Raw genomic sequence first — 57,671 nt, forward strand, 5'->3', positions numbered from 1 at the left:
TGCTTCGCCATCTCGGTGAACTTGTTGCGATATTGAAAGAAAACAATGTGAAAATCGGAGTAGAAACACAGGGAAGCAAATGGCAAGAGTGGCTCTATGAAATCGATGAACTGACGATTTCGCCAAAGCCGCCAAGTTCCGGAATGACAACCGACTATAACATGCTTTCGGAAATCATTGAGAAACTAAAAACACGAAACCCCAACCAGCAGATTTCCCTCAAGATTGTCGTATTTAATCAAGAGGATTACGACTATGCAAAACAAATGCACTTCCGTTATCCTTCCATCCCGTTATATCTGCAAGTCGGAAATGATGACATCCACACTACGGATGATGGGAAGCTGGTACAACATTTGCTGACGAAGTACGAAGCGTTGATTAATCTGGTGATAGCGGATGAAGAGTTAAAAGACGTGAAAGTACTGCCGCAGCTCCATACCCTCATCTGGGGAAATAAGCGAGGGGTTTAGCGCAGTTGAAATTGACTGAAGGAGAAACATTATGAGAATTTTATTTTATTTATTATCAATCGTCATTGCCAACGTAGTGACCGCGGCCATGGCACCTTTGCAATTCGGCATGTTTATTGTGCCGATGGGGACGCTTATGGTAGGGATGACGTTCATTTTCCGCGACCTGGTGCAAAATAAATACGGTCGCAAAAACACATATTTGTTAATATTGATGGCATTGGTATTATCAGCCATCGTTTCCTTGATGCTAGGAGATACATTAATGATCGTGGCGGCATCAGCCATTTCATTTTTGATTTCGGAAACAGCTGATACGGAGATTTATACACGCTTAAAACTGCCAATGGCTTGGCGCGTTTTTTATAGCGGTGTTGTAGGCGGAATATTCGATTCTGCGGTTTTTGTTATTATTGGATTAAGCCCGCTTGGCGCAGGGTTCTTGCCTTGGGAAGCAGTGCCGGCTGCCATTGTAGGCCAGATTATCGTGAAAACCGTGATTCAGCTGATTGGCGCACTGATTTTGAGTCAGATAAAAGGGTTCAAGAATACGGAGCTTGTTTCGGAATAGTTGCAATCATATGATTTTGATATGAATTGCAGCTCCAGACTAACCAAAAGCACTTCATTTTTCCGATGAAGTGCTTTTTTGACGGATTCTCAAAGACTGAAAAGCATAAGATTAGCACGAATGAGTCCGCGAGAAGGGCTCTCAAAGACTCGAGGGTATGAAATTAGCAGGTATGAGTCCGCGAGAGGGGCTCTCAAAGACTGGGAGACATGAAATTAGCGCGAATGAGTCCACGAGAAGGGCTCTCAAAGACTCGAAGGCATGAAATTAGCACGAATGAGTCCGCGAGAAGAGCTCTCAAAGACTCGAGGGTATGAAATTAGCGCGCATGTGGCCGCGAGAAGGCTCTTCAGACGAAAAGCTCTTCAACCCACCGATGAAGCGCTTTTGGAGCGGAATCATCTTCCGCAAAGCCGTTCATCCCGTCTACTCCTCCTAAAAACCTCACCCAGCTTTTCAAACCCACCAACACTAACTCTTAAACTAACCAAAATCCCCATATTCATCAAACAACCAACCGAAAGTTTATGCTACATTAAAGTTAAACAAAACCCACAACAAGAAGGGGGCATATTCATGCAAACCATAGTTGACCATCTTAGTAGAACTGTAAAAATTCCAGACCAACCGAAAAGAATCATCTCCATTTGCCCAGCCATTACAGAAACGATATTTAGTTTAAAAGCTGGAAATAAGTTGATTGGACGCACGAGATATTGTACTTTTCCAAAAGGGAAAGTCGAGAACATCGAAGTTGTCGGTGGAACAAAGGAAGTAAATATAGAGAAAATCAAGCAGCTTGAGCCTGATCTGATTTTAGCGGAAAAGGAAGAAAACACTGCTGAAATCGTCCAGCAGCTTGAGCAAATCGCCCCGGTTTTTGTATCCGAAGTCCAAAGCATTCAAGACGGGCTCCGGTTAATTGAAACATTGGGCCAATTAACAAGCTCGGAAGAAAAAGCAGCCACTATGATTCAAAAAATCAAGGACGAATTTGACGCACTCCCGCATGAACAATTGGGCAGAGCAGCTTATGCTATTTGGCGCAAACCATATATGGTGGTGGGCGACACAACGTATATTAACGATGTTTTAAAAAGGCTTGGCTTTCAAAACGCATACAATCAAGCCGAAGAGAGGTATCCTGCCGTTTCAAAAGAACAATTGAGCGCGGCCAATTTAGATTTCCTCTTCCTTGCGTCTGAGCCATTTCCGTTTAGCGAAAAACACCTGACCGAATTTCAGGCTTTTCTCCCCGACACGAAAATTCTGCTGGTGGATGGTGAAATGTTCTGGTATGGAGCCAAAATGATTGAGGCTGCAGTTTATTTTAAAGAATTAATTAAAACAGTAAAACAATCAAGATAAAAAGATGGGGGGATCGAGTATGGGAGATTACGGGAAAGAATTATTCAAGGGTACTGCGTGGTACTATTCGCGTTATCGCCCCCTCTATCCAGCTTCCTTGGTAAGGTTTTTAATCAATCGATTTTCTCTCGATGGAACAGGTCGACTGCTTGATTTAGGGTGCGGAGCCGGACAGTTGGCTTTTCGTTTTGCTGATTGGTTTGAAGAAATCGTTGGAATTGATACGGAACTTGAAATGCTTCAAGAAGCAGATCGGCTTAGAAGAGAGTTTAGGGTGGAAAATATAGAGTGGTTTAATGGTGAACTCCATGCATATCGGAAAATCACGGACAAGAAATTCAAGTTAGTCATTATTGCCAAGGCATTTCATTGGATGGATCGCGAAAGGGTTCTTGATACCTTATACGAAATGATTTCAGATGGTGGAGGTGTTGCCATTATAGATCATTACTCACCGAATAAAGAACCTTTACCGTGGCAATCAAAAGTGAGTGAAGTCGTTAGGCAATGGTATGGAGATATAAGAAGAGCAGGGAAAACAACCTATTCGAATCCAACGGTTAGCTATCAGGAGATCATATCGAATTCAAATTTCGAATTAGAAATGTACCAACTGCCAACTCTTAAGCATGTTTGGACAGTGGATTCGATAATTGGCAATCTCTATTCAACTTCATATGGAGCCAAGCGGTTTTTGGGTGAAAATGCGCTTTTGTTTGAAAGCCATTTAAAAGAAGAGTTATTGGACATTAATAAAGATGGGATTTTTGTGGAAGAAATTGATTTATCCATCAATCTCGCCAGTAACAACCGCAAAATATAGACCCGATCATCTCTAAACATGTAAGCAAAAGGGACATTTTAATGTACTACTGTACCCAAAAGCCGGATCGTCTGCCGCTGACTTTTTGGGTACGGTTATGTGAATGTCCCTTCATTCATGTCATGTTACTCATTATCCGGATTAATTTTAATTGCAGGCGTGTTGTTGTAAAGATAAGTTGGCAGTACATCGTCTTTTTTATTTTTGCCGTAGAATTCTTCCTGGATGGCCATGTTTGCCTCGGTTGCAGAATTTACTTCCTGCTTGTGGGGAATTTCTTTCCCATCATTGAATCGTTCATTTAATTCAATATTTGCTTCAGTTGCTTCTGTATCTAAAAAGTCATCTTTTTTCATGATACCACTCCTATAGAGATAAATTTGGTTTTAGCTTGAACATGATGCTGTTGAAAACTTCATTCTTGTATGTTTGCAATAATGCTTGTTTTAATTGGAACTTTTGGAAGAAATGATCCATATGCTCATGGATATATTGTGCGATATCCTCTTTATGATGCAACTTTTTATCCTTCACCTTTTCAGTAATATCCTCTGTCATTTTAAAGATAAATTGAAGAATTGAAAAATCTGTTTTCCCGCAATAGTCGCGTAAGCTCATTAATATCCTTCCTTTCTATAATTAGGTGTAATGTGTATATACCTTAAAAAACAGAAAGTAAACCTTTTCATTCTCTTTCAGTATGGTTTTCTCGCTTTATTGTCATACAGACACTTTTGGTTCTCTCATTAAACAGACGAGTTAGCGGCCGTTTAAAAAAAACGAGAAAGGGTAAATGAAAGGTGACAATTTTTGGATATTACTGGGACTTTTTTTAATTTCAACACTATTTAAGGAGGGATTTGGATATGGAGGCTCAAGTGAACACTGTAAAAGTAAGTTTTGAACAAACGTTAAATCAACTTGAACAGGCAGCCCCTGTTGCAAAAAATACGCATCAAGCGGAAGTTTTCCAAAGAGCAATCGAACTGGCACAGACGGAAGAAGGATTAAAGGAATTGTTCCAATATGCAGCCCGTTTTGACCAAGCCGGCGTTTTCAAGGGCGGTCCGTGGGAAGATGCTTCAAAACTGCAGGCACCTCTAGTGGGCGGGACATTGAAATTGCAAGGTGTAAATTCGATTGTGGAATTGTTAAGCGAGCTGCGCATGTTGGCCATTGCAAAAGGAATCTACCAGCATGATGAAATCACGGCTGAGGAAGCAAAATCGTTTTTAGAAAGCGTATTGGCTTTAAACCTGGATATTTTATTTCCTCCAGAAACAGAAGAAGCAAGAATAAACGCTGGCGAGCAGATGGAGCGGGCAAAGAGGCTCTTTCACTTCTTGGGCAATGAATTGTCATTCCAGTCCATCGCAAAGAGGCTCGCAGCAGAAATTGACCGTTTGACCATCCAGCGTCCGATTATGGTACATCGCATTATCAACATGATTGCGATGTCAAAGCAGATTTGTGAAACGGACATGGATGAGCAAGTAAAAGAAACGCTCCAAAAGTATATTGATGCCATTAGTACACCAACTCAACTTAGCAAAAAAACGGGAAATTTAAAGGAATATAAATTGGCCTTAACAGAGGCTCTAGCAGATGAAGTGGAAAAGGAAGCTATCGCGTTTGCGCAGTCTATGCAAGAAACAGGGCTTGTTTCTCCATACCATGCTGTTTTAATTCGATGCCTGGCAAATACTCATTCCGAAATCCTCCCAACTGCACTCAATCTCTCTGAATTAGGGCAGGCTCTTTTAAATGACCAGCTGGAACTTGTTCAAGATTTAATCACAATGGCGATACACCCGCAAACGGCCCAATCGATTTACGGGCTTGCCAAAATACTGAATAAGGGACTGCTTTCGCAAGAGCCCCTCTCCATGGAGATTCGCCGGTTGCTCGAGATTGAAATTCATCCGGAAGTAGAGGAACTATTGTTGCCGTCGGAAATGAAAGAAGAAGGATTAACCGCAAACGCTATTCTTGTAGCGGGGGCAATCAGCGTACTGGGGCAACCACTGGGCGTGGGGCAGGGACTGAATCCGACATGCCAATCCGCACGTGCCATCAGCCTGTGGGCACAGCATGACGCTAGCAGACTGCTCGAGTTGATCATCCGTGCGGCAAGGGATAATGATGTGGATATGACCTTTGAAGGCGATAGTATTCATTCTTCTTTATTAACCGAGGGGGTTGCTTCGGAAATTCACCAGGAACTCGACCCGGTGTCGAAAATTTTAGTGCCGCATCTTGATAAAATCTATAATGAAATGATGAAAAGAACGGCGCTTCGCAATGAAGACGGACATAAATGGGTAAATCCCGAATTTTACGGGGAGCGCGTTCAAAGAGGCTTTGCCAACATCATTGATCCAGTGACAGGTTCGGTAGTCAATTATTCAGGGTTTGTGCGCATGTTTTATGCTACCCATCATCCAGCCTTTAATGATGGCTATGAACTCATCTATCCGAACCCGGTGGGGATTTATGTAACGGATGTGCATGGAAACTTATTGGGGCTGCATGCCATCTCCATCCAACGTGTTGCCATGGATGAAGGCGGAGTATACCGGGTTTATTTTTACAATCCGAATAACGACAGCGGCCAGAACTGGGGACAGGGAATCGAGCCTAGTTTGAAAGGGCATGGAGAAGAAGAGGGAGAAGCCTCGTTGCCGTTTGACCAGTTTGCTGCGCGGCTCTATGCCTTCCACTACAACCCATACGAGAAGGGTGACGGTTTCGAACTGGAGGAGGAAGTCATCCAGCGAATTGAAACACTGGCAAGGGAAAGTTGGGGAAGACAATACACCTGGCTTTACTAGATAGATCTTGCAAAAGCTTTTAAAAATTTTGATTAAAATCCTGTGTGCAAACGCAGGATTTTTTATTCCATGATTGAGCTATTATATGGAAGACTTAATTTTATTCGCACGAGTATTTATGAATTTTTCCAAAAGACGTTCCAGGAACAATCGCATATGATAATACGATGAAACTGGGAAGGGAATGAAAAAAGTGTATTATAATTCTTATGGGTACCCATTTCAAAGTCCATATTATGGATATGTGCCAGTAAATAGTTATAATGGAAACCCGTTTTACTGGACTGATCTTAATCAATTACTTTATGAAAATCAATTTAATCTTTATCATGCTTCCAACGATAATAGAATGGCATTAAGGGATTATGGGCCAAATCCATTTGCTATAAATATTAATGAAGCAACAAAACAAAATGATACGTTTCGTACGGCTTTATGGACTGGAAACCATTTGCAGCTTACCTTGATGAGTCTGAATCCAGGAGAGGATATCGGGCTGGAAATGCATCCCGATGTGGATCAATTCTTACGTATTGAACAGGGCCAAGGAGTCACTCAAATGGGCAATACAAAAGAGAATTTAAACTTTAGAAGAAACGTATCTGATGACTATGCAATCTTCATACCTGCCGGAACATGGCATAACTTAACAAATACAGGCAATGTTCCGCTAAGGCTGTATTCAATCTACGCCCCGCCTAATCACCCATTTGGAACGGTTCACCCTACAAAAGCAGATGCCGCAAGTGAGAAATAAAATAACAAACATAGTAATACAGTTATTTCAGGCAAGACTCCAGATGAATGGGTAAAAACAGGGAAAACTAAGCTTCTTCAACAAATCGAGATATGGAGTAATGTCCTTCTTTTTTTAGAAATGAAAATAAAATCTAAGGCTGCATCTATTGGGATGCAGCCTTAGATTTTACAATAAAGTTGTTCCATTTAAAATAAAGACAGTTATTTTGATGTGAATTCATCTAATTCCATTAAAGTGATAAAACCCATTTTATAATAGTTGGTCCATGTTTCTTTATCAAGTTTAATAGAATTTTCCATGTAATGTGTTTTTGCATAATCCAACTGCTGTTTATGTAACAGCAATGTTGGTTTCTTCGGAGTTGACACTTTTATTTCATTTACTAATTCTTTCGAGAAATCTTCCTTTAATTCATAAATTTTATCATCGTCAAGAGTAATGTAAATCGTGTATTTATCGAATGGTATTGCCATTTCAATTTCTCCTTTTTAATCTCTTTTATTTGAGTGTACTTTATGGCCATCAGTGGGCTTATGTACGAGCTAACATTGATGGTCATTTTCTATTAGGATGCATTTGTAATTTAGAACACAATATCTCTATATTCCTTTTGATTTAGTCTGAATTATATTTTTTTGAGGTTGCTTCTTATTAATACTATAATAAAGTATAAATTCAACGATGAAGGTGTGTAAATATGTCTAGAAAACAAGAGATTCTTTCAATTGCCCGAGGGGTTATTTATTCAAAGGGATATCAAGCAACGTCTATAAGCGATATTCTACATGCTGCAAACATTGGAAAAGGGCAATTTTATCATTATTTTTCCTCTAAATATGATCTAGGACTAACGGTTGTAGAAGATATAATTCAGGAATGGGAAAAACAGTTGATTATTGATATTTTTCAATCAACAATTGAACCTGCCTCTAAGTTAAGTAAGATGCTTGATAAAATACTAAATTTTCATACTGAAATTGAAAAGAAATCAGGCTGTCCAATTGGTAATTTAGCCATTGAAATGAGCGAACACGATGAAACTTTTCGTATTAAAATTCAATATATTTTCGAACGTTGGATTGAAGCTGTAGAAGCAACTTTAGATGAAATGATTAGTCGAGGCCAACTTGACGCCACTGTTGATACTAAAAAAAGTGCTCAAGCAATGATCGCTATGATTGAAGGCGGTATTTTGCTAATGAAAAACCAACAAAACATTCATTTTTTAATCAATGTTATCGATGTGATTCGCAATCAATACAAACTTGCTTAGTAGAAGCTATTTTTTGAACATAACTTTTTTGAATGCTAGACTATAAATTGTACCGAATGGTAGGTACAATATTGCACCTATATAAATACTAACGATTATTGAAGGGAGAATGATAAAAATGGATAAAAAGGTTTGTAAAATTTCAGCAGTTTCAAAAGACATCAATGTGAAACATACTTATAATGATGATCAAGTTCTAATAGGCGAAATTACTAAAATGGAGGGGGACAAGTCCCATGAGTAAGTATGAAATCTCAGCTGTTGACCCTCATCCGCGAAAGCGTGTCTCGGTTCTCGGAACAGAAATCAGCTACGTTGATACCAGTGAGGGAGACCCGATTGTTTTCCTGCATGGCAACCCTACCTCGTCTTATCTTTGGAGAAATGTTATTCCCCATGTTTCGGATATTGGCCGTTGCCTTGCCCCGGACTTGGTTGGCATGGGGGCATCGGGCCCTGCCCCTGACGGTGGCTACCGTTTCGCTGACCACGTGCGCTACCTTGACGCATGGTTTGATGCGTTGGACCTGAATAGGAATGTAACTTTAGTAGTCCATGACTGGGGTGGAGATCTTGGCCACCATTGGGCAAAACGACATCCAGAAAAGGTGAAAGCAATCGTCTACATGGAAACGCATGTCCAGCCGATGACACTTGGCGACTTCCCTGAAGTTTTCGCTGCCATACGCTCTACGGAGGGGGAAAAGCTTGTACTGGAAGGGAACCTCTTCATCGAGAAGGTCCTGCCAATGAGTGTGATGCGTAACCTAACCGAAGAGGAAATGAACGCTTACCGGGCCCCTTACCCAACGCCAGACTCTCGGAAGCCTACCTTGGAATGGCCTCGCGAATTACCGATTGACGGTTATCCAGCAGATGTGGTGGAGGTCGTAGAGTCTTTCGGAGCATGGCTTGCACAAAGTTCTATACCGAAGCTTCTAGTAGTCGGAGATCCTGGAGTGGTGCTGCGTGGTGACGCTCTTGAATTCGCGCGCAGTTGGCCGAATCAACAGGAAGTAACTGTGCGAGGCAGCCACTTTCTTCAGGAAGACTCTCCCCATGAGATCGGTACTGCCCTACGCAATTTCCTGCTCAATTTGCCCAAAAAACTACGTTCCTAGGATAAACAATGATTTACGAAGCAAGAAGATCCAGGCTGCAGAGGCAGACTGGACTCATTACCGTAAACAAAGATGCAAGCAGCCGTAACAATGGCTAAGGATAAGCTATTTAAAGTATTAAATTTGTATTGGCCTCGGATTTTAATTATCCGAGGCCTTTTGGATATCCAACAACTGTACAGATAAAGAGTATAAAAATTTGATAGCTTCCAGAATCCAGCGTAATTCTAGAATAACAAGGCACTGTTCTGCAAGAATAGGATCACTGGATAATTATTTTAACACTCGATTTCTATGTACATAAAAAAGAAGATGAACCCTCCATGAGAGTCATCTTCTTTCCGTTTGAAAGGGCATTTGCCAACAGCCCTTGTTTTTTGTGTAGTACTTTTAGATCTTAATCTCAATCTTCGCATTTTTCTTTAGCTCTTCAACCTGCTGAGCGAGAACTTCTTGCTGTTTTTGCTGCTGAAGACTTTGTTCGATTTGCGGTTTCATATCTTCTAGCTTTGGAACTTCTTGTCCAGCACTCTTTCCTTGTTCCGCGAATTGGTCATATGTTTTTTGAATTTCTTCATCTGTTACTTTGCCACCCGGCACTTCTTTTTCCACGTACTGTTGAAGCTTAATGCCGTCAGCTATTTGCGTTTCAAGTGTTTTCATATCCAATCCGGTAGTTTTAAGAAAGTCTTCGAACTCTTTTTCTGTTTTAAACTGTTTTTTTATTTGGTCCAGCTGCTTGTTAATTTCTTCCTCCGAAGCTTTATAGCTTTTTTTATCTGCCTCTTGAAGAAGAAGGGTTTGACCGACTAAGCTGTCGATCGTTTGGTTTTTCACTTGCTCCGCACCTTCCTTGGAAGTCGGATCTTGTCCCATTTGCTGTATTAGCCCCTGTGTAGATGCTAAAACGATATTATAGTCTTTTCCTAAAATTTCCTCATCATTCACGACGGCAACAGTTTTCTCTTCATCAACTTGCTGTTCTTCCAATTTCTTTTGCATTTCTTCCATTTGCTTTTGCTGTTCCTTTTGATCGTTTACTGCTGTTTCTGCTTGATCATCAGTTTTAGTTTCCTTACTTTCCTCATTTCCTCCGCATGCTGCTAAAACAACGGCCATTAGACCGGTTAATAATGTATACATCAATTTTTTCATAAACTCGACTTCCTTCCTTAAGCTAGAAGTATAATTTTCTCTTAAAAAATCATCTTGTGCGCATTATAAAGTTAATTCTGCGAAAAAGAAACCATATGCGCCCTTTTTTAATTTTTATAACAAGATTGAAACATTTGATAATAATAATGGATGCTTGAAACAAATGAGAAAATACAGAAAAAAATAGCTAAAAATACGAAAAGAGAAGAAAGTAGCAGATTACAAATTCCCTATTGACTATGTATATTTGATAACTAACAATAACATTTATGCAGAAGCTAAGTTATAAAGATTGTCATACTAGAAGGTGGAACAAACGTGAGAAGAATGGAAAGAAGGCAGCACCGAAAATCAAACGGGCGAATATGGAGTAAGTTCAAAGATAAAAAAATGATGATAAAAATTTTAGCGGCAGGTTCAGTATTTGTTTTATGCTGCTTACTCATATTTAATATTTTAGTTTGGACAAGCGATGTTAGTAAATTGGAAGAACCGACTCCGCTGCCGACGATTATTTATGATCAAAATGGAGATGTAGCCAGTAAGATAGAGGCTTCCAATATTGAAGGAGTTAGCATAAAGCAAATTCCCGAACATTTTATTCATGCTGTAATTGCAACAGAAGATCAGAGGTTTTACAAGCACGAGGGAATTAATTTTATTGCAATCGTTCGGGCATTGACTCAAAACATGATAAGCGGGGAAATTGTGGCAGGAGGAAGCACAATCACACAGCAGTTGGCTAAAAATGTTTTTTTAACACAAGAACGTACATATACGAGAAAGTTTAAAGAACTCATTTTGACGAAAAAAATTGAACAAACCTACTCCAAAGAAGAAATTATGGAACGGTACTTAAACCAGATTTATTTTGGAGAAGGAGCATGGGGCATCCAACGTGCGTCACAAACATACTTTGGCAAGGATGTTAGTGAACTGACTTTAGGGGAGTCTGCTATGCTGGCGGGATTGATTAAGGCACCATCCAACTTGTCGCCATTTAAAGATATGAATAAATCGGTTGAACGGAGAGATCTGGTTCTATCATTAATGGAAAAGGAAGGTTACATTAGTCAAAGTGATGCCGAAAAGGCAAAAGAGCAGCCAATCGTCTTGGAGGGCAAGAAGATTGATGATTATAAAGGCAAATATCCTTATTATGTTGACCATATTATTGAGGAGGCTATAAATAAATATGGTTTGACAGAGAATGAGGTTCTTTCGGGTGGGCTTCATATTTATACAGAATTGAATCCTGCCATACAAAACACTGTTGAACAGGTGTATAGGGATGCAGAGATGTTTCCTGAAGGGCAACCTGACCAGCTGATTCAAAGCAGTGCAATCTTTATCAACCCTTCAACCGGCGGAATCAACGCACTTGTTGGAGGGAGAGGGGAACATACGTATAGAGGATTCAATCGTGCCACTCAACTGAAACGACAGCCTGCGTCTACAATGAAACCATTGGCGGTATATACTCCTGCTTTGGAGCAGGGGTACGAAGTTTACGATCGGTTACAAGATTCACCTATTAATTTTGACGGATATCAGCCAATGAACTATGACAAACAATTCCGTGGAGAAGTGACCATGTATGAAGCGTTGATCCATTCCTATAACGTCCCTGCGGTATGGTTGCTGCAAAGAATGGGATTAAAATATGGCACGAATGCAGTGGAGCGTTTCGGCATTAAATTAAAGGAAGAGGATTATAATCTAGGTTTGGCACTTGGTGGGTTGAATGAAGGGGTATCGCCTTTGTTGATGGCTCAAGCGTTCTCCACATTCCCCAATAATGGTGAAATGGTAGAGGCACACTCGATTCAAAAAATAGAAGATGCAGATGGCGAGATTATTGCAAAATGGCATCATAATGCTACAAGAGTCACGGATCCCTTAGTGGCCCAGAAGATAACTTATATGCTCAAAGGGGTTGTTGAAGAAGGTTCGGGAATGAATGCTAGAGTGGGGGGCTGGGAAGTGGCCGGTAAAACGGGAACAACACAGCTTCCCTTTGCGAATACAGGAGGAGCAAAGGATCATTGGTTTGTCGGATATACGCCCCAGATTGTTGGGGCAGTTTGGATGGGATACGATAAAACGGATGAAAATCATTATATATTGGAACCCAACAACACTACCGTCACAAATATATTTAAAGAAATTTTCTCCCAGTCTATGACAGAGTTTTCCCAAAAGGAATTCGACTTATCATTACTAAGCAAACAGCTAAAAGAACAGGGGGAGAAAGAGAAAGTACAGAAAGCAAGACAAGAAGTAGAGAAGAAGGAAGCAGAGAAAGAGAAGAAGGATAAAGATAAAGATAAAGAGAAGAAAGAGAAAGAGAAAGAGAAGGAGAAGAAAGAAAAAGAGAAAGAAAAAGAGAAAGAGAAAGAGAAAGAGAAAGAGAAAGAGAAGAAAGAGAAAGAAAAGGAAAAGAAAGAAAAAGAAAAAGAGAAGAAAGAAAAAGAAAAAGAGAAGAAAGAAAAAGAAAAAGAGTAATTTGAGAGTGGCCTCGGGGATAAACATTTAGAACACGACAACCCTGATTGACTTAGTCAATCAGGGTTTTGCCAATTAAGAGCCTACTGAATGAACATCTATGCTAAAATCCATATTCGTTCTTTTATCATCCGAGTACGGCCAGATGCGATTTGCTTTCTCCACAAGTTGTTGTAGCTGCTCTTGGTCAATATTATAACCTTTCACCTGCAAGTCAACTGCCAGTTGATAGCCATCTTCTTCATCTTTCAATAAACTGACATTAACAGTAACCTCGGATTCAAACTCGACTTGCGCTTGATCGGCTGCAATTTGCAAAGCGCTATCAAAGCAAGACGCATACGCTGCAGCAAATAATTGTTCTGGGTTTGTAGCTTCGTACGAGTCCTCATCCTTTTGACTTCCTGGTAGAACGGTTTCCATGTCAATAGTGTGGTCTTCGGATTGTACTTTGCCTTCTATGCCCCCAAAAGCGGTTGCACTGGAAGTGTATAAAACTTCTGACATCCCTCTTCATCTCCTTCAATGGATTATGGTAACCTTCATTAATTTTTCCATTCCGGACATTTTTATGTGTGAAATTTAAAAGGCTGCAGATTGTTTTGAGCAAAGCGGTCTTTCAAAAAAATTTGATTGAATCGGTGAGCGCTGCTAAAAATAAAGAAGTGTCTAAAGCTGCATTTTCGATGAGCAGAGCTGAAAATCCACAATTAGAAGTGCTCTAATGCGGTAATTTCAATAAGCAAGGCTGAAAATACTCAATTAGAGGTACTCTAAAGCAGTATTTCCAATGAGCAACGCGAAAAATACTCAATTAGAAGTGCACTAAAGCAGTATTTTCAATGAGCAGGGCTGAAAATACTCAATTAGAAGTGCTCTAAAGCAGTATTTTCAAAAAGCGACGTGAGAAATACTCAATTATAAACGCTCTAAAGCAATATTCTCAATAAGCAGGGCTAAAATGCGGAAAATGAAATCCTCTAAAAGTAGATTTTTCAAATAATGTCTCCTTCATACAGGAGAAGAAGGGGAAATGGTTGTTTTCATGATAATTCCACAAACAAAAACGCAAGAATGCCGATAACATTCCTGCGTAATTTTGAAATCTAAGCTTGGCCACCACAGACACCTAGCAATAAAGCCAAACGTTTATTTCAAGCCATATGGTTGAAGGCCTGTTTTATTCACTTTAATACGCCAAACTGTATTCTTGGAAGATTCGGTTACGTAAAGATGGCCATCGTGGAATGCGAGATTTGTTACAAATGTCCCTGCATCTTCAGGCAATCGGATGTTGCCCACTTTAAAGCCGCTTTTATCCACCACGACCACTTCGCCCGCTTGGAAATGAGCGACATAGAGGTTGCCCTCCGAATCTACGGTTAACCCATCTGGACCAATTCCTCCTTCAAAACGCGCAAACACAAACGGGGTTTCCGGTGATTTCTCCGCAGTCATCGAAGGAACGGAAAGAATTTGGTTTTTATCAAATTCGGAAATATAAACCCGCTGGCCATCTGCAGAAATGGCGATTCCATTTGGATAGGCGATGTTTTCCGAGAACAGGACTGCTTCCGAGCTGTTCGGAGGCAAGTAGAAGACGCGTCCGGTTGGGTGGGTAGCGCTTGATCCCATTGGCTCAGTAAAATATAAGCCGCCTTTATCATCAAAGACCAGATCATTTAACCCGTTAAAAGGCTTTCCATTATAAGAATTAACAATGATTTTGCGTTTGCCGGTTGCAGGATTGTAAGCGTAAAGCTCGCCCATCCCATCCGTCACAAACAAACGGCCATCCTGATGAAACTTCGCGCCAATCGGCATTTTATATGTTTCTCCAACGCGAACGGCTTTCTCGTCTTTCACCTTTAAAATTTCCCCAGTAGGCGGGCTCACCATCCAAATATCGCCTTTGCGGTCAAAATTGATGCCTTCCATAAATCCGCTGCCTGTTGTGATTTTTTCCCACTTACTATCCGGAGAAATGATTTCAGTTATCGAATGTCTTTCTCCTTTAGGGACCGGTTTTGTTTCGTACAACGCTTTAGCGCCCGCAAAGGACGCAGTAATAGCGAAAAGAATGATAAGCAATGTGCTGACAAAAGTACTTTTTTTCAACTCAAAAAAACCTCCTTCATTATCTTGGAAATTTTCTATAGTTAATCTATGAGGCTGAAAAGTGAATCTCTTATCATATAAGCGCTTATATAACTTATATCGTATCATGGCCACTTCCTCCGAACTACCGAAAAAAAAGCCTTAGAATCCATCGTAATAAGTAAACTTTTTCTCTTTTTTGCCAAACACTACTTTTGGTATGATGAAAGATTGAAACACCCATCTGAAAAGGTTGTTTAATTTGCGGGGCAGCGGAAGAATTCGTTAAGATAAGGAAAAGAGTATTTTTTTGTCCAGGGGCAGCAAGAGGAGGTACATCATTGAAAAATTGGGGTTTATTGTTGATGTTTATCGGCATCGTATTAATTGCGATTTTTACGCTTACAGGCTTAGAGCTATCTTTTACGGCATGGCTGATTGGCTTCTTATTCAGTCTTGTGGTTTCGGGTGCAGGCATCGTGCTGTTGATCATTTATTTGGCAAAAGCGATTAAAGCGGAAAAACAACTTAAGAATGATGGAAAATAAGAATTTCCAAGGAGGATTGATCTTTAAAAGCAAAGATCAATCTTTTTTTGAGGGTCAATGTTAACAAAAAGTATTTTATTTTTACAAAACTTAATAAATTCTTACCATTTTTTTAAAACATTCATAAAACTGATTTAATAAACTGATAAGTAACCTCTAAGATATATACATAGTTTAAAAATAGAAGAATGGAGTGTTACGAAAGTGAATCCAGGATTGAAAAGCAACAAATCATGCAAAATGCTGCTTTCATTTTTCCTAGTATTTGCATTGGTGTTCCCGAATTTTACGCACTTTGCAAATGCCGTGGAGGCTGAAGAGCAAGCATCAGAAGAGAGTGTTCTATTGCCATACGATGCAGTATGGAGCTATTCCGATGAAGGAACAGACCTTGGAACGGAATGGCGCAACAATGACTATGATACTTCAAGCTGGAAAACAGGCAAAGCCCCACTAGGTTTTGGGGATGCTGTTTCCGAAACAAACCCGAATATTCCGTTAGGTACGGAAGTAAGTTTCGGTAATGATGAAAATAACAAACATATGACAACTTACTTTAAAACGGAAGTAGACGTTCCTTCCCTTGAGGGGTATGAAGGACTGGAAATGTACATTCATGTGGATGACGGGGCAGTCGTTTACATTAACGGAGAAGAAGCATTCAGAAAAGGAATTGAAGAAGGTGTAGACCTTGCTTATGATACACCAGGGAAGTTCAAGGCTAAAGAAGAAACATTCTATATCCCAACGGATGCGCTGAAAAAAGGAAAGAATATCATCTCTGCTGAAGTGCATCAAGATGGGGGAGACAGCTCCGACCTTTGGTTTGAAATGTCCATCAAGGCTGTAACGGAAATTCCGGAAATAATCGATTGGACAACTACACCGCTTCCAAACCCGAATGTTGCAGTTGGGGAAGTTTCCCGTGTAGTCGTGTCTTTCTATGGGGACACGGAGACAACGAAAGGATTTACTTGGTATACATCACAAGCATCTATTAATAGTGATGTACAAGTCGTTGAAAAAACTTCGGGCGAACCAAACTTTGAAAATGCCGTAACATTTACTGGCGGTTATCAAAGATCGACGAATGCGCCGGAATTTATTGTTCATAAAGCAGTAGCGACAGATTTAAAACCAGGAACGGAATATCAGTACCGCGTTGGGGATGCGTCCTTAGATCTTTGGAGTGACGTTGGTTCGTTTGTCACAGCAGAAGGGGACGATGAATTTACATTTATCAACCTGACGGATACGCAAGCCAAAACAGAAGAAGAAGCGATTCTGTCATCTGAAACATTTGCAAAAGCGAGTCAAACTGTAGAAGATTCAGAGTTTATCCTTGGAAATGGCGATATTGTGGATACTGGATCTAAAGAAGAGCAATGGGGATGGGTTCTTGACCATTCCAAAGAAACTTTGATGAACACAACATTTGCATCTTCTGCAGGAAATCATGATGAAGACAAAAACTCTTTCTATGAACATTTTAATGTGAAGACGCCGGAAGGTTCTTCAACAGAAACAGGCGCTTATTATTCATACGACTATGAAAATGCACATTTCGTTATCTTGAATACAAATGAAGATTCGGAAGAATACCAAAACTTCTCGCCTGAGCAAATTGAATGGCTGCAAGAAGACATCAAAGCTGCCAAAGCAAATGAAAACATTGACTGGATTATTGCCAATATCCACAAGGGTCCATATACGACTTCAAACCATGCAACAGATGACGATATCATGGGCGAAAATGGCGTTCGAGAAAAACTGCCGCCGATGCTGTATGAGCTAGGTGTCGACTTGGTATTGCAAGGTCATGACCATATCTATGCCCGCACGAAGCCGATTCAAGAAGGCAATGCGGTAGAAGCGGACAAAGCAACGGAAGAGTTTGAAGGAATCGAAGTAGAATATTCCGTAAATCCGGATGGAACAATTTACGTAATCCCTGCAACTGCAGGTCCAAAGGTTTACTACAAAAATAAAGAGATTGATCCTGCATACTATGATTTATTTGAAGTAGCGGATGAAAACAGCGCTGCGAAATACGGAGCAGATCCTACGAATGATTCTCGCCCAGTTCGAAGCCAGGTTCAAAACTTTGTGGAGTTTAACATCGACGGCAACAAGTTGACGGGCATCACGTACGAAATCGATCAAAACATCAACAATGGCGAACCATTTGTGATTGATGCATTTGGAATTATCAAAGAAGAAAGAAAAACGGATAATCTAAAGGATGCAACGTCGAAAAAATTAAAAATCACTAAACCCTATTCAGTTGTAAATATCGATGAAGCAGTTGAACAAGAAGAGATTTTTGTACAAGCATCTGTAACATTAAAAGGAGCAGGTTTAGCCAATAAAAAGGTGACAATCAGCCCGTCTGAACACAATGCCGTAATTGACTTCAACGGCGAAGAAGTAAAAGAAGTGCGCCTTCAAACAAACAAAATCAAAGAAATCCGAGGCGCGGAAAATGTTCAGCAATGGAATATTCCGAATGGCGTGAAGTTAAAGAACATCAACTTCTACCATTCAAATGGGAAAGAGATTACGGTAAAATAGAATAATTTGAAGGTTCTGTGGAGAAATCTGCAGGGCCTTTTTTACTTGTACAGATTTTTTAATTTTTCGGGTAGGCAGAGGAATATGAAGATGTTATTATTGTGATATAACAGACTACGTATATCGATATATCAAATTTCCGGTTGTTTTATATAACATTATGCTTTTTATACTTGAATTTTCTTTCGCTCATAATAAAATTTTCTGCTTCATGTCTGTACTATAACAAGATATAAGCGAAATTCATTGTTTTTTGATTTTTTCAAAAAATACAAAAAGAATTCTAGTATCATATATTCTATATTTCTAAGAAGGAGGCACATTATGAATGCAATAACAATCGTAATAGGATCGATTTGTGTACTGGTCATTGCTTATCGATTTTATGGTATTTTCTTTACAAATAAAGTTTTAAAAATTAATGATTCTGAACCAACACCAGCTCATGAATTAAATGATGGAAAAGATTATGTGCCTACGAATAAATGGGTAGCTTTTGGGCACCATTTTGCTGCCATCGCTGCAGCCGGTCCGTTGGTTGGTCCGATATTAGCAGCTCAATTTGGGTATTTGCCTGGATTGCTTTGGCTATTGATCGGGGCAGTTATTGGTGGAGCGGTTCATGACGCCGTTGTCTTATTTGCATCGATGAAGAAAAAAGGGAAGTCTTTATCAGAAGTAGCAAGAGATGAACTGGGTCCTGTTGCTGGTTTCTGTACAGGATTGGCGATGTTATTTATCATTACCATTACGATGGCAGGTTTATCGATGGTCGTGATTAACGCATTAGTCGATAACTCTTGGGGAACGTTCGCAGTAGGGATTACAATTCCAATTGCCATCTTAGTCGGCATTGCTTACAAATTCACAGGTAATTTAAAGCTGACGTCTACTGTTGGTTTTATCTTGTTAATGGTAGGGGTATTTATTGGACCTTCTATTCAAGGTACGGCACTTGGAGATCTGCTTACATTAAATGCAACACAATTATCGATTATTTTGCCGGTCTATGCATTTTTTGCAGCTGCTTTACCGGTATGGCTGTTGCTAGCGCCGCGCGATTATTTAAGTTCATTTATGAAAATCGGTGTATTTATTGCGTTAATCATTGGGGTATTCTTTGTAAACCCGGTTATTGAGTTCCCAGCTGTAACAGAATTTGTTAATGGCGGTGGTCCTGTTATTGCAGGTCCGGTATGGCCTTTCATTTCGATTACCATTGCCTGTGGTGCGATTTCTGGTTTCCACGCATTTGTTGGATCAGGGACAACACCGAAAATGCTGAATAAATGGTCGGATATTCGCCCAATCGGTTTTGGTGCGATGCTTGTTGAAAGTTTAGTAGGGGTAATGGCGTTAATTGCTGCCACTGCTTTGCATCCAGGTGACTATTTTGCGATTAACTCGACACCGGAAGTATTTAGTACGCTTGGAATGGAAGTTGTGAACTTACCGCAATTAGAAGAAGAAATCGGTATGGATCTTGAAGGGCGTACGGGTGGTGCCGTAACGTTGGCTGTCGGGATGAGCTATATTTTCGCGAAAATTCCGTGGTTCTATAATTTGGCATCCTACTTCTATCAATTCGTTATCATGTTTGAAGCGGTGTTCATACTTACTGCAATTGATGCAGGTACGCGGGTTGCGCGATACTTAATTCAAGATTTCTTCGGTAATTTCTATAAACCGTTGAAAAAAGTAGACTGGCTGCCGGGGTCGATTTTTGCCAGTGCACTTGCATGTTTTGCTTGGGGTTACTTGCTATTCTCGGGCGATATCGGCTCCATTTGGGTATTGTTTGGTGTATCGAACCAATTAATGGCTACCATTGGCTTGGTGATCGGGACAACCGTTGTCCTAAAAATTGCCGATAAACGGTGGTATGCTTTAACTTGTTTAGTACCGCTTGTTTACTTATACGCAACAGTGAACGCCGGTGCATTTTGGATGATCAAAAACGTATACTGGAATACAGAAGCAAAAGGATTTAGTATGTTGAATGGTATTCTATCCGTCATCATGCTGGTATTAGGTTTAATCGTAGTAATTTTTGCGATTAAAAAGTGGATTGAGTTATGGAAGCATCCGCGCTTCAATCAACCGGCCACGATGAAACAAACAGTTTAATATCATTCAGCGGAAGTCTCCAGCTTTTATAAGTGGTAAGATGAATGCAAAAGTTATTTCAATTCAGTGGGGGTTCAAACCTCAGCTGAATGAAATTAAAGCCTCCGGCGGATGTCACAGATTTTAAAGGAAGTTTATCGAGCGAGCTCGATAAAATCTGGACGCAAATACGCCAAGGCGTATTTGATCCTGAGGGAGCGTCTGACAAAAGTCATTTGAAGACGCTCCTTTTTTCAAGATTAGATGAAAGTGAGTGATTTTTGATGCATGTCGAGTTGGATGAAAAAGTGAGAAGTTGGCTGCAGTCAAAAGGGAACCAACTTTCCGTAAAAACCATTGGGGTCAATGCTTGCTGTGCACCTCCCATTCAGGATTTTATAACGCATCTAGGAAAACCAAAAGATTTGCATAACTATCATGAAATCAAAGTAGACAATTTATCAATTTTCGTTGAAAAACATCTTTCTTCAAATGAAAAAATGACGTTAAAACTTACAGGATTGGGAATCTTTAAAACAATCAAAGCTAAGTTTTAGTGTATGAAGAAACCACCCACCGGTAAGTGTATCGCCACATTAGTTTTCCTCTGTCTATAAACGAAAACACCCTTCGCTCTATAAAGAAGCGAAGGGTGTTGTATTTAAAATATTATTCTATCTTTGCGGCACGGATAACGAAAGACTGATCCATTTTACTTTCCAATGAAAACGAATTGCCAATCCCATCAACCACATCAATAACAATTTGCAAATGCTGCCAGTAAGGAAAGTTTGACGTATGCATATAATATGGCACACCTGAAACCGTTCCGATTTGCTCATCCCGGCTGCCGAGATAAAAGTCGCCCGCAGTCATGCAAATGGGGGACGTTCCATCGCAGCAGCCTTCCGAATGAATAAAGATGAGCTCGCCATGTTGTTGCTGCAATTGCTCTATGACGTTTTGGGCAGCATCGGTCGCGATGACTTTTTCCATCTTAGAAGAAGCCCATGGATCCTTTGTTGTAGCCAACTAAAATACATTTCGTTTGTTGATAGTGGCTCAGCATCATTTGGTGGTTTTCACGGCCGATACCGGATTGTTTGTAGCCGCCGAACGCAGCATGAGCAGGGTATTGGTGATATGTGTTTGTCCACACACGGCCTGCTTGGACTGCACGTCCTGCACGGTAGGCGATTTCGCCATTGCGTGACCATACGCCGGCACCTAAGCCGTATAAAGTATCGTTGGCGATTTCGATAGCTTCGTCAAAATCTTTGAATGTTGTAACAGAAAGTACCGGACCAAAGATTTCTTCTTGGAAGATGCGCATTTTGTTGTTGCCTTTGAATACAGTTGGCGCCACATAGTAGCCTTCTGCCAAGTCGCCTTCCAATTTGTTTTGGTAACCGCCGATTAAAAGTTCAGCGCCTTCTTGTTTACCGATTTCGATATAAGAAAGGATTTTATCCAATTGTTGTTTGGAAGCTTGTGCACCCATCATTGTTTCCGTGTCTAATGGGTTGCCGATTTTGATTGCTTTAATGCGTTCCATGACTTTTTCTATGAATTTGTCGTAGATGGATTCATGTACCAACGCACGTGAAGGAGCAGTACAAATTTCGCCTGAGTTTAGCGCGAATAATACGAACCCTTCAATTGTTTTATCCAAGAACTCATCATCTGCATCCATTACGTCCGGGAAGAAGATGTTCGGTGATTTACCGCCAAGTTCCAATGTTACCGGAATGATGTTTTCAGTTGCATATTGCATGATGGAACGACCTACTGCAGTTGAACCAGTGAACGCGATTTTCGCGATGCGCGGGTTCGTTGCAAGTGGTTTCCCAACTTCCAGGCCTGTCCCTTGAACGATGTTAAGTACACCTTTTGGCAGAAGGTCCTGAATTAATTCAAGCAATACACTGATGGAAGCAGGTGTTTGCTCGGCTGGTTTCATCACGATACAGTTACCTGCAGCCAACGCTGGTGCGATTTTCCACGTTGCCATTAACAGCGGGAAGTTCCAAGGAATGATTTGTCCAACCACGCCAAGCGGTTCGTTGAAGTGATAAGCGACTGTATCGCCATTGATTTCACTGATGCCGCCTTCTTGTGCACGAATAGCGCCTGCGAAGTAACGGAAGTGATCCACGACCAAAGGCATATCCGCATTCAATGTTTCACGAACTGCTTTCCCGTTGTCCCAAGTTTCGGCAACAGCAAGCATTTCAAGGTTATCTTCAATGCGATCTGCAATTTTATTTAAAATTTGAGCGCGGTAGGCAACAGAAGTACTCCCCCAAGCATCTTTTGCCGCATGCGCTGCATCAAGCGCCAATTCCACGTCTTCCTCAGAAGAGCGAGGTACTTTCGTGAAAACTTGTCCAGTTACCGGTGAAATGACGTCCAGGTATTGACCGTTTACCGGTGCAACCCACTCGCCGCCGATAAAGTTTTCATATTGTTCCTTAAAGTTAACAATAGCGCCTTGTGAATTCGGATTTGCATATATCATCTAACTAAACCTCCAGTGTATTTAGTCTATTTTAGTAAGCTCATAAGATTCTCTGTCACAATTTCGACAAATTCCCCTATGACTCTATTATGCTCTTTTTTTATTATTTTGCAAGCGTTTTCAAATAAAAAATTACTGATTTTTTCTCTTAAATTACTAATAATTCATAATTCTCAGAAATAAATAATTGGAATATGAGTAATAGATTTTTAATTATGAGGGAATGTGGGAGGGTGGGAGTGTTGGAAATTAAAAGAGGCTGACCGGGTCAGTCCTCCTTTTCCACATTGCGGATTGTCGGCATTTCTTCTGAATCTGTCTTTTGAATAACTGAAAGGTTGCCGTTTGATTCAAGAACCACCGCCTCTACCTCCATCATTGAAGCAATCCCGGAGGAGCGGGCGGCCTGCAGAATCTCTTCCTCTTGAATCCTTGCTTTTTTCATCGTTGAGGAAAAATATTCTCCATTATAATAAAGCAATTCAGGCGTTGCTTTAATAAGTCCTTCAAAAAATTTTGAACGGACTGCAAGCCAGGCTCCCATATATTGCATTGCAATCAGCACGGCCATGGCTGTTATCCCGTCAGCAAGTTTTACTTGTTTATCAAGCATGATGGTGGACAGCACAGAACCAATTGCTACGGAAACGACCAAATCAAAGGCGCTAAATTCGGATAAAGTACGTTTTCCGGAAATACGTAGCAAAATAATTAAAGATATATAAGCCAAGATACCGACTATAATTGTACTGGCAATAGATTGCCATGACGAGAAGAACATAAGGACCCTCCTAAAAACTGTTCTATAGGTCCGTACCTTTGGTGGGCATTGTTCAAACTTCTTCATTGTAAAAGAACTCTAGGAAAAATTTGAAACTTTGAAGGTTCCAGAACCGTAATTTGAGTAAGAATACAAATATTTTAGTAGCAAGCTATATCGAAGGAGGTAAGAGAATGAAACACCTTTACATCAAGCAAAAGGTTTTCAGTATAAGCGGGAAATTTACAGTAAAGGATGAGCAGGAGCGGGATGTGTATTATGTGGAAGGCAGTTTTATGAGAATCCCGAAAACGTTCTCTATACTAAATGATACACGACATGAAGTGGCGCTGATCACGAAAAAAACATTCAGCTTTTTGCCGAAGTTCTTTGTAGAGGCGGGCGGCAGGGAAGTGATAACGATCAAGAAGGAGTTTTCTTTCTTTAAAGCCCGCTACACGATTGACGCGGCAGGCATAGAAGTACAAGGGAATTGGTGGGATATGGATTTTCAAATTATCCAACAGGGCCAAGTCGTCGGTAAAGTGAGCAAGGAGTGGTTTACTTGGGGGGATAGCTACAAAGTGCAAATACTGAACGAAGAGATGGAAACCATCGTGTTTGCACTCGTAATTGCCATTGACTGCGTGAAGGCGGACCAGGCTGCTGCTTCTTCGGCGTCGATTTGATGGATGGGATTTGCTGAAAATCTTTTTTTTGATGCGCAGGATTATTTGATAAAAGGCCTTAGCCCTATCGAATAAAAGGTTAAGGCCCATAACTATTAACATCTAAAAGTGTCGCTTACCATTTAAAAATACTTAATAATCACCAGTCAAACTTCTTTCGTACATATCGATAATTTCCAAAAACCTTTCTGCTTCCCTAAAGGTATGGTCCGCCAGAAGAGGGTGAATATTGCTTTTGATTCGACAAGCTTCTATTAGATCTCGTGCCGTCTTCTTAAAGTCTCTTAATGAAGTCACTGAAACGCGGTTTTGGTCCAAAAATTGACTTAGGATAGGTTGCGTTTCAGATTGTGGGCGCATATAGTCCAAATCAATCGCCTGGAAGAGCAGCTGATCAAAATCATGACTGAACTCTCTGGCTTGTTCTACTAATTTCCTTTCTGAAGGATCCAATAGATGTCCAATAAACTTCGCATGGTCGGCCATGATTTTCAGGAAAAATACATTCTCTTTAATAATATCATCTGCTTTTGGAGCGAGTATTCCTTGATTAAGTTCCTGCAGACGGTTTGCAAAATACGCGGCCTCTCTGCTGATATGATCAATCAACAAAGGGTAGTTATTTGATCTTATTTCACAACGTAATGTTAACCCCAACACTTTTCTCTTATATGCCCAAATGGCAACTGCGGCTTGGTAAACTTCGTTATTGAATGCTTGCACGAACCGTAAATCAGAGTTTATCGTGAGCTTACTTAACTTTTCCTCTATTCTTTCAAAAAGACCAATAAAATAGTTCGCTTCCTCGATTAACTGTTTTTGCTCGTACGTAAAACCCAAGCTTAAAAATAAAGCATGCTCTTTCATAATCCTCGACCAAAATTGTATTTCATCCAATGAACGTGCAACAATCGGATTAGCCATTAATGCCCCTCCTTTCTTAACACTTTCATGTATATGTAAAGATACTTTGTCCTAATGACTATTCTCCTGAAACAATTAATACTTGGATGCAAGTATTAATCTTTTAGTTAACCTAGTAACTTGCAGCGATCACCGGAGATATTTTGCCTATACCCTGAGGAGATTGCACGAAACGATGCAAGCATTTCGTGCAAATTTTTTAGCACCATACAATGATTTCGATAGGTGTAGTTTGCGAGGGGATGCTTCTGGTAGTGGGTCCATAGATGACAATGAGGTTATGGTTGGCAGGATTCTTCGTGAAAGGCTGCCAGTTTCTTAACAAAACAGGTGTATTTGGGGAAAGATTCAATTTTAATTGGCCATCCCTGCTAACGAGTTCGCTATTGAAAAAGTCTACTTTCACATTTTCGAAATTATTTTCTTTCACAACAATCAGTGCTTGGTATTGAGGCGGATAAATCAACGGAGCCGGCGCGTTGCCATCATAGTAGCCTGTAATCCTATCACCAACATTCACCGTTTCGGCGTAAACAAAGTACGTAGTAGGGGATATGACGAAATTCACGATGCCGCCTTGCATATTTTCGACCGTCATCAATTTATAACAACCTTCGCTTTCACCGTTTTGCCCAATCATAAAATCATTAATCTGCGTAACAATGCCTCGAAAAGCAATAAAATTTACCATATCCATCCCTTTCCCTCATGATGTCCGTTCTCCAAAAAAGACATGCATCCTTGGAAAAATCCTGTTCAAACTGTCTCCTTAATTTATGTGAAATGGCCAGGTTGGGTGATTGCATATGAGAAAGGTCTGGCTAAATAATCGGTTAGGCTGTAAGGAACCAAATAATTAAGAAGTTCACGGAAGAAAATACTGCTTCTCTTAGAGAACGGATGAGTTATGAGGATTAGTCAAAGTAATAGGGGACCTAGGCTGGCATGTTAAACGCGTTTAAGCAGAATGAATACTTCATATTCCAAACTCTCTCCATTGGAACATTCGACTATCAAAGTTAAATATATGAAAGCATTCTATAAATTAATATTAATAGAATAATAATTTATAATTGCCAATCAAATTTTTCGTTTAGCTAGTTTGTTAGAAAAACATTGTTAGAACAGGGTTTTGTGCCTATTTGCAATATGGAGGTAGTATTATCCTGTTGTTTTATTACTGAATTGTAATATAACATTCATATTGTTGTAATAGTTTTCTGCAATAATGAAACACGCAATAGAAATCAAAGGAGAGTGCAAGAGTGATAAAAAAGGTTGGTTCAATTTTATTGACAGCAACGATTACTTTGTCTTCGTTAGTTCCTGCAAATGCGGCGACTACTGGAACAAAGGAAATCGGACCCTGGATGAACACCCAGTTGTCAGCTGAGGAGCGCACGGAGCTGCTTCTTGACGAGATGACGATGGAACAAAAAATCCAGCAAATCGCTATTTCGCGATTCAATGAGAACGACAAAGGCGAGACAGTTACCATTAACAAAAAAGGTGAGAATGCGTACCAAAGCGGCGAATTTGCGCCAGAAGGTACTCTGCCTGGATGTGAATGGCAGGACACTGGCCGTCAGATTAAAGGAATTGAAGAGTTGGGAATTCCAACAATCCGTATGACTAACGGTGGTACGGGCGTAAAGGGTGGATCTTGCGGTAATGACCCAGAAGCAACGGGACTACCATCTACTCCTGCATTAGCAGCAACTTTCAACAAAGAGCTTAACTATGAAGCAGGCCGAATTCTTGGTGAAGAAACTCGTGCCTTTGCGCATCACGTGTTGCTTGGACCAGGTATGAACCTAATCCGTCACCCATACGGTGGACGTAACTATGAGTACTTCAGTGAAGACCCATACTTGACAGGTATCCTGGCGACTGAACAAACAAAAGGTATCCAGGACCAAGGTGTACAGGCACAGCTTAAGCACTTGGCTGGAAACGAGCAAGAGACTGAACGATGGACAATGGGCGTTCAGGTACCATCAAAGGCTATGAATGAGTTATACATGTTGCCTTTCGAAATGACCGTTAAAGATGCTAACCCAGCTTCTGTAATGTGTTCATTCCCGGATGTTAACGGAACATATGCTTGTGATAGCTCTGAATTGCTTCAAGATGCCCTACGCAGAAACTGGGGCTTCGATGGTTATGTAATGAGTGACCGTCGTGCGATTCACGACACGGTAGCTGCCATCAAGGCGGGTACGAATGTTGAGTTAGACTGGGCACCACAGTACTACACTGAGGAAAAAATTCAGGATGCACTTGACTCAGGTGCTGTAACTGAGGACGATATCGACAATTTACTTCGTCCACGCTACATCAAGATGATCGAGTTTGGCCACATGGATGAGCCTTACGACAAGTTCATGCCTGAAATCGTCGATCCGATTGCTAATGGTAAAAGTGCATTGAAAATGGCTGAAGAAGGTGCCGTACTATTAAAGAACGATAACAACTTCTTGCCATTAGACGGTGAACCGGATTCAATCGCATTAATCGGACTTGAGTGGTTCGCAGGTGAGGCAAAAATGTCTCCACGCTCTGTTCGAGACAATAACGAGAACGTAAATGCTCCTTACACGGTTACTCCGCAACAAGGACTGGAAAACGTAATTGAAGAATTAGGTTACGATACTGAAGTAACATACAACGATGGCCGTGATCCTGAAGCTGCTGCTAAATTAGCTGCTGAGTCAGATGTCGTCCTTCTAATGATTGGTGACAATCCGCATGAGACTGTTGACCGCGATACTTTAGGTTTCCCTGCAATTGATCTTGATAAACACAAAGAACGAGAAAACTTTGTAGAACAAGAGCCACTAATCGATGCGGTTCTAGAAGCCAATGCAGAAAACACAGCTGTAGTTCTAAAAACTTCAGGTACGGTACTTATGCCATGGTTGGATGAGGTACCAGCAGTACTTGAAGCTTGGTTCCCAGGCATGGAAGATGGAAATGCCGTGGCTAACTTGCTTTACGGTAAAGTGAATCCTTCCGGTAAGCTACCTATGACATTTGGTGCGACTGAGCGTGAAGCTGCCTTCGCGACAGAAGAACAATTCCCTGGAACGCGTCAAGATACTGGCAAGCCAGGTGGACCAGGACCATACGGTGACGGTTCCGACCAATTAATCGCTAAATACACTGAAGGTCTAGAGATGGGCTACCGCTGGTATGAAGCAAACGATGTGAAGCCAGTCTTCCCATTCGGACACGGTCTTTCTTATACAACTTTCGAGTATGATAATCTTAAAGTGAAAAAAGTCCACGGCAATAAAGGTTCTATAGCTGGTATTGACGTGTCCTTCACAATCACGAACACAGGCGATGTTGCCGGTAAAGAAGCGGCACAGGTCTACATGACACTTCCAGATGAAGCTGGTCAGCCAACTAAACGTCTTGTGAACTTCGAGAAGGTTGATCTTCAGCCAGGTGAAAGCGAACGTGTTACTGTTCGCATTAACCATGATGACTCCAACCACCCATTCTCTTACTTCGTTCCGGAAGAACCGGATAACTTGGCGAACTGGGCTGATGGCGAGTGGGTTACTGCTAAGGGTAAATACCGCGTACATGTCGGTGGTTCTTCAGCAGATACTCCGTTGGAAAAAGATATCCCGTTGAACTTCAAAAACAACAAGGATAACGGTAAAGGCAATAATGGAAATAAAGGAAACAATGGCAAAGGAAACTCTAAGTAGATCCTTGGCTACGGGATGAAACGTCGGCCCATTATGGGGTCGTCCGAACATCCGGAGGCGGTGGGCGCGTGCGCTCACCGCTTTTCTTATCGCTTCAATGAGCGATGTAAGGGTGATAATAATCCAGAAAGGACGTGAAAAAGTCTGATGAAAGAATCTGTTCGGAAAAACCGCCGAGGTCCTGTGCGTTGGTGGTGGGTGGTGCTTGGTCTGGTGGTATTCCTGACCGCATGCACCGTCGAAAAATCCGATGGACCAATCGAAAGTGATGAAGCTGTAGAAACTGATAGGCAAGTGGAGAACGATGAAGCTGTAGAAACTGACAGGCAAGTGGAGAACGATGAAACTGTGGACCCCGAAAATCCAACCGAGAGTGATAAAGCCGTAGAACCGGCACCATCCGAGAGCGGCGACTGGCAGGCCCCTGGTTTGGTTGATCGATCCGGCAAGCCGATTGAGATACCGGCGCCAGGTCCGGCCAAGGGGAGAACCCTTGACGTCACGGAATTCGGTGCAAATCCGGAGCCGGACTCAAACGATGACGCAGCAGCTATCCGGGCTGCCTTGGATGCGGCTGAACCCGGTGACGAAGTCCTGCTGCCGGCGGGCACGTATGACTTGCGCTCAACTGATCCAGCCGACGAATCGGCGAACATCGTGCTGAAAAGCGGTGTTGACCTTCGCGGTGAAGGCCAGGAGAACACTGTGCTGTTGACCTCCTTTGACGGCGAGGATGACAGCCGGGTAATCCGCGGCTCAGGCATCAACGATGTTATCGTCGCTGATTTTACCATCACCTCCCGTTATGAGGGCCCGCTCGGCGATGACCCTGACGACGGCGACGCGAGTGGTGGTCCGATGTACGGAATTTACCTGGGTGCCCATAAAGGGCAGGCTAGCTCCGAAATCCTAGTGGAGAACGTGAGCATCCGCAAGTTCGAGCGCCACGGCATCTCGGTCAAGAACAGCCGTGAAGTAACCCTCTCTGGAAACTATATCAGTGAGGCAACTGCCGTCGGTCCCGGTGGACAGGGCTACGGAATTGCAATTGAAGGTTCAGCGGATCAGCATGATCCGGATGCCTCCAACGATTCCCGCCACAATGTCGTCATCGGCAATACCTTTGATGGCAAGCATCTTCGGCATGCTATCTTGCTGCAGTTCCCCACGCACAACAATCTAGTGGCGAACAATACCATTGTAGGCAGCCACCTTGACGCAATCGACCTGCACGGCGAGGGTGAATACCTGAATGAAGTCCGGGAAAACACAGTCATTGGCGGGCAAAAGGCGGGCATCGCGCTGGGCAATTCCGGCGGGTCCAAGAACAAGCACGATGCCACAGGACCTGGAAACTGGGTGCACTCAAACAACCTGATAGGGAACCGTGAAGGAATTCTGGTCATCCTGGGAACTCCTGAAACACTTATCGAGAACAACAGAATCACTGCCAAGGACGATTCAAAAACTGGCATTGAGGTGCGCAATGGACCGGGCACGAAGGTGCAAGGTAACCAGATTACTGGAGGGACTGACGAGTTCTGGGCCATCCGGCTCAAAGAGGACCGCGGTACTGAAGGACGGGGCAAAGGAATCCCCTCTGACATCAGGATTAAGAGCAACGTCATTCGACAGGCAGCCAATGGCATCAGAATCGATGCAGGACAGAACCTCAAAGTGGTGGAAAATGATGTCTACGGAATTGACGGAAAAGAGCTAAAGATGGCCGACGGAATTAAAATAAGCGGGTCTGTTAAGAAATCCAGCTCCAAGTCGGAGCAGTAACGCTTGAATCAGCTGTACGTCCATATATTAAAATTAACCCAGCCTTCATCTAATTGAGGGCTGGGTTTTTTCTTATTATATTAGGTAAGAAAGCCGAAAATTCCACAAAATGAATAAGGTCATTCATCCCATTTTGGAGGAGACTCTGCATACCTATAGTGCTTTGCTAATACAATAGAATGATTGGATAAAGGCTTATTGATTACGTGCAAGTATTACCTTATATAGTGGGGGAAGATACATGAACGTATGGATACGGATTGCCGAATTGCTTTTGGGCATCATCTTTTTGGGAGCAGGTTTAAATGGGTACGTAGTGTTATTTGGATTTGAAGCTTTTGCTCCGACCAGTCCAGCAGCAATGGAGTTTTTAGGGGATGGCCATTTCTTGGCATTGGAAAAAGGTGTGGAAATCATCGCCGGAACCTTCCTGTTAATTGGTCGGTTCGTTCCACTGGTTTTAATTGTGTTAGCAAGTATTGTCGTTAACATATTGGCTTTTCACCTGTTTGTAGATTCCGATTTGCTTGTATTAGCGTTATTCGTTACGGTGTTGGAAGGATTCTTGGTATGGTATTATCGTGAAAGTTTTAAAGGGATATTGGAAGGTAAACCGAAAGTGAATAAAAAATGAATTAAGATTGTATTCTGATATAAAAGAATTTGATAAAAAGGCAGCAGCACCATTCCGCTTGTGGGTGGTGCTGTTTTGTTTGGGTATTCAAAAAGTCAAGAGGGCTTTTGGTACAACAGCAATCATATCCACTATCAAATATCCTTTTTAAAGTGAAATTGAACTTTTAATCTAAGTCATTTTAATAAATTTTCTTATCACTTATCAACTTCATGTATTACCTATATTTAGAATGTGTAATAGTTCGTAATACTTTTATCTTAAAATTGAAAAGTTTACTTTTCTAAAATAGGGTAATAATTAATTAACAAAAAAAAAGGGGAATCTTCCCCTTACATAATGAGGAGTTGGTGAACATTACTTCATCGATAAGGGAAACGAAAGAAAATAATAATGGAATGAAACAAGTATTAGCGGGTTCTGCATACGGAAATATGATTGAATGGTTTGATTATGCTTCATACGGATATTTAGCCACCATAATCGCCACTGTATTTTTTGCTCCAGGAAATGAAACGGCAGCGTTACTGAATACCTTTGCTGTTTTTGCATTATCCTTTCTGATTAGGCCAATCGGCGGGATGGTTTGGGGGCATTATGGCGACCGAATTGGCCGTAAAAAGATTCTCATTCTAACAATGTGTATGATGTCCCTATCCACATTTGCCATTGGTTTGATTCCGAGTTATGAAAGCATTGGAATATTAGCGCCAATCTTATTATTGGTTTGTCGTATTGTACAAGGATTTTCTGCTTCTGGTGAATACGCAGGTGCTTCATTAATGATTGCGGAGCATGCACCAAAGAAGAAGAGAGGTTTATTGGTCAGTATGGTTCCTGCCAGTACAGCTGCTGGTATGCTGCTGGGGGCAGTGGTGACGTCAATCTTGCAATTTTCATTAACGGCTGAAGCACTGGCAAGCTGGGGTTGGAGAATTCCATTTTTATTATCCTTGCCACTAGGTGCAATTGGATTGGTTATTCGATTAAAGATGGAGGACTCACCGGTATTTAATGAAATGAACGAAGATGAATCTTCTGAGAAACAACTTGGCATGCTAGAAGGAATTAAGAAATATAAAGGAAAAATACTGATTGCGTTGGGCGTTATTTGCTTAAATGCCGTTGGTTTCTACATTATCTTATCCTACATGCCGACCTATTTAACGACGGTATTAAAATTTGATAGTTTGCAAAGTACACTTATAACGATTTTTACATTATTCACGTATGTCGTCATGCTTCCGATTGTGGGGAAAATAACGGACCGCTTTGGAAGAAAACCGGTATTGATGACTGCATGTATTCTATTTATCCTATTCACTTATCCGATCTTCATGTTAATGAGTATGGGTGGAGCATTCACCATTATTTCAATGATCCTACTAGGAGCCATTTTGGCTTGTAATGATGGTGTGTTAGCTACATTTTTATCGGAAATGTTCCCGACAGAGGTAAGATATAGTGGATTCGGTGTTTCCTTTAATGCAGGGAATGCGGTTTTCGGCGGAACAGCGCCTTATGTGGCGACCTTCTTGGTTGCGGCAAGCGGCAACGATTTCGCACCAGCTTTCTATTTAATGGCTGGAGCATTGATCGCCCTATTTTCTCTCCTAAAAACAAAGGAAACTGTCAACATCTCACTGAATAATGTAAAACAAAAGAAAAGAAAAAGTGTAGTTTCCAAGCAATCGAAATATACGAAATACAAAGAATCAGTCATTGGTGATAGATAATGAGAAGTTTAGAAGATGGTTTTACTGTTTGAAAGAAGGCAAGTGGGGGAAAAGATTTCTTTTCCTCCACTTGTTTTTGTTTTTCGTAAAACGGTGTTTTCTCGGTAGAACATTTCCCATATCTACTGGCCCATCTTTGTTATAGTGTTTATAGGAGATAGAATGGAGGGAATAAATTTGGCTGTTCCAGGTTATCAAGATTTTATGTACCCATTTCTAAAACAATTGGAAGACGGTCAAGTATATAAATTACAGGACCTATATGTTTTGCTGGCAAACCATTTTAATTTAACGGATGAAGAAGTTGCAGAGAAACTCCCAAGCGGCAAGCAAACCATATTGAATAATCGAATTGGCTGGGCCAGAACTTACCTAAATAAAGCAGGGTTAATTCAGGTGGTAAGTAGAGGTGTTTTTAAAATAACTGAAGAAGGGTTAAGTGTACTAAATAATCCTGATGTGACTAGAATTGATCGGAAGTTTTTAACCAGATATGAAAACTTTAATGAATTTATCAATAATCAATCCGAAGATAAGAAAACACCGAAAGCATCAGTTGATGAGGAACAAACCCCTCGTGAACTCATTGGATACAACTATACTGTTTTGAAAAATGAACTTCAAGAATTGTTATTAGATAAAATTTTAGAATGTTCACCTATCTTTTTTGAAGGATTGATTGTCGATTTAATTGTAGCTATGGGCTATGGCGGGTCTGTCAATGATGCGGGAAGAGCCATTGGTAAATCAGGAGATGAAGGTATTGATGGTATCATCAAGGAAGACGTATTGGGATTGGATATGATTTATTTACAAGCGAAACGATGGAAAGTGGATTCGACTGTTTCAAGACCCGACATTCAAGCATTTGTTGGAAGTCTGGTCGGTAAGAAGGCCTCCAAAGGAATTTTCATCACGACAGCTAAATTTTCTAAAGAAGCTAGATTATATGCGAGTTCAATCGATAAAAGAGTCATTCTGATTGATGGACAAGAACTGACTGATTTGATGTTTAAGTACAACGTAGGAGTATCCAATGTAGAAGTTTATACTATTAAAAAGATAGATTTGGACTTTTTTGAAGAATGATAGGAGTGTGTTGAAATTATGCCATCCAGTAAAAATATAAATAAGGCATTTGAAAAAGTTGAATTGAAAGGTTTGGCGTTAGATGCTTACCTGACGAATCAGTTACCGGGTGTAAGGAAGGTTGCAGAAGAAGAATTTACATATGGATATAAGAAAGTCAGAGCAGACGGCAGTTTTACCAATAAATTTGCTACCCTGATGATTCTTAGAGGTTTTCCGGCATTAGTACTTCATATAGGCAAAAGAACAGATAAAGAAGGCCTTCGAATGCAGGAAGATGTGGATCGAATATTAAATCGTGCATATGAAAGAAATGCAAATCAAATGGAAGAAAAAGCACATGAAGTTTTTATTAGGCTGGATTGGGTTAATAATCTGAATGATTTAAAACCATTCATCGATAAGGTATATGAAAAGAGAGATTAATTTTAGTTGTAACAGTAAACCTCCTCCGTCTTCTAAAGGCGGAGTTTTAGTAATTTTAAGGATAAATATATAAATGAGCTCCCTTTCTGGCGGGAGCCGCTAATGTTCAGCCTAAGGATAAAACAGCTTATTCTGCAACGTATCCAATGCATACTCAATATCCTTTAAATCTTCTTCCGAAGCATTCTGTATTCGATCTATAAAACGAGCTTCTATGATTGCAAAAGCTTCGCTCATTACCGCCTTTCCTTCATCCGAAAGACGAATGGATTGTTTTCGTCGATCTTTGCTATCCATTATCTTTTCAATTAAATTTTTTTCACTTAACTTGCTAAGTTCACGACTGGTATTTGAAAAGGCCATATTCAGGCAATCATTAATTTCACTAGGAGTCGTAGAGTTGTTCACGGCAATGAATTCAAGAATTTTATATTGAACTTGCGAAATGGAATCCGGTTTTGCATTTTTCGTTAATTCATTTGTTACACGGTGGACAGAAGCTGTAAATGATACCATTTTGTAAAAGAGCTCTTTATTATCCATTCTCTCACCTCTTAAGACACGATAGCAAAATAGTTATCTAAAAACAATTATCAATTGATAAATAAAAATGAAAATGCTAATATTTGGTTATCAAATGATAATTAAGGGGTGCCCTATGAAAATGTTGATTGTTTACACATATCCCAACCATGGCAGTTTAAATTATGCATTTTTACAAAACGTCATCAGAGGCAGTAAAACAAATCCCAATGTTAAAGAGTTGAAGGTATTGGATTTATATGATGAGGGATTTAATCCTCTCTTAGTATTTAACGAGCACAAACGGAGACGCGACATACATACTGACCCTGAGCTTGAAAAATACAGACAACAAATTTCATGGGCTGACAAAATTGTTTTTATTTATCCCATTTGGTGGGGAAGACCCCCTGCGATGCTTCTTGGATATATAGACCAATTATTTGCATCGAGCTTTGCCTACAAAGATAAAAAGGGGCTTTTTCCGGAAGGGCTGCTGAAAGGAAAGTCCGTTATATGTATTTCAACCATGAAAGGGCCAACCCACTATCCATTTCTTTGGTTGAACAATGCACATAAAATGTTAATGAAAAGAGCATTGTTTCATTTTGTGGGAATCAAGAAAGTGAAGTTCTTTGAATTTGGAAATATGGAAAGTCCAAAGGGGAAACAAATGAAAAAACTGGAGAAGATCTATCGTTATTTTAAAAGGTTAGATTAACAGGATGTAAGTAATGGTGAGTTAAATAAGATTTTAAGTGTAAACCATTCTAAACCACCATATGTTTATACAAAAAATTATAAGCTATACTATTGATAGCTAATGATAATTTAAATGAAACTAGGTGAACCATTGAAAGCATATATTCTAAAACTTACATTCGAGGAGATTCAGCCCGAAGTGTGGCGGCGAATAGTTTTGCCTGCAGGAGCTACTTTTAATCGATTGCATGAAACTATTCAATACGCAACGAATTTTCAGAGTGAATTGGAGCCGTATCATTATTTCGGAATAGATATAGAGAATCTGTTCATAACCAACAATGAAAGGCTATTGGAGGATTACAAGAATCAGCCATATGATGATTTAAAGGTAAAACAGCCTACAAGAATAAAAATAGATAACTATCTTGAAAAACATAGAGAAATCTTTTATCAATATGATTTTGGCGACGCCTGGCGCATTAAAGTGGCGCTTGAAGATATTGTAGAAGATTATTATTTTGGGTATCCAACGCTTCTAGATGGGGAAGGGATGGCGCCGCCGGAGGACGTGGGTGGACCAGGTGGATACGAACAATTTTTAAAAGTCTATCAAGATCCAACGCACCCTGAGTATTTATCAACTTATGCGTGGGCGGAAAGAATGGATTTTTTGCCTCTTGATATGGATGAAGTAAATGACCAACTAAAACGAGTTAAATATAAAAAAACAGAGTGGGAACACATTGATCACGACAATTATTTTGTGCTAGACGATCAATACCGCGGTTCGGATTATGTGGATTTAGAAGGGTTGCCAAATAAAGAACGAATCATTCAATATGCCGTGGCTTGTACAAATTTATATGGGCTCATTGAATTCCCGGCGTTTTTGAAAATTTATAATGCCCAAAATGAACCCTCCTTGTCCAGTAAGGAATTATGGGCATTGTTTACGAATCCTCTGTATGCAAAACAATTAGAAAGGCAACATGCTTATGTTCTGAAGAATGCATTTATCCATGAGGCATTCGATATGGTAGAGGATTACGAACTTTTTATTGCAAGCGTGATTGGCAAGCCATTCTATGTTCCTGAAAAAGAGGAATTATTACGCTATACAGATGATTTTTATTATGAAAAGACCAGCCATCAAGAAAAATTGGCGAAGATGTTAGCGAAGGATTTTTTCGGTGGGAGTACACTGATGGTCAAAGAAGAAATCGATGAAATAGTTGGCCAATTCCAACTGGTTGGAGTGAACTTTAACGAGACTCTACGCGAATTGTTAGGACGCTTTGAATTTAATGATTTAAAACAAGCCAACGAGTATATTCAAGCCATCACCAAGATTGCGAATACCACACGTCTTTGGGAAAACCGCGGCCATACGCCGGAGGAACTTTCGAAAATGAGTAACCAATATAAGGATCCATTACCAGCCACTCAACTAAAAGTACTTAGTGGAGGGAAAGTCGGCCGAAACGACCCATGCCCATGCGGCAGTGGAAAAAAACATAAGAAATGTTGTGGGAAGTAAGCCTCCTGTTTAGTAAACGTAATCTGATAGTTATTTTACGAAAGAAAATACGTCTTTTTTTAAAGTTAACTAGGAATTTTTATTTCTTGCTTAAAAATCTCCACTTTTTACTCATACCGGACAATTGAAGGGTGAATAAGCAAAGTGAAATCAACATGTATACTTAATTTTTTTGTCAACTTAGTTGATAAAATTGAAGAAAACGAGAGAATAGCTTTTTGTAAACTTAGTTGACAAAGAATTGCGACTATAGAATTGAAACTCATGGTGGTGTAGGCCGTTGAGTGAAAAGTGTATGTTATTTTAAGAAATTGACGTGAACTGCTTAAAACGCTTTATTAATATAAAATTATCCTTGCTGATCTTTATTAGGAATTCACATACCGTTAATAAATGAATTAGGAAGCGGCATAACAATGTCCATAAAATTAAATATGAAAAATGAACGCATCCTGATATAGTTTAGATTTTTTGAAATATCGAAGCAAAACGGCTCCGCCTAATATAGGTGGAGTTTTATTTTTACAGGAAAAGTAATTAGGCTTTAAAAGCCTACGTGATAAGTGGGAATTAATTTTCGGAAAAACTTTTTAAATTTTCTAAATTCTATAGAATATAGTATTGACTAAATTTGTATATTTATTCTAAGATATACTTAATTTAACAAGGGGGGTTCGTTATGGAGAAGATATTGATGGCCAAAGGATCAAAACAGGTTGTAGAAGTATGTGCACAAGTTAAACCGGGAGAGATTGTTTCCATTATTGCTGAACCAAAAACAATTGAAATTGCAGAAAGTATTGCAGCTGCTGTGACAGTAGTTGGTGCTGAACCTACTATTCTCTTAATTACACCTAGACATACTGATGGTGCTGAACCACCAGTAAATGTTGCAGAAGCAATGAAGTCTAGTGATGTATTTATTAGTGCGGTTTATACATCAATCACACATACATTCGCAGTCAAAAATGCAGTGAACAATGGTGCGAGAGGAATTATGTTAACACAATTTGAAAATAAAATGTTGATTAAGAGCGGTGTCCATGCTGATTTCCATGCAGCTGCACCAGTTTGTAAATCAGTTGCACAGTATTTAGAAAATGCAAATGAAATTCATTTAACGACTACTCACGGCACAGATTTAAGGATGTCAGCAAAGGGGCGTAAAAGTAATGCCATGACCGGAATTGTTGAAAGTGGAGAATTTGCTCCAGTTCCAACAATCGAAGCAAACGTTTCGCCACTTGAAGGAAGTGCTTCCGGTAAAATCGTTGTAAACGCAAGTATTCCTTATATCGGTATTGGGATTGTAAAAGAGAATGTGATTGTAACAGTTGAGAATGGGTTAATTACTTCCATTGAGGGAGGTCATGAAGCAAAAGTTCTTCGTGAGAATCTAGCTTCTAAAAATGATCCGAACGTTTATAATATCGCTGAAATTGGTGTTGGTCTAAATCCTGAATGCCAATTTAATGGTTTGATGTTAGAAGATGAAGGAGTATTTGGCTCAGTTCATATCGGTATTGGATCAAGCATTACGTTAGGTGGAACAGTGAAAGCTGCCTGCCATTACGATCTTATTATGACAGAAGTCACTTTAGTTGTTGACGGCGTCACAATCATTAAAGATGGCGAAGTACTAGTTAATAAAGTGGGGGTCTGATATATGAAAAAACTTTTATTATCATTTTTATTACTCATTACCTCTGTCATTTTGTTTGCATGCTCGGGGTCAGAAAGCTCGGATGGTGAAAAGATAAGTGTTAATGCAGATAGCACAGATTCATATCCTACAGAAACATTAAATGTCATCATTCCTTTTGGAGCTGGTGGTGGTACGGACCTTTATATCAGAAAGATTATGGAAATTATGGAGTCGGAAGACATCTACACAAAGAACATTAAAATTGAGAACCGTGAAGGTGGAAGTGGTGCAACTGGTTGGGGCTTCTTTACAAATCAAACAGGGAACCCATACTATGTTTCACCAACAAGTGCAAGTTTATTTACAACACCTTTAGTTTCTGAAGTTGATTTCTCTTATGAATCCTTCACACCAATCGCTTTAATGGGTGCAGACGATTTATACTTCCTAGTAAATGCTAACTCGAAATACGAAACATTAGATGACTTTATCGCAGCTGCAGGCGAAAAGAAAATGAAAATTGGTGGAGTTGGACAAGTAAGTGATGAAATGATTATTCCTTCTTTATTTGCAAAAGAAGCTGGCTTCGAATTTGATTATGTTCCATTCCAAAGTGCAGGTGAATTAGCAACAGCTTTACTTTCAGATAGTCTAGATGCAATTGTAGGGAACCCTGCACGTTCACTTGGACAAATTGAAGGTGGACTTATGAAACCTTTAGCATTTTCAGGTTTAGAGCGTATCGAACATACACCTGAAGTTCCTACATTTATCGAATTAGGATACGAAGTAAACTTATCTCAACCACGTGGTATTTTATTACCCGGTGAAGTGGACGAAGAAGTAAAAAAATGGTGGGTTGATGCGATGAAACAAGTTTCCGAAACTGAAGCATGGAAGAAGTACCTAAGCGATAATGGAATGTCAGAATACATGTTATTCGGCGATGAATTCACTGAATTTTTAAATAAAACGAATGAAACATTTAAAACTTCACTAGAAGACACAGATAAGTAATGAAAAAGACTCTGTCGTTTTGACAGAGTCTTACTTAAATAAAGGGGAAAAGGGGTGGACATCATGACGATGAAAAATATATTCAATCTCTTAGTTTTTATTGCGTCTGCTGTATATTTTTCACTAGCAATATCATTACCATTTATGAAAGATGGAGTCCCGGGAAGTGGATTTTTACCGAAGATGATCGGTGTATTATTAATTGTATTAACAGGTTATGATTTGGTTCGTAATTATAAGAAAAATAAGGAGGATTCATTTAACCTAACCTATTTAAGAGATTTAAGTTTGCTAAGTTTAGCATGTTTAGCCTATGCATTTTTATTTAATATTTTAGGATCTTTAGTATCTACAGCTTTATTTGTTTTTATCGTTCTGACGTTATTAAGTAAAAAGACTTGGAAGCGCAATATTATAACAACAATCATATTTTCAGCCTTTATTTTCCTATTATTTGAAATTGCATTGAATGTAGGATTACCAATGGGCATATTTGAGAGTTAAAGGAAGGTGAGATAAACTATGGCTGATTTTTTTACTAATATGATTACTGGATTTTCTGCATCATTAACCTTCACAAATGTCCTTCTCTTATTTGCGGGGGCATTTATCGGGATGATTATCGGAATCATCCCTGGTTTCGGGCCTTCAGCGGCCATCGCTATTTTATTACCAATTACTTTATCGTTTGATCCAACAGGGGCAATTATTATGTTAGCAGGTATTTACTATGGATCACAGTATGGTGGAGCGACTACATCAATCCTAATTAATACACCCGGTGACTCAGCTGCTGTCGTCACTACTTTTGATGGCTATCCTATGGCGAAGCAAGGGCAAGCTGGGAAAGCGTTAATCACCCAAGCAATCGCATCTTTTGTTGGAGGGACTATTGGTGTTGTCTTAATATTTGCTTTGGCACCAATGTTCGCAAAATTAGCGATGAAATTTGGTCCACCAGAATATTTCTTATTAATGCTTCTGGGGTTACTAACATTAATTTGGATGACAGATGATAGTAAGTTGAAAGGCTTTATTTCAGCACTGATTGGTCTTGCCATTGCAACGGTAGGTGTAGACGTTATTACTGGCAATCAGCGGTATACTTTCGGATCGCCCGAATTAATTAGTGGTATTAGTTTTATCACGGTTACAATTGGTTTATTTGGCATAGGTGAATTATTATATCAAGTATATGCAGGGGCACATGGAGATGCCGAAGTTAATAAAAATGTTGATTTATCGCTTCGAAATAAAAAGAATTGGCCAAGTTGGGTTGAGCTGATGGCAAATAAATTTGCTTTTTTAAGAGGCTCAATCGTTGGATTCTTAGTTGGGGTACTTCCTGGTGCAGGGGCAACCGTTGCATCATTCTTCTCTTATTCAATTGAGAAAAAGGTGTCGAAAACTCCAGAAAAATTCGGAACGGGTTATATGCCTGGACTAATTAGTCCTGAAGCCGCGAATAATTCAGCGACTTCTGGTGCAATGGTGCCTTTATTAACTTTAGGAATTCCAGGTTCTGCATCGACGGCCATATTACTTGGTGCATTCTTAATGTATGGTTTACAACCAGGTCCACTATTAATGACGACAAACCCTGAAATGACTTGGGGTATTGTATCAAGTATGTATTTAGGAAATATCATTTTACTTGCGATTAATATAATAGCCATTCCGTTTTTCTTGTATATTGTGAAAGTACCGTATAAATTAATAATTCCAATAATTGTAGTATTATGTCTAGTAGGAACATATAGTTTAAATCATAGTATCTTAGATGTTTGGCTTCTTATTATTTTTGGCATTATTGGTTTCTTTATGAAATTATATGGTTACTCTCCGGCAGCCCTTGTTCTTGCGTTAGTGTTGGGTCCAACGGCTGAAAATACACTTAGGCAGTCGTTAATTATGTCTGAACAAGGATTAGGAATTTTCGTTGCTCGACCTGTGTCTCTAATCTTTTTATTAATCATTTTAATCATTATTACCGCACCTTATATTAGCAAATTAACCAAACGAAAAAAACAACCAGTGATGGAGGAATCGAGTAATATTGAGTATTGACAATTTAAAAGATATCAAGAGGAAAACGCTAAGTACAATTGTATACGAAGACTTAAAAACAGCCATTATTAATGGAGAAATTGAGCCTGGCACTCAATTGAAAGAAAATGAAATCGGGCAACAGTTAAACGTAAGTGCAACGCCAGTCCGTGAAGCATTTCGACGACTTGCATCAGAGGGTTTAATCAAAATTATCCCTTGGCGTGGTGCAATTGTTCAGTCTTTCAATGAAAAGGAAATGGAAGACGTATATGCTTGCCGAGAATCATTAGAAGTCTTAGTCATTCAGCTAGCAATTGATAATATTGATGAAGTAGGATTGCAGCAATTAGAAGAGTTAGTAGACCAATCACTTGAAACGATTGATGCTACAGAATTTTATGAAATCAATACGAGTATTCATAACGTATTGCTCAAGTACGCAAACAATCAAATGTTAGAAAAGCTACTATCTCAAATAAGTGAGATAGTTTTACATGACCGGAATTTCTCTTCGTACAGTTTAATTCGTAAACAAGAAATCTATCAAGAACATAAAGATATTATTGAAGCCGTTGCGGAAAAGGATGTAGCGAAAGCAGAATCGGCCATTCGCACTCATATTCGAAATGGTTTTAATTACATCAAGAGTTATAAAAAGATAGAAGGGAATTCAAACTAGTTTTTCAAGAGAATTCTTTGAATTTTAATATACTAAATCCTTCTTTACTAGTGAATTATTGTTTAGTAAAGTAGGATTTTTTTGTTCTTCAAGGCTTTCTTTAAATCAATGAGAGGCAATTCTCCTCATTTTCGTATTAATCTTTTTACTTTTTTTATAGGAAATTATTATCCAAAAGTCAATAATTTAACAAATTTATGCATCAGTACCACATAACCACTAATTGTCTCAAGATCTAACTCTGTTATAATATTACAATAGTCATAGTATTATAGTAAGAAAAGGAGATTGACATGCAACAGCCATTTTGGAATTTCCCGGCGGCCGCTGGGGGGACCATCAATTCAATAAATAATGCGGGGATTGAGACGTTTCGCGGGAATGAATTAGACTCGCTAACTCGTGAAATCTGCCAGAACTCACTCGATGCGGTGAAGGATGAATCACAACCGGTCATCGTGGAGTTTAAAAGCTTTAATCTAATAAAACATCGTTTTCCAGAGCGTCAGGAACTGATTCAGGCCTTTGATAAATGTGAAGCTACATGGAAAGGCAAAAATGCAAAAATCGAACAGTTCGTAGATCAGGCAAAATACATATTAGAACAAGATGAAATTCCATTCTTAAGAATCAGTGATTTCAACACAAAAGGATTAGAAGGCGCGCAAACTGGCGAACTGGGGACACCTTGGAGTTCCTTGGTCAGAGAAGCGGGTTCATCCAACAAGGGAGATAGCTCAGGGGGAAGCTTCGGAATCGGGAAATCGGCTCCGTTTGCCAACTCAAAACTTCGAACTTTGTTTTATACCTCTTATGATATGGCGAATTACCAGTCCCATATTGGTGTAGCCAACATCATGTCATTTGAAAAGGAACCAAACTTCAATACATTGGGAACTGGTTACTTTACAAATCATGAGAATTCCACTGCCATTCCGGGCCCGTTGAACCTGGATCCTGCCTTCGAACGGAATGAAACAGGGACAGATATCTATGTAGCTGCTTTTGAACCGAAAGAAAACTGGATTGAAGTAATTCGAAACTCGGTCATCTTTAACTTCTTTATCACAATCTGGCAGAAAAAACTCATTGTCAAAGTGGACAATGAAACCATCACCCATGAAAACATAGGAAGGCTCATTGCAAATCTGGATGATGCCAATGAAGACAACCGCCATGTAAAAGCGTATTTCAAGCTTCTTACTTCCGAAGAGGGAATTCAAATTCCTTACCCGGCCAAAGAGTATAAAAAACTGGGCAATTTTGAAGAAGGCGAAGCCACTCTTTATATCATGAAAGGGGAAGACCTGAATCGCCGCGTACTTATGACCCGTAAGGCGGGAATGCGTCTTTTCGAGCAAAACCGCATCAGCGGCAGTATTTCTTTCACAGGAATCCTGATTATCAACGGCGAACACATGAACCAAGTGTTTAAACGAATGGAAAACCCAGCACACACGGAATGGGAGCCAAACCGGATTGAAGAAGCACCCAAAGAAGCGGACAAAGCCTTTCGTGAATTGCGTAAATTCGTACGTGAAACAGTACAACAGCAATTCCAAACGGAAACAACTGACACGATGGATGCCTTCGGGTTAAGCGACTTCTTGCCGGATACCACAACGGTTGCCGGGGAGGGAGAAGAAAAGAAAGAATCCCTTACGATGAAGATTAAGACGATTGCTCAAAAGAAAAAAGAAAAGCCAAAAAAGAAACTGAAGAAAAAACAGCCGAAGGAAAACTTTGAGGATGAACTCGCAGATGTAGGTATTACCCCTGAAGGTGAAACAGCCGGCAATTCTTTTGATGATAAGAATGAAGGTGAAGGAAAAGGCGGCGGTACGGGCAACCAACACGGAGAACAAGGGGCAGCAGACGAAGGTACAGGCGGCGCAAAAGACGGCGAAGGTGAAAAAGAAAAGAATAAACCAATCGATGTAGACACTCGCTATATTTGCTTGCAAAAAGAGGAAGGCCTGTATCGTGTGAACTTTAGACCGGACAAAAAGTTTGAAAAAGGGAAGCTTGAATTTAAAGTCGTTGGAGAGCAAAGCGATTATATCCTCCCGGTCGTTTCAGTAGAATCAACGGATATTGAAATTATCAGTATCCATAAAAATGCGGTCCGTTTTAAAAATGTTTCGGGGAAAAAGCCGAAAGATATCCGGGTAAAAGTAGATTATGAGCAATATTGCGTACTGGAGGTCGATTTATTTGAAATTTAATAATTCCTTCCCGTACCCGGTCCTATCAAACGAGAATGATAACTACAAAAATTCGACGTTTGAGACAACGATTGAAGCACAAAAGTCATTCGGCCAACTATATGTCAATCTTAAATCAGCTTTACAGGATTCAACGATTTCACAATTGATAACCGAGGGAAAAGCTAAATATGCATTGCATATTGAATGTCCACAAACGAGTTACCGTCAAATCTTTCAATCTGAAGATCCGTATATCGTGGCAACCGTTCCAGACAACCGTTTGCGCGGAAAAGTGGATGTCCATCCGTTTATATTGGCCAATCAAAGAATCGAGAACTACGATAATCCAAGTCTAAATGACTTTTATAAAGGTTTCCCGATCACTTTTGAAAAGGGGAATATTTTGGCACTTGGGGAAGCGGTCGAAATTACTTTATTTGAAGAAGATGAAGAGTCGCAAAACCTACCGTCAATCGTGACGATTCGCCGTTCGGAAAGTGCAAAAGACATGGTGGTTTCATTAAATTCGCCTCAAATTATCATCGAGCTGCCAAAGAAGGAGTACGACCTTTATGCACAAAATGCTGGTTCAAGATTAAAAGAAACGATTCTTTCGTTGGTAATTCTGCCTAGCTTAATAGATGTCTTTTATGCCTTGAAGGAAGATAGCGCGGATTATAGCGAGTATAAATGGTACCAAGTGTTGGAGCAAATTTTCAAAAAGAACAATGTACCATTCAGTCATATTGTCGATGGCACATTACCGGTGTTAAAAGCGGCTCAAATGGTTTTACAAAACCCGCTTGAAAAAGCTTTTAACGAAATCCAGAAATTGAACGAAGCGGAGGCTGAGTAAATTGATGAAAATCAAATTTTTATCGGAAGACACCTTACAAGACCTTCGTGTAAACTTTGAAACTTACAAGCCGCATTATTATCAGAAAGATGATGCCTGGTTTGATGCATATTTTAAAGAAGAAGGCCGATTGATTGAGTCGAAGATTGAGTTTGAGAAGCCTGAACTTAATTTTGGAGATGATTACTTAGTAAGTGACTATGAAAATGTGAAGGCAATCTACGACTCTTTAAAGCATCTAACAGTATCCCAAGCTACGCAGGAACGATTATGGGCAGGTCTTGCGCATGTTCAACTACGTGACTATATTAATTACAGAATTGCCAAAGACATCGAAAAGAAAAATGATAAACGTATCCAATCGGCTGTTTTCTTTACAAACGGTGCAAAACGCTCCTTGTTTGTTCATATTTTAGCCCGTCTTTGGTGGGTGGGCTACATGACGTATGATGAGAACCATAGAGAAAACCCATACTGGCTTACAGAATTCTTTTGTTCAGCAGATTTCTCCGCTCGTTGCGTTGTGTTCTTCTCAAGTAATTTCACATCAAATACTGCCATAACAAAAGGCATCTTACGTGCATTAGTAGAGTTGCGAGATGAGGGGGTAGACATTAAACGTGCCCATTTCGTAGAAGCAAATAAATACCTGAATATCTCTGGTGGTGCAATGGTACTTGATTTATTAGAGGAAGATGAAGTGAAAGAGATGATTGAGAAGCGGTTGCGGAAGGTATTTGGGTTTGAGAAGAAAAAAGTCTTAAATTAAATTCAAATTATCTTTAAATGGGGTAGTATCACATGGAAATTAGAGACTTATTCAACCTAGAAAATGATGCAACTTTTCAGCAGCTTAATCAACAAGTTAATTCATTTAATACATTGAAAGTTTTAAAACTAGAGAACCACGAAATCCGCCATTCCAATATATTGGGGTGGCTATTGAATCCAAGGGAAAACCATGGTTTACGTGACTATTTTTTACGTAAAATGGTTGAGCATCTCATACTATCCGAAGAAAACAGCAATAACGTGCAATATGAAACAGTAGGGGATATCCTCAACCAATCCCTAATGGATAGCCATGTTTATCGAGAAGTAAAAACTACTAATAATCGTTTTATCGATTTGCTCATCGTTAATCAACAAACGAAAACAGTCCTCTTGATTGAAAACAAATTTTATTCGACCGAATCAAAAGATCAGTTAGATGATTACTTAAATTTTATAGATGAAACATTTAAAGATTTTACGATTATTCCTATCTATTTAACGCTTGATGGGGAGGAGCCTACCAACAAGCAGTATTTTATCCTGACTTATGAACGGATTGAATCAATCTTACATGCAGTCCTTATGCTATATAAAGACCAAATTAGCGATAATGTTTATAAGTTTATCGAAGATTATAACCAGGTATTAAAAGAAAAGTTTTATCCAAACCAAACTCAAATACTGCAAGCGATTGAAATTTATCGAAATCATAAGCAAACAATCGAAGGATTAATTGAAGAATCACCAGCTCTTAAACAATTACATTTCGAATCAGGTTATCAGTTTGAATTTATAATGAAATATTGGGACACGATTCAATATGTTAATAAACATGGCCAAAATATCCTATCCTATAGTTTTGAACAGTTCATACAGCAACAGTTTGATGGTCAAGTTCATTATAAAGCGCATCCAACGGTACCGAACCTTTTGCCCCCTGAATGGGAGCAAATTAGCCGTTTTCCTGTAAAAGAAGCGAATTATTGGTTGGGGAAAGGGCTTATCGTTGGTTTAAACAAACAAATGATAGTCGATTGCGTATGAATGCTGAAATTGGGCCGCTTGAATATATCTCGAGATTAAATTTACTTGAGCAATTGGAAATGGCAGGATTATCGATTAAAGAGAGTTCGAAGTTGGAAAAAGCGCGGTATACTCGATTCTACACACAAAAAATGGATGTGAATAAGTGGGATGATATAAACGAACTGACCCAGGCAATGGTTGATTTATATAACGGTCATGAATTTTCCTTGTTGCGACAATAAATGGCGGCCATTTTAAATAATGAACAGCCCATGAAAGGGACAACTTCCGTAGCAGTGGAAAACAATCCAGCACATGTTCAAGAAGCATTTAAAAAGTGGATGGAAATGAAAAGTATCCCTGAATCGGACTATCGTATATCTTCTAAATATATATCATTTAAAATTCCATTGTTTGATTTGTTTAAGGAGAAACTAGGTGAAACAAGGGAAAAATGGTGGTGGGACAATGGACCGTTTCTGTTTTGGTACCATATTAAATCGGATTCCTTCTACTTCACATTAGAAGTAGGGCCCATTGAAGCGGATAAACGTGTGTTGTTAATGGAAAGCATGATGGAAAAGGGTATTAAATTCACCAAAAAAGGCCTTGAAATAGAAGCTAAATTCAGTCGTATTTTTTCTGAAACGATAGATATTGAAGATATGGATATAACGAGGATTATAAATTCTCTGGATGCTTTATATAACAAAGAAGAATTGCAAGGAATTCTGAGAAAGCTTAAAATTATTTATGATGAGACGGTAATTAAGTTGAATTAATAGTCAGCACTTGATGGAAAGTCAAAATAATTATTTAGAAATTTCGAAACTTTCATCCATATTAAGTAAGGTTAACTTGTGCAAGTTCAATTGAAAACAGAGTGGAAATGCTATTAACTTAGAGGAAATTAGCAGTTTCAATTAGTGTGAGCTTATTAGCCTTGGTACATAAGTTAACTACCAAGGCATTTTTTCTTTGATTTCTTTACATTATCAATGAAATTGGAAATATCCTCTATCACTTCGTAAAAGTCCTTTTTAATTTCGTGTTCCCATATTCTTTTTACATACCAACCACGACTTAGATAATATTCATTTACCTCAATATCTCGCTGTTGGTTCCGTAGAAGTTTCTTTTCCCAATATTCCAGATTGCTTTTAGGTTTGTTGCTGTGAAGAGGACAGACATGCCAAAAACAAGAGTCGATAAATATAACAATTTTATACTTTTGTATAGATATATCTGGTTTTCCGAACATGGACTTTGTGTTTTTTCTGAATCTATATCCTCTTCTCCAAAGCTCCTTCGTTATGGAGTTTTCAAGTTGGGACTGAGAACGAATGGATTTCATTATTTTGCTTCTTTGTTCTTTAGAAACATTATCTGTCATCGGTTAACCCTCCTTTATAGTGCTATTATTTTACCCTACCCCATAATGTAAATATTAAAAATTACTTTGCTAATAAAAGGCAGATACTTCGACAAGATTAAATGATAAAAAGTCATTTGAGCACGGAAATTATAGTAAATAGCATGAGGTTTAATCAAAGCATATATAACAGTGGTGTATAAAATGTTCTTAATTGGTAAATTAAGGCAGGAGTGGTTTTGAGATGAGGAAGAACGTTATTTTAATATTGCTTTTTCACAAATAAAATAAGGCTATCAAACACAGATTTTGTGTAGATAGCCTTATTTTTAATTATTTTCTTTCATAAAGAACCTTTTCTCTCCAGTCTTGATTCGGTGTATTTGTGATTTCGTTTATTAAAAAACGAATATTTTTTCTATCACCATTATCATTATTTGCTCGACCAGCACCAAGAATGCGGACTCCACCGAATATTGCAGAGAGTTGGCCGTTTGGCAAAGAGATAAGTGAGATTTTTTGGATATTATTATCGCTTGAATAAACAAGTTTAACGACATATGTTAAAATTTGGGACTTCACCGAAATAATCATGACTTTCATAATGATTTAATAACGGCAACCAGTTCATTCCTGATACAAATAATTGATTTTGGGAATCGTAAGATGTTTGTGCTTTTTCAATTGTCACTTTATTATTGATTGCATCCCCATCATCATTAGAAATGGTCTTAGAATCAATATGCACAATTGCATCACCAACTTCAAAACAGGAATCTGAGCTTATTGTCATCGAAGATATATGCCATTGAAGATGCCTGCTTATTAAACTTTCAATAATATTTTCAATAGCATGTTCAATTCTGTTAATCCTAGCTCCTGTAGGACTAGAACTAATTAATTTTTGGTTATTAATTTGAGTTAATATAGAACCTAAATTGCAACTAATATGTTTCTCTAGAATATCAAAATATTTTTTTTCTAAAGTAATTAAATCTGTGTTACTTAACAAATTCGAACAATTTACCATAAAACATGTATGGGGTAAGTTTGTGTTGTTTTTGAGTAAACTATGCTTCCTGCCTTTTGCTAAAATTTTGCAGTAAAAAACCCCATAACTGTTTAGTCACGTAAACAATTATGGGGAAGGTCATAAATATACTATATTTTCACTATACTGTTATAGTTTCTGAACTTTCAATTTGCTCTGCTATTTTTGTAGCAATTTGTTGCGCTAATAAAACTGGAACAGCATTTCCGATTTGTCGGTACATAGAATTAAGACTGCCAGTAAAAATAAAATCATTCGGGAATGATTGAAGAATCGCGCATTCGCGAGCAGAAAGTCTTCTTTGTTTATTAACGTGTATTTCCGGAGAAGTTGCTGTTATTGTATCACTAGGTCTATCCCAGTTTGTAATTCTAAGAGATTGCTCAAATTTAATTTCTTTCTCTATAAATGTAGTTACTTGTTCGTCGTATTTATCATCAAAACCTAATAATTTTTTTAATTCCCACCAATCAGAAGGTTTAGGTATACTACCGGATTTATTATCCTTTCTAAACCAGTGGCCAGCAGTATGGCGATAGCCGAAATGTTCATCTATTTTTTTAGTACTCCAACCAGACTTGCTTCGCCAATATTTTAAATAGTCACAGATCTCAGCTTGATCTACCTCGTATTTTCTGCCGAAGAATGTATCGTGAACTGTTGTAGAAGCGACATGATTATATATTTTTAGTCCATTTACTTCTGTATATTCTTTAGTTTTACCATTTTGAATTTCAACATCTGCTAAGAATCCTATTGCTTCTTCTACTGTAATATGGGGTAGTAAAGCTTTGTCAATTGAAAATAAATCGAAGCTATTCTTTGAAAAATCGGCATGTGTTGGTTCAGGGAAAATATTTTCGACTCCAATTCGGTTTCCAATTATAATTACACGCTCGCGAGCTTGTGGAACGCCATAATCTGCAGCATTTAATACACGGTAATCTACTTGATAGCCAATTTTCTTGAAATCTTCTACTATCATGTTGATTACTTGTCCATTTTGCATAGAGATTAATCCTTTTACATTTTCTGCTACGAAGAACTTTGGTTTTTTATCATTAATTATTCTTAGCATTTCTAGATATAGAAAGTTTCTTTCGTCTTCCATGCTTCGGCTAGTGTTTGCAATACTGAAGCCCTGGCAGGGAAAACCTCCAATAATTACATCGATTTCATAAGGAGAGCCTGGAATATCTTTAGAATCAACTTGTTTTATATCAACAAGGTCAATATGATCCCCTATATTTTTTTTATATGTGTTTACCGCATCCTTATTAAAATCACACGCCCAAAGAATATCATAACCGGAATTTTTAAAGCCTAAATCCATTCCGCCGGCGCCTGAAAATAAAGCGATTAGTTTTTTCTGTGTCATATATTTCATCCTTTTTCTATTTACTTTTTTATAATACCGTAAATTGACCGCAAATGCAAATTAGGCATCCTTGAAGTAGAGAGAAATAGAATGCACGGGAACTTATGTTCTATTATAGCTATCTTTTTAAAGATATTCAATATAAAAGGATTTCTCTTTTTATAAAGAAAATATAACGCATAGGTAAATGAAGGCTGTTATAAAGATTCCTTTTTGCTGTACAAGAGATCTTCAGGGCCAACTAATTCTTTGATATGTTTAATGCGATTGTAAATATCGCTAGGCATGTTTTCGTTCCAAAGGATAATTTTTAATCGGCTTTGGTTATTTAATAATTTAAATTTATTGCAGTCTTTATAATTAAATCGTATTTTGCCTGGATTCTTTCCGGCTACTAATGGTTCGTCTAGATAAACATTCTTCAAAATTCCATTAGGCATGCAAGTAAGGAGAATCATATGAATATTCCCGGATTTATCGTACAAAATACAAATAAAGTAAGTAAAGCATGGCTTTAATGTTCCGTTAGACTTTCTGTAAACTTTAGGTAAATTGCCTTTATACGGTCTATCTTCCTTTCCTCTGACTTTTATAAAACCTTCGTAGCTATTTTGGTTATTGCCAACGAAGATATTTTTAGTTATGTCCCCGATATTATCTGTTGTAACTGTTTTTATATCAATATGTACATATGCATTATAAGTCTCAAAAAACATATCAGATCCAATAGGAGATGAGTTGGGCTGTCCAAATTGATTAAAAAGCCAATAAAAAATTCGCTCAGATCCTACAGCAAAATCTGATGTTTCCTGCCCCAAATATTGCTCCCAATTTTCTCTTATCTCTTCTTTTGTCTGAAAACCATCCAACATTTTATCAAGATCAATACTTAAAACATGATATATTTGTTTTAAATACTCATTTTCCCAGAATTCAATATATTCGGGAGAGTTTATATCAAACATTTTCGGTTACCTCCTTAGTTATTACATACTAGATTATACTATTATAATAGTAATATTTTAAGTTAAATATTAAACTTTTATAGAAAGAGGGTGATACAATATTGCTACAAAAGAGAAAAAATTGGTAAGAGCTTTTTAGGTAACGAATGTTCAGTAAGGATAAAGGATGATGTTTTTTGGCGTACAGCTCCGAAGTAGGTAATGTAAATGTGGAAATTTTAAAAGAGAAATTAAATGTTGATAGAAAAGGTGCTGAAGTTGTTTTTCAAAACGAAGATCTTTTTATAATTTCTCCGTCTATTCAAAATGGCTCAAATTGGTTTGACCTAAGGATAACAAATCTTGAAAGATATTATTATAGCGGCAAAAAGGGTCTTTTGTTACTTCGTCATAACAAGCACTTCTTAATTGCTGATTTGAATGATTTCTCTGTTCAATTGATGAAAAAAGAAGATATGAGAACAACTTCAACTGGAGGAGAGCACTGGAAATTTAATATCCTTGTAATGCAGGATTTTTATACTGTATACAACCATAATAATAGAAATCTTTTATATAATATGAAATATTCTGAAGCAGGGAGTTTAAAAAAAGAGGTTGAAAAGTTACTAAGGTCTATTAAGCCTTTTAAATCTTTTTCAGAAGACGATGGTAATAATTGCATTAAAAAGTATGACTTAATTGATATTGATAACTCTCGGATGATAAATCACATTAACGTTTTTTTGAAGTCAAAGGGATTTTACTATTATGAGGATAACATTAAAAATTTGTATCTTACCTTGAGGACCAAACCCTTCGTCATCATTTCAGGAATCTCAGGAACAGGAAAAACAAAAATTGTTCAATTGTTCGCTGAGGCAATCGGTGCAACGGAAGAGAACAATCAGTTCAAGTTAATTCCGGTGCGTCCTGACTGGAGCGATAGTTCGGAACTGCTTGGTTATACAGACATCAAAGGGGATTTTGTTAAAGGTCCTTTAACGGAAATGCTGGAACATGCTCACCAAAACCCGAAAAAGCCGCATTTTGTATTATTGGATGAGATGAACCTGGCGCGGGTTGAATACTATTTTAGTGATGTGTTGAGTGTGATGGAGAGCAGAAAAAGAGTGGATGGGCAGATTACTTCTTCAACGCTTATTACCGTAGAAGAAGAGTCACTAACAATTCCAGGGAACTTATACATAATCGGAACAGTGAACATGGACGAAACAACGCATCCGTTTAGCAAGAAAGTGTTGGACCGTGCCAATACAATTGAATTCAATGAAATCAAGTTAATGAATTTTGGTTCCATAACAAACAGTGAGACGGTGGAGCCTGTACCTGTTTCAAATGAAGTCTTGGAATCTTCGTTCATTCATTTAATAGATGCCTTTGCTTCTCATGAGAAGCTTATTCGTGACGTCTCCGAGAAGCTTGAAAAAATAAACGAATACCTTATACCCATCCATGCCCAAGTCGGATACCGTGTACGCGATGAGATTTGTTTCTATATGGCACATAATGAAGAGGGCGGCCAATTGCTTTCGCCGGATGATGCGATGGATTTTTGTATTATGCAGAAGATATTGCCGCGCATTGGTGGGATGGAAGCTGTTGTAAGACCTGTATTGAATAACTTAAAGGAAGAGTTGAGTTCATATCCTCGATGCACAAAGAAAATTGAGGAAATGTTGGGAAGGTTGGATGTCGATGGATTCACGTCATTCTGGATTTCTTAAAGGGATTCAACTGCTAACGATCGAGACAGTGGATTTAAAGTTGGCTATAGCGGGGAATCTCGACTTGCAAAGATACAATGAGGACAGCTATAAATCTTTTATTGAAGATAAAGAAGCTATGTATTTTAGCTGTTCAGAGGAAGCGATGGTTCAAATATTTGATGTTGGAACACAGCAACTTGTAGAAGCGAATGGGCAACCATTTTTGCCTATCTTCTTTGAAAATGGCAAGTATGAATTGCAAGTACAGCCCAAAGATGATGAAGCCATTAAATTCTGGCATGAATACGAAGGGTTTCGAAATGCCATCCATCCATTTCTTAATACCAAAGCACTGACTGGAACATTGCATTTTCAAAATGAAGTGGGGTTTAGCAATTTTGAAATCAGAGATGGGCAGGATAAAACCCTATTATCAGTAATAATCGAAGTTTACCCTACAAAACTGGACTACAAAAAGGATTATCGGGCTTTATTGGATGAAGTAACTGAGGAAGTCTATAATCTGGCTTATGCTTTTATTAAAAGAACTTATTTGTATGGTTCTGTTGAGATTTATAAGGAACCAACTGGTGTAGAGTTTTATCGATTGCTTGAGAAGCATTTCGAAGAATATATGAAAGCAATACATCTAATTGAGCAGCGGCCGCATCGCCGTTTAGTCACCATTCATGAAGAAGTACGAGGAGATCGCTTGAGAAAGCAAGACAGCAGGGGGCGTGCTTTCTTAAGAAAGAATGCCAATCTGTTTGTTGAAGTGGAAAAAGGCATTCCTATCAATGGCACCCAAATGCTGCCTGGTAAAGGACTGTTAATCAAAAAGATTCATACAAACGATACTCATGAAAACCGTTATGTGAAAATGACGTTAACGCGTCTTTATGCAAGAATTGAAGCTCTTTATCAAGCCATAAATTCTATATCCAATAAAAGATTTGAAAAGGTCCCAGATCCGGAAATACTGTCTACTTTACAACGAATGAAAAGCCAGCTGGAACAAAAAATTAAAATGCCTTTCTGGCGAAGCATCGGCAAATTGGATCGTTCCGTCATTAGTTTGGTCATGCAAATGGCAGCGGGCTACCGGGACGTCTACCAAATATTCGGAATCCTATCAAAAGGGATTATCTTGCAGGGTGAGCTATATAAAATGTCCATTAAGGATATTGCCACGCTGTATGAATATTGGACATTTATTAAGCTAGGTAAAATTCTGAATGCAAAGTGCGAACAAATTTCCCAAGATATCATTAAGGTGTCAAGTGATGGGCTGGTTGTGAATTTGAATCAAAATAGTGGAGCGAAAAGGGTGTTTCGGAATTACGAAACGGGTGAAATCATCCTTCTTCAGTATCAATATACAACCAAAAAGAAAATTACCGTGAATCAAAAACCCGATACAATGTTAAGTATCGAAAAGCTTGGACGGGATTATCATTACCAATATATCTTTGATGCAAAATATCGAATCAACCTCAACGATGAAAATAAGAATGGTCCAGGTCCTATGGAGGATGACATCAATACAATGCACCGCTATCGGGATGCAATTGTAGCTGAAAGCGATGGTGTTTTCGAGCGGACTGCTTTTGGAGCGTATGTATTATTTCCTTGGAATGATACGGACCGTTATCAAGAACATGATTTATATAAAAGTATCGAAAAAGTAAATATTGGCGGGCTGCCATTCCTTCCTCACGCAACGGATTTGGTGGAGGCTATTATCGATAATCTATTAAATAAAAGCGCGGATGAATTGCAGGAGGAGGGGATTCTGCCAATAGGAACAAAAGAGTTCCTATATGAAACCAAAGTTGATTATGTGCTCATTCTTCCTATGAATGGCAATCTGGAAAAAGTACTTCTAGAAAGAAGAATCCAAGTGCCGAAGGATTCTCTTCCTGAACAATGGAAGTCTGCGAAAAAAATTGCCTTATTTACTTCTGAAGGGATTCGAGAAGAAGGTAATATTGTGAAGGTGGAACGGAAAGGTAAACACCTTTTGTTTCAGGTAGAATCCTGGGCCTCGAAAATAGATATAATTCAATCGGATGGATATGTACTCAAAGAACCGATTTTGGTGGAAGAGCATGTATATAACGATTCTAATAATGTTCCTGAACTATTTATTTCATCTGACGAAAAACGCCAACTTTGGTTGATGCTAAAAGGGAAATCTAGTGATGTTATGCTAGAACTAGATTCGAAAGTGGTGAACCGTAATAGTAAAGTTAGATCCTTCCTTCTTGGTGAACATGAGTTTGTTTGGACTAAAAATAATCTGCTTCATTTATATAGAGATTATATTGAGGAGATTTCAATTAGTGAGTTAAAACATAATTCCTTTAAAGTTTTAAATGAGCTAGCAGCCAAACTCTAAAGCTAGCTCAATTTTTTTAAAATCGAGGTGACCCAATGGAACGGTTAAGACAGACAAAATACGAGTATGAACGACTAAGAGCAGACTATGAACATGATGAGGATAGAATCGGCAGGCAGGCCATTAAACAAAGAGAGAAGGCTTTGCGTGATCAGTTTAGGGAAATCATTCAGCATGATAAGAAAAATGCGGAAGTTCATTATCGGTACGGGTATTTTTGGATGGAAAAGGGCGAGTACCTGAACGCCATAACTAATTTTGAAAAAGCGCTCAGAAAAAATGATAGTAGCAATGTTACTTTTCCTTTAGAAAAAGCCCAGGAAATCAAGGCGCATATGTTTATCGGCTATTGTGCAGGTCAACTTGTGAAACATAGTTTGGCAAAAGTGAATGAACTGAACGTGGAAGAAGCTCAATTTGATTTTGGGGAGATTGAAGGAAAGTCATTGGATGAAGTGCTGGATATGCTGAAATATCAATCCGAACATTATTTGGCTTTCCATAATGGAGAAAAGCGTTCCTTAAGTCTTGAAGAGTATTTGAAATTTAAAGCTGGAGACTATGGAGATGTTATCTTAATCAGCTTTATCGAATCGGAAGTGTTTATAAAAGTTGGGCCACATAATCCAAAAGCTTTGAACGTCGGTCTAGGTGAAAAGCTGCGTCTTATATTAGAGAAAATATTAAAGAATGGTGTCATTACCTATGATGATTTTAGAATGGAGTATCCTAACGCAAACTGGCGGGCGGTTAATCAAACGATGACCAGGATTAATCAAAGAGTACGGGAAAGTGGGTTGCGAATTCTAGAAATACCTGAAGGAACTTTTCAAGAGCGTTATCCACAAAAGATACAACTTGCCGCAACCAACTATATCGTCGTCTTCCGCCAAAGCGATTTCGCGGAGTAAAATCAAAGCAGCGCTTCGAGCCTGCTTTTTTAGGTTCTTCTCCAAAACGCTGTCGTACCAGGCTTTCCAGCTGAGACAAAGATTGTCTCAGCTCTCCTTTATACTTCGATTATAGAGTTCCACAAGGGAACAAGGAAAAGGAGAGGGTTTTGGATGGCAACAGTTTCAGTAATGGAGTTAATGACACGTTATGGGTTTGTATTGGAAATGGAAGAGGGAAATTGCCGCTTGAAAAATTCCAACGAGGAAAACGAAAAGCATTATGCTGATGTGGTTAACATGTTGGCGGAGCGCGGCATCTCGTTGGTGGATGAGATGCTGGAGTCAGATTTTATTGAAATACTGGAAAGCTTATTTGAATCAACAGGGGAAATGCTTTTCTCGCCCG

55 protein-coding genes (2 of these 55 cut by a window edge) are annotated in these 57,671 nt (G+C 39.1%); 38 read left to right on the forward strand and 17 right to left on the reverse strand.

All coding sequences use genetic code 11. From position 1 onward, the window contains the following. The 4 genes from queE to D1B33_RS12285 all read left to right on the forward strand — a co-directional run. Positions 1-473, forward strand: the 3' portion of a protein-coding gene (gene queE / locus D1B33_RS12270; RefSeq protein ID WP_118876688.1) for a 7-carboxy-7-deazaguanine synthase QueE. It extends 256 nt beyond the left edge of the window; the window shows 473 of its 729 coding nt (coding positions 257-729); its start codon lies beyond the left edge, outside the window; it ends in the stop codon at positions 471-473. Positions 474-504: 31 nt separating this feature from the next. Beyond that, on the forward strand, positions 505-1,044 hold the full coding sequence (locus D1B33_RS12275; RefSeq protein ID WP_118876689.1) for a VUT family protein: 540 nt from the start codon (positions 505-507) through the stop codon (positions 1,042-1,044). 576 nt (positions 1,045-1,620) lie between these two features. Further along, positions 1,621-2,412 (forward strand): ABC transporter substrate-binding protein, encoded by a 792-nt coding sequence (locus D1B33_RS12280; RefSeq protein ID WP_118876690.1) that lies wholly within the window; start codon positions 1,621-1,623, stop codon positions 2,410-2,412. A gap of 19 nt (positions 2,413-2,431) precedes the next feature. Then, on the forward strand, positions 2,432-3,235 hold the full coding sequence (locus D1B33_RS12285; RefSeq protein WP_118876691.1) for a class I SAM-dependent methyltransferase: 804 nt from the start codon (positions 2,432-2,434) through the stop codon (positions 3,233-3,235). Between the two features lie 125 nt (positions 3,236-3,360). Here D1B33_RS12285 and D1B33_RS12290 read toward each other — a convergent pair whose 3' ends face one another. Next, positions 3,361-3,591, reverse strand: coding sequence for a hypothetical protein (locus D1B33_RS12290; protein WP_118876692.1), 231 nt, complete (start codon positions 3,589-3,591; stop codon positions 3,361-3,363). A 10-nt stretch (positions 3,592-3,601) separates the two neighbouring features. Next, the gene (locus tag D1B33_RS12295) at positions 3,602-3,853 is read right to left on the reverse strand and encodes a hypothetical protein (RefSeq protein WP_118876693.1); all 252 of its coding nucleotides are present in this window, start codon (positions 3,851-3,853) and stop codon (positions 3,602-3,604) included. Positions 3,854-4,101: 248 nt separating this feature from the next. On the opposite strand from D1B33_RS12295, the gene D1B33_RS12300 reads away from it, so the two are divergent. Together D1B33_RS12300 and D1B33_RS12305 are read left to right on the forward strand one after the other, a co-directional pair. Next, positions 4,102-6,066, forward strand: coding sequence for a hypothetical protein (locus D1B33_RS12300; RefSeq protein WP_118876694.1), 1,965 nt, complete (start codon positions 4,102-4,104; stop codon positions 6,064-6,066). Between the two features lie 193 nt (positions 6,067-6,259). Next, positions 6,260-6,823: a cupin domain-containing protein gene (locus tag D1B33_RS12305; RefSeq protein ID WP_118876748.1), complete on the forward strand. Its 564-nt coding sequence runs from the start codon at positions 6,260-6,262 to the stop codon at positions 6,821-6,823. 203 nt (positions 6,824-7,026) lie between these two features. On the opposite strand, the gene D1B33_RS12310 is transcribed toward D1B33_RS12305, so the two are convergent. After that, positions 7,027-7,299, reverse strand: coding sequence for a hypothetical protein (locus tag D1B33_RS12310; RefSeq protein ID WP_118876695.1), 273 nt, complete (start codon positions 7,297-7,299; stop codon positions 7,027-7,029). 224 nt (positions 7,300-7,523) lie between these two features. Between D1B33_RS12310 and D1B33_RS12315 the strand changes: the two genes are divergently transcribed. From D1B33_RS12315 to D1B33_RS12320, 3 genes are all read left to right on the forward strand, one after another. Next, on the forward strand, positions 7,524-8,099 hold the full coding sequence (locus tag D1B33_RS12315; protein ID WP_118876696.1) for a TetR/AcrR family transcriptional regulator: 576 nt from the start codon (positions 7,524-7,526) through the stop codon (positions 8,097-8,099). 118 nt (positions 8,100-8,217) lie between these two features. Continuing rightward, entirely contained in the window at positions 8,218-8,343 is a 126-nt protein-coding gene (locus tag D1B33_RS18775; protein ID WP_267897051.1) for a hypothetical protein, read from the forward strand. Beyond that, positions 8,336-9,220, forward strand: coding sequence for a haloalkane dehalogenase (locus D1B33_RS12320; RefSeq protein ID WP_118876697.1), 885 nt, complete (start codon positions 8,336-8,338; stop codon positions 9,218-9,220). The genes D1B33_RS18775 and D1B33_RS12320 overlap by 8 nt, the downstream gene beginning before the upstream one ends. 390 nt (positions 9,221-9,610) lie before the next feature. On the opposite strand, the gene D1B33_RS12325 is transcribed toward D1B33_RS12320, so the two are convergent. Beyond that, positions 9,611-10,375 (reverse strand): SurA N-terminal domain-containing protein, encoded by a 765-nt coding sequence (locus tag D1B33_RS12325; RefSeq protein WP_118876698.1) that lies wholly within the window; start codon positions 10,373-10,375, stop codon positions 9,611-9,613. Between the two features lie 327 nt (positions 10,376-10,702). Between D1B33_RS12325 and D1B33_RS12330 the strand changes: the two genes are divergently transcribed. Further along, a complete protein-coding gene (locus tag D1B33_RS12330) occupies positions 10,703-12,880 on the forward strand; it encodes a transglycosylase domain-containing protein (RefSeq protein ID WP_233549474.1) in 2,178 nt (725 codons plus the stop codon). Positions 12,881-12,955: 75 nt separating this feature from the next. Here D1B33_RS12330 and D1B33_RS12335 read toward each other — a convergent pair whose 3' ends face one another. Continuing rightward, entirely contained in the window at positions 12,956-13,387 is a 432-nt protein-coding gene (locus D1B33_RS12335) for an Ohr family peroxiredoxin (RefSeq protein WP_118876700.1), read from the reverse strand. A gap of 642 nt (positions 13,388-14,029) precedes the next feature. Beyond that, a complete protein-coding gene (locus D1B33_RS12340) occupies positions 14,030-14,998 on the reverse strand; it encodes an SMP-30/gluconolactonase/LRE family protein (protein WP_233549470.1) in 969 nt (322 codons plus the stop codon). A 320-nt stretch (positions 14,999-15,318) separates the two neighbouring features. Here D1B33_RS12340 and D1B33_RS12345 point away from each other — a divergent pair, with 320 nt between their 5' ends. The 4 genes from D1B33_RS12345 to D1B33_RS12360 all read left to right on the forward strand — a co-directional run bounded on the left by D1B33_RS12345 (position 15,319) and on the right by D1B33_RS12360 (position 20,759). After that, entirely contained in the window at positions 15,319-15,525 is a 207-nt protein-coding gene (locus tag D1B33_RS12345; protein WP_118876702.1) for a hypothetical protein, read from the forward strand. Positions 15,526-15,729: 204 nt separating this feature from the next. Beyond that, positions 15,730-18,096: a purple acid phosphatase family protein gene (locus D1B33_RS12350; RefSeq protein ID WP_233549471.1), complete on the forward strand. Its 2,367-nt coding sequence runs from the start codon at positions 15,730-15,732 to the stop codon at positions 18,094-18,096. 324 nt (positions 18,097-18,420) lie between these two features. Then, complete coding sequence (locus D1B33_RS12355) at positions 18,421-20,223, forward strand: carbon starvation CstA family protein (protein ID WP_118876703.1); 1,803 nt, start codon at positions 18,421-18,423, stop codon at positions 20,221-20,223. A 263-nt stretch (positions 20,224-20,486) separates the two neighbouring features. Then, positions 20,487-20,759, forward strand: a complete 273-nt coding sequence (locus D1B33_RS12360; protein ID WP_118876704.1) for a CC/Se motif family (seleno)protein — start codon at positions 20,487-20,489, stop codon at positions 20,757-20,759. Between the two features lie 112 nt (positions 20,760-20,871). Here D1B33_RS12360 and D1B33_RS12365 read toward each other — a convergent pair whose 3' ends face one another. The 3 genes from D1B33_RS12365 to D1B33_RS12375 all read right to left on the reverse strand — a co-directional run bounded on the left by D1B33_RS12365 (position 20,872) and on the right by D1B33_RS12375 (position 23,501). Next, a complete protein-coding gene (locus tag D1B33_RS12365) occupies positions 20,872-21,198 on the reverse strand; it encodes a DUF779 domain-containing protein (RefSeq protein ID WP_118876705.1) in 327 nt (108 codons plus the stop codon). Between the two features lies 1 nt (position 21,199). Continuing rightward, positions 21,200-22,720 carry an acetaldehyde dehydrogenase ExaC gene (exaC, locus tag D1B33_RS12370; protein ID WP_118876706.1) on the reverse strand — a complete coding sequence of 507 codons (1,521 nt, stop codon included), beginning with the start codon at positions 22,718-22,720 and terminating at the stop codon, positions 21,200-21,202. A gap of 268 nt (positions 22,721-22,988) precedes the next feature. After that, the gene (locus tag D1B33_RS12375; RefSeq protein WP_118876707.1) at positions 22,989-23,501 is read right to left on the reverse strand and encodes a DUF421 domain-containing protein; all 513 of its coding nucleotides are present in this window, start codon (positions 23,499-23,501) and stop codon (positions 22,989-22,991) included. A gap of 173 nt (positions 23,502-23,674) precedes the next feature. Between D1B33_RS12375 and D1B33_RS12380 the strand changes: the two genes are divergently transcribed. Further along, entirely contained in the window at positions 23,675-24,169 is a 495-nt protein-coding gene (locus tag D1B33_RS12380) for an LURP-one-related/scramblase family protein (protein ID WP_118876708.1), read from the forward strand. Between the two features lie 132 nt (positions 24,170-24,301). Here D1B33_RS12380 and D1B33_RS12385 read toward each other — a convergent pair whose 3' ends face one another. Both D1B33_RS12385 and D1B33_RS12390 read right to left on the reverse strand, forming a co-directional pair. After that, the gene (locus tag D1B33_RS12385) at positions 24,302-25,093 is read right to left on the reverse strand and encodes a DUF2935 domain-containing protein (protein ID WP_118876709.1); all 792 of its coding nucleotides are present in this window, start codon (positions 25,091-25,093) and stop codon (positions 24,302-24,304) included. Between the two features lie 199 nt (positions 25,094-25,292). After that, positions 25,293-25,784 (reverse strand): hypothetical protein, encoded by a 492-nt coding sequence (locus D1B33_RS12390; RefSeq protein WP_118876750.1) that lies wholly within the window; start codon positions 25,782-25,784, stop codon positions 25,293-25,295. A gap of 574 nt (positions 25,785-26,358) precedes the next feature. Between D1B33_RS12390 and D1B33_RS12395 the strand changes: the two genes are divergently transcribed. The 6 genes from D1B33_RS12395 to D1B33_RS12420 all read left to right on the forward strand — a co-directional run bounded on the left by D1B33_RS12395 (position 26,359) and on the right by D1B33_RS12420 (position 34,482). Then, positions 26,359-28,812, forward strand: a complete 2,454-nt coding sequence (locus D1B33_RS12395; protein WP_118876710.1) for a beta-glucosidase family protein — start codon at positions 26,359-26,361, stop codon at positions 28,810-28,812. Between the two features lie 147 nt (positions 28,813-28,959). Next, positions 28,960-30,597 carry a right-handed parallel beta-helix repeat-containing protein gene (locus D1B33_RS12400; protein WP_118876711.1) on the forward strand — a complete coding sequence of 546 codons (1,638 nt, stop codon included), beginning with the start codon at positions 28,960-28,962 and terminating at the stop codon, positions 30,595-30,597. A 241-nt stretch (positions 30,598-30,838) separates the two neighbouring features. Beyond that, on the forward strand, positions 30,839-31,231 hold the full coding sequence (locus tag D1B33_RS12405; RefSeq protein WP_118876712.1) for a hypothetical protein: 393 nt from the start codon (positions 30,839-30,841) through the stop codon (positions 31,229-31,231). 350 nt (positions 31,232-31,581) lie between these two features. Further along, a complete protein-coding gene (locus D1B33_RS12410) occupies positions 31,582-32,967 on the forward strand; it encodes an MFS transporter (protein WP_199677411.1) in 1,386 nt (461 codons plus the stop codon). A gap of 177 nt (positions 32,968-33,144) precedes the next feature. Then, positions 33,145-34,056, forward strand: a complete 912-nt coding sequence (locus D1B33_RS12415) for a restriction endonuclease (RefSeq protein ID WP_118876752.1) — start codon at positions 33,145-33,147, stop codon at positions 34,054-34,056. 18 nt (positions 34,057-34,074) lie between these two features. Beyond that, positions 34,075-34,482 carry a hypothetical protein gene (locus tag D1B33_RS12420; protein ID WP_118876713.1) on the forward strand — a complete coding sequence of 136 codons (408 nt, stop codon included), beginning with the start codon at positions 34,075-34,077 and terminating at the stop codon, positions 34,480-34,482. Between the two features lie 111 nt (positions 34,483-34,593). Here the strand turns inward: D1B33_RS12420 and D1B33_RS12425 are convergent, their stop codons facing one another. Then, the gene (locus D1B33_RS12425; RefSeq protein ID WP_118876714.1) at positions 34,594-35,025 is read right to left on the reverse strand and encodes a MarR family winged helix-turn-helix transcriptional regulator; all 432 of its coding nucleotides are present in this window, start codon (positions 35,023-35,025) and stop codon (positions 34,594-34,596) included. A 115-nt stretch (positions 35,026-35,140) separates the two neighbouring features. On the opposite strand from D1B33_RS12425, the gene D1B33_RS12430 reads away from it, so the two are divergent. The 13 genes from D1B33_RS12430 (at position 35,141) to D1B33_RS12490 (ending at position 48,281) form a co-directional block, all read left to right on the forward strand. Continuing rightward, the gene (locus D1B33_RS12430; RefSeq protein ID WP_118876715.1) at positions 35,141-35,725 is read left to right on the forward strand and encodes an NAD(P)H-dependent oxidoreductase; all 585 of its coding nucleotides are present in this window, start codon (positions 35,141-35,143) and stop codon (positions 35,723-35,725) included. Positions 35,726-35,839: 114 nt separating this feature from the next. Beyond that, entirely contained in the window at positions 35,840-37,246 is a 1,407-nt protein-coding gene (locus D1B33_RS12435; protein ID WP_199677412.1) for a plasmid pRiA4b ORF-3 family protein, read from the forward strand. A 679-nt stretch (positions 37,247-37,925) separates the two neighbouring features. Continuing rightward, on the forward strand, positions 37,926-38,909 hold the full coding sequence (locus D1B33_RS12440) for an aminopeptidase (RefSeq protein ID WP_118876716.1): 984 nt from the start codon (positions 37,926-37,928) through the stop codon (positions 38,907-38,909). 3 nt (positions 38,910-38,912) lie between these two features. Then, positions 38,913-39,908: a tripartite tricarboxylate transporter substrate binding protein gene (locus D1B33_RS12445; RefSeq protein ID WP_118876717.1), complete on the forward strand. Its 996-nt coding sequence runs from the start codon at positions 38,913-38,915 to the stop codon at positions 39,906-39,908. Between the two features lie 63 nt (positions 39,909-39,971). Then, positions 39,972-40,412: a tripartite tricarboxylate transporter TctB family protein gene (locus D1B33_RS12450; protein ID WP_118876718.1), complete on the forward strand. Its 441-nt coding sequence runs from the start codon at positions 39,972-39,974 to the stop codon at positions 40,410-40,412. Positions 40,413-40,430: 18 nt separating this feature from the next. Further along, the gene (locus tag D1B33_RS12455) at positions 40,431-41,975 is read left to right on the forward strand and encodes a tripartite tricarboxylate transporter permease (protein ID WP_118876719.1); all 1,545 of its coding nucleotides are present in this window, start codon (positions 40,431-40,433) and stop codon (positions 41,973-41,975) included. Next, entirely contained in the window at positions 41,965-42,636 is a 672-nt protein-coding gene (locus D1B33_RS12460; protein ID WP_118876720.1) for a GntR family transcriptional regulator, read from the forward strand. The genes D1B33_RS12455 and D1B33_RS12460 overlap by 11 nt, the downstream gene beginning before the upstream one ends. Positions 42,637-42,929: 293 nt before the next feature. Then, positions 42,930-44,861 (forward strand): hypothetical protein, encoded by a 1,932-nt coding sequence (locus D1B33_RS12465; protein WP_118876721.1) that lies wholly within the window; start codon positions 42,930-42,932, stop codon positions 44,859-44,861. Beyond that, positions 44,851-45,699 (forward strand): hypothetical protein, encoded by an 849-nt coding sequence (locus tag D1B33_RS12470; RefSeq protein ID WP_118876722.1) that lies wholly within the window; start codon positions 44,851-44,853, stop codon positions 45,697-45,699. The genes D1B33_RS12465 and D1B33_RS12470 overlap by 11 nt, the downstream gene beginning before the upstream one ends. A 4-nt stretch (positions 45,700-45,703) precedes the next feature. Next, the gene (locus tag D1B33_RS18655; protein WP_233549475.1) at positions 45,704-46,468 is read left to right on the forward strand and encodes a DUF6339 family protein; all 765 of its coding nucleotides are present in this window, start codon (positions 45,704-45,706) and stop codon (positions 46,466-46,468) included. A gap of 32 nt (positions 46,469-46,500) precedes the next feature. Beyond that, entirely contained in the window at positions 46,501-47,517 is a 1,017-nt protein-coding gene (locus D1B33_RS12480; protein ID WP_118876723.1) for a PDDEXK-like family protein, read from the forward strand. Continuing rightward, on the forward strand, positions 47,514-47,741 hold the full coding sequence (locus tag D1B33_RS12485; RefSeq protein ID WP_118876724.1) for a hypothetical protein: 228 nt from the start codon (positions 47,514-47,516) through the stop codon (positions 47,739-47,741). The genes D1B33_RS12480 and D1B33_RS12485 overlap by 4 nt, the downstream gene beginning before the upstream one ends. Continuing rightward, positions 47,742-48,281 (forward strand): hypothetical protein, encoded by a 540-nt coding sequence (locus D1B33_RS12490; RefSeq protein ID WP_118876725.1) that lies wholly within the window; start codon positions 47,742-47,744, stop codon positions 48,279-48,281. A gap of 173 nt (positions 48,282-48,454) precedes the next feature. Here D1B33_RS12490 and D1B33_RS12495 read toward each other — a convergent pair whose 3' ends face one another. The 5 genes from D1B33_RS12495 to D1B33_RS12515 all read right to left on the reverse strand — a co-directional run bounded on the left by D1B33_RS12495 (position 48,455) and on the right by D1B33_RS12515 (position 52,265). Continuing rightward, a complete protein-coding gene (locus D1B33_RS12495) occupies positions 48,455-48,892 on the reverse strand; it encodes a very short patch repair endonuclease (protein ID WP_118876726.1) in 438 nt (145 codons plus the stop codon). Between the two features lie 312 nt (positions 48,893-49,204). Then, on the reverse strand, positions 49,205-49,453 hold the full coding sequence (locus D1B33_RS12500) for a hypothetical protein (protein ID WP_118876727.1): 249 nt from the start codon (positions 49,451-49,453) through the stop codon (positions 49,205-49,207). Continuing rightward, complete coding sequence (locus D1B33_RS18345) at positions 49,422-49,883, reverse strand: hypothetical protein (protein ID WP_147370408.1); 462 nt, start codon at positions 49,881-49,883, stop codon at positions 49,422-49,424. The genes D1B33_RS12500 and D1B33_RS18345 overlap by 32 nt, the downstream gene beginning before the upstream one ends. 160 nt (positions 49,884-50,043) lie before the next feature. Then, a complete protein-coding gene (locus tag D1B33_RS12510) occupies positions 50,044-51,300 on the reverse strand; it encodes a DNA cytosine methyltransferase (protein WP_118876729.1) in 1,257 nt (418 codons plus the stop codon). 197 nt (positions 51,301-51,497) lie between these two features. Continuing rightward, entirely contained in the window at positions 51,498-52,265 is a 768-nt protein-coding gene (locus tag D1B33_RS12515) for a PDDEXK family nuclease (RefSeq protein WP_118876730.1), read from the reverse strand. A 176-nt stretch (positions 52,266-52,441) separates the two neighbouring features. Here D1B33_RS12515 and D1B33_RS12520 point away from each other — a divergent pair, with 176 nt between their 5' ends. From D1B33_RS12520 to D1B33_RS12535, 4 genes are all read left to right on the forward strand, one after another. After that, positions 52,442-53,992, forward strand: a complete 1,551-nt coding sequence (locus D1B33_RS12520) for an McrB family protein (RefSeq protein WP_118876731.1) — start codon at positions 52,442-52,444, stop codon at positions 53,990-53,992. Beyond that, complete coding sequence (locus tag D1B33_RS12525) at positions 53,964-56,372, forward strand: restriction endonuclease-like protein (protein ID WP_158582973.1); 2,409 nt, start codon at positions 53,964-53,966, stop codon at positions 56,370-56,372. Before D1B33_RS12520 ends, D1B33_RS12525 begins: the two co-directional genes overlap by 29 nt. 35 nt (positions 56,373-56,407) lie before the next feature. Continuing rightward, on the forward strand, positions 56,408-57,283 hold the full coding sequence (locus D1B33_RS12530) for a tetratricopeptide repeat protein (protein ID WP_118876733.1): 876 nt from the start codon (positions 56,408-56,410) through the stop codon (positions 57,281-57,283). A 153-nt stretch (positions 57,284-57,436) separates the two neighbouring features. Continuing rightward, positions 57,437-57,671 carry the 5' end (the start) of a M20/M25/M40 family metallo-hydrolase gene (locus D1B33_RS12535; RefSeq protein WP_118876734.1) on the forward strand. Its footprint extends 1,127 nt past the window's final position, so only the first 235 of its 1,362 coding nucleotides appear in the window; its start codon is at positions 57,437-57,439; its stop codon lies off the right edge, out of view.

The organism is Ureibacillus yapensis (genome assembly GCF_003515775.1).
Classification (GTDB): domain Bacteria; phylum Bacillota; class Bacilli; order Bacillales_A; family Planococcaceae; genus Ureibacillus; species Ureibacillus yapensis.

What these genes read in the sequence shown, in the direction of transcription:
- D1B33_RS12390 (WP_118876750.1), bottom strand. Translation starts at nt 25,784, where the DNA reads ATGGTAAATTTTATTGCTTTTCGAGGCATTGTTACGCAGATTAATGAT.
- D1B33_RS12330 (WP_233549474.1), top strand. Translation starts at nt 10,703, where the DNA reads ATGGAAAGAAGGCAGCACCGAAAATCAAACGGGCGAATATGGAGTAAG.
- D1B33_RS12450 (WP_118876718.1), top strand. Translation starts at nt 39,972, where the DNA reads ATGACGATGAAAAATATATTCAATCTCTTAGTTTTTATTGCGTCTGCT.
- D1B33_RS12400 (WP_118876711.1), top strand. Translation starts at nt 28,960, where the DNA reads ATGAAAGAATCTGTTCGGAAAAACCGCCGAGGTCCTGTGCGTTGGTGG.
- D1B33_RS12435 (WP_199677412.1), top strand. Translation starts at nt 35,840, where the DNA reads ATGAAACTAGGTGAACCATTGAAAGCATATATTCTAAAACTTACATTC.
- D1B33_RS12320 (WP_118876697.1), top strand. Translation starts at nt 8,336, where the DNA reads ATGAGTAAGTATGAAATCTCAGCTGTTGACCCTCATCCGCGAAAGCGT.
- D1B33_RS12530 (WP_118876733.1), top strand. Translation starts at nt 56,408, where the DNA reads ATGGAACGGTTAAGACAGACAAAATACGAGTATGAACGACTAAGAGCA.
- D1B33_RS12275 (WP_118876689.1), top strand. Translation starts at nt 505, where the DNA reads ATGAGAATTTTATTTTATTTATTATCAATCGTCATTGCCAACGTAGTG.
- D1B33_RS12285 (WP_118876691.1), top strand. Translation starts at nt 2,432, where the DNA reads ATGGGAGATTACGGGAAAGAATTATTCAAGGGTACTGCGTGGTACTAT.
- exaC (WP_118876706.1), bottom strand. Translation starts at nt 22,720, where the DNA reads ATGATATATGCAAATCCGAATTCACAAGGCGCTATTGTTAACTTTAAG.
- D1B33_RS12455 (WP_118876719.1), top strand. Translation starts at nt 40,431, where the DNA reads ATGGCTGATTTTTTTACTAATATGATTACTGGATTTTCTGCATCATTA.
- D1B33_RS12490 (WP_118876725.1), top strand. Translation starts at nt 47,742, where the DNA reads ATGGCGGCCATTTTAAATAATGAACAGCCCATGAAAGGGACAACTTCC.
- D1B33_RS12380 (WP_118876708.1), top strand. Translation starts at nt 23,675, where the DNA reads ATGAAACACCTTTACATCAAGCAAAAGGTTTTCAGTATAAGCGGGAAA.
- D1B33_RS12295 (WP_118876693.1), bottom strand. Translation starts at nt 3,853, where the DNA reads ATGAGCTTACGCGACTATTGCGGGAAAACAGATTTTTCAATTCTTCAA.
- D1B33_RS12355 (WP_118876703.1), top strand. Translation starts at nt 18,421, where the DNA reads ATGAATGCAATAACAATCGTAATAGGATCGATTTGTGTACTGGTCATT.
- D1B33_RS12480 (WP_118876723.1), top strand. Translation starts at nt 46,501, where the DNA reads ATGGAAATTAGAGACTTATTCAACCTAGAAAATGATGCAACTTTTCAG.
- D1B33_RS12525 (WP_158582973.1), top strand. Translation starts at nt 53,964, where the DNA reads ATGGATTCACGTCATTCTGGATTTCTTAAAGGGATTCAACTGCTAACG.
- D1B33_RS12360 (WP_118876704.1), top strand. Translation starts at nt 20,487, where the DNA reads ATGCATGTCGAGTTGGATGAAAAAGTGAGAAGTTGGCTGCAGTCAAAA.
- D1B33_RS12280 (WP_118876690.1), top strand. Translation starts at nt 1,621, where the DNA reads ATGCAAACCATAGTTGACCATCTTAGTAGAACTGTAAAAATTCCAGAC.
- D1B33_RS12310 (WP_118876695.1), bottom strand. Translation starts at nt 7,299, where the DNA reads ATGGCAATACCATTCGATAAATACACGATTTACATTACTCTTGACGAT.
- D1B33_RS12290 (WP_118876692.1), bottom strand. Translation starts at nt 3,591, where the DNA reads ATGAAAAAAGATGACTTTTTAGATACAGAAGCAACTGAAGCAAATATT.
- D1B33_RS12335 (WP_118876700.1), bottom strand. Translation starts at nt 13,387, where the DNA reads ATGTCAGAAGTTTTATACACTTCCAGTGCAACCGCTTTTGGGGGCATA.
- D1B33_RS12325 (WP_118876698.1), bottom strand. Translation starts at nt 10,375, where the DNA reads ATGAAAAAATTGATGTATACATTATTAACCGGTCTAATGGCCGTTGTT.
- D1B33_RS12375 (WP_118876707.1), bottom strand. Translation starts at nt 23,501, where the DNA reads ATGTTCTTCTCGTCATGGCAATCTATTGCCAGTACAATTATAGTCGGT.
- D1B33_RS12440 (WP_118876716.1), top strand. Translation starts at nt 37,926, where the DNA reads ATGGAGAAGATATTGATGGCCAAAGGATCAAAACAGGTTGTAGAAGTA.
- D1B33_RS12420 (WP_118876713.1), top strand. Translation starts at nt 34,075, where the DNA reads ATGCCATCCAGTAAAAATATAAATAAGGCATTTGAAAAAGTTGAATTG.
- D1B33_RS12425 (WP_118876714.1), bottom strand. Translation starts at nt 35,025, where the DNA reads ATGGATAATAAAGAGCTCTTTTACAAAATGGTATCATTTACAGCTTCT.
- D1B33_RS12445 (WP_118876717.1), top strand. Translation starts at nt 38,913, where the DNA reads ATGAAAAAACTTTTATTATCATTTTTATTACTCATTACCTCTGTCATT.
- D1B33_RS12365 (WP_118876705.1), bottom strand. Translation starts at nt 21,198, where the DNA reads ATGGAAAAAGTCATCGCGACCGATGCTGCCCAAAACGTCATAGAGCAA.
- D1B33_RS12465 (WP_118876721.1), top strand. Translation starts at nt 42,930, where the DNA reads ATGCAACAGCCATTTTGGAATTTCCCGGCGGCCGCTGGGGGGACCATC.
- D1B33_RS18775 (WP_267897051.1), top strand. Translation starts at nt 8,218, where the DNA reads ATGGATAAAAAGGTTTGTAAAATTTCAGCAGTTTCAAAAGACATCAAT.
- D1B33_RS12300 (WP_118876694.1), top strand. Translation starts at nt 4,102, where the DNA reads ATGGAGGCTCAAGTGAACACTGTAAAAGTAAGTTTTGAACAAACGTTA.
- D1B33_RS12405 (WP_118876712.1), top strand. Translation starts at nt 30,839, where the DNA reads ATGAACGTATGGATACGGATTGCCGAATTGCTTTTGGGCATCATCTTT.
- D1B33_RS12485 (WP_118876724.1), top strand. Translation starts at nt 47,514, where the DNA reads ATGAATGCTGAAATTGGGCCGCTTGAATATATCTCGAGATTAAATTTA.
- D1B33_RS12315 (WP_118876696.1), top strand. Translation starts at nt 7,524, where the DNA reads ATGTCTAGAAAACAAGAGATTCTTTCAATTGCCCGAGGGGTTATTTAT.
- D1B33_RS12495 (WP_118876726.1), bottom strand. Translation starts at nt 48,892, where the DNA reads ATGACAGATAATGTTTCTAAAGAACAAAGAAGCAAAATAATGAAATCC.
- D1B33_RS12385 (WP_118876709.1), bottom strand. Translation starts at nt 25,093, where the DNA reads ATGGCTAATCCGATTGTTGCACGTTCATTGGATGAAATACAATTTTGG.
- D1B33_RS18655 (WP_233549475.1), top strand. Translation starts at nt 45,704, where the DNA reads ATGAAAATCAAATTTTTATCGGAAGACACCTTACAAGACCTTCGTGTA.
- D1B33_RS12515 (WP_118876730.1), bottom strand. Translation starts at nt 52,265, where the DNA reads ATGTTTGATATAAACTCTCCCGAATATATTGAATTCTGGGAAAATGAG.
- D1B33_RS12510 (WP_118876729.1), bottom strand. Translation starts at nt 51,300, where the DNA reads ATGACACAGAAAAAACTAATCGCTTTATTTTCAGGCGCCGGCGGAATG.
- D1B33_RS12430 (WP_118876715.1), top strand. Translation starts at nt 35,141, where the DNA reads ATGAAAATGTTGATTGTTTACACATATCCCAACCATGGCAGTTTAAAT.